The 41,062-nt window shown below is 62.5% G+C and carries 21 protein-coding genes; 10 read left to right on the top strand and 11 right to left on the bottom strand.

The window, feature by feature from the left end:
- From CKW35_RS22810 to CKW35_RS22820, 3 genes are all read left to right on the top strand, one after another.
- Nucleotides 1–4,959, top strand: a 4,959-nt coding sequence (locus CKW35_RS22810; RefSeq protein ID WP_143499803.1) for a non-ribosomal peptide synthetase, incomplete at its 5' end; no start/stop codon positions are given.
- Complete coding sequence (locus CKW35_RS22815) at nt 4,956–17,282, top strand: non-ribosomal peptide synthase/polyketide synthase (protein WP_095116951.1); 12,327 nt, start codon at nt 4,956–4,958, stop codon at nt 17,280–17,282. The genes CKW35_RS22810 and CKW35_RS22815, both read left to right, overlap by 4 nt.
- A 31-nt stretch (nt 17,283–17,313) precedes the next feature.
- Nucleotides 17,314–18,276 carry an alpha/beta hydrolase gene (locus tag CKW35_RS22820; protein ID WP_024717920.1) on the top strand — a complete coding sequence of 321 codons (963 nt, stop codon included), beginning with the start codon at nt 17,314–17,316 and terminating at the stop codon, nt 18,274–18,276.
- Nucleotides 18,277–18,429: 153 nt separating this feature from the next.
- Here the strand turns inward: CKW35_RS22820 and CKW35_RS22825 are convergent, their stop codons facing one another.
- From CKW35_RS22825 to CKW35_RS22850, 6 genes are all read right to left on the bottom strand, one after another.
- Entirely contained in the window at nt 18,430–20,856 is a 2,427-nt protein-coding gene (locus tag CKW35_RS22825; protein ID WP_095116953.1) for a TonB-dependent receptor, read from the bottom strand.
- Between the two features lie 118 nt (nt 20,857–20,974).
- A complete protein-coding gene (locus CKW35_RS22830; RefSeq protein ID WP_016488306.1) occupies nt 20,975–22,624 on the bottom strand; it encodes a cyclic peptide export ABC transporter in 1,650 nt (549 codons plus the stop codon).
- Nucleotides 22,625–22,642: 18 nt separating this feature from the next.
- The gene (locus CKW35_RS22835) at nt 22,643–23,971 is read right to left on the bottom strand and encodes a lysine N(6)-hydroxylase/L-ornithine N(5)-oxygenase family protein (protein ID WP_095116955.1); all 1,329 of its coding nucleotides are present in this window, start codon (nt 23,969–23,971) and stop codon (nt 22,643–22,645) included.
- Nucleotides 23,972–24,216: 245 nt separating this feature from the next.
- The gene (locus CKW35_RS22840; protein WP_095116957.1) at nt 24,217–25,320 is read right to left on the bottom strand and encodes an aminotransferase class I/II-fold pyridoxal phosphate-dependent enzyme; all 1,104 of its coding nucleotides are present in this window, start codon (nt 25,318–25,320) and stop codon (nt 24,217–24,219) included.
- 21 nt (nt 25,321–25,341) lie between these two features.
- On the bottom strand, nt 25,342–26,217 hold the full coding sequence (locus tag CKW35_RS22845) for a formylglycine-generating enzyme family protein (RefSeq protein ID WP_016488303.1): 876 nt from the start codon (nt 26,215–26,217) through the stop codon (nt 25,342–25,344).
- Nucleotides 26,214–27,590 carry a dipeptidase gene (locus tag CKW35_RS22850; protein ID WP_016488302.1) on the bottom strand — a complete coding sequence of 459 codons (1,377 nt, stop codon included), beginning with the start codon at nt 27,588–27,590 and terminating at the stop codon, nt 26,214–26,216. The genes CKW35_RS22845 and CKW35_RS22850 overlap by 4 nt, the downstream gene beginning before the upstream one ends.
- Before the next feature lie 146 nt (nt 27,591–27,736).
- Between CKW35_RS22850 and CKW35_RS22855 the strand changes: the two genes are divergently transcribed.
- On the top strand, nt 27,737–29,347 hold the full coding sequence (locus CKW35_RS22855; RefSeq protein WP_023048635.1) for a hypothetical protein: 1,611 nt from the start codon (nt 27,737–27,739) through the stop codon (nt 29,345–29,347).
- A 72-nt stretch (nt 29,348–29,419) separates the two neighbouring features.
- Here the strand turns inward: CKW35_RS22855 and CKW35_RS22860 are convergent, their stop codons facing one another.
- The 3 genes from CKW35_RS22860 to CKW35_RS22870 are packed head-to-tail and all read right to left on the bottom strand — an operon-like array spanning nt 29,420 to nt 33,985.
- Entirely contained in the window at nt 29,420–30,838 is a 1,419-nt protein-coding gene (locus tag CKW35_RS22860; RefSeq protein WP_095116959.1) for an efflux transporter outer membrane subunit, read from the bottom strand.
- Nucleotides 30,835–32,802, bottom strand: a complete 1,968-nt coding sequence (locus CKW35_RS22865; RefSeq protein WP_016488299.1) for a MacB family efflux pump subunit — start codon at nt 32,800–32,802, stop codon at nt 30,835–30,837. Before CKW35_RS22865 ends, CKW35_RS22860 begins: the two co-directional genes overlap by 4 nt.
- 1 nt (nt 32,803) lies before the next feature.
- Nucleotides 32,804–33,985: an efflux RND transporter periplasmic adaptor subunit gene (locus CKW35_RS22870; RefSeq protein WP_031312009.1), complete on the bottom strand. Its 1,182-nt coding sequence runs from the start codon at nt 33,983–33,985 to the stop codon at nt 32,804–32,806.
- Nucleotides 33,986–34,215: 230 nt separating this feature from the next.
- Here CKW35_RS22870 and CKW35_RS22875 point away from each other — a divergent pair, with 230 nt between their 5' ends.
- Complete coding sequence (locus CKW35_RS22875; RefSeq protein ID WP_095116961.1) at nt 34,216–34,716, top strand: sigma-70 family RNA polymerase sigma factor; 501 nt, start codon at nt 34,216–34,218, stop codon at nt 34,714–34,716.
- Between the two features lie 37 nt (nt 34,717–34,753).
- Here the strand turns inward: CKW35_RS22875 and azu are convergent, their stop codons facing one another.
- Entirely contained in the window at nt 34,754–35,215 is a 462-nt protein-coding gene (azu, locus tag CKW35_RS22880) for an azurin (protein ID WP_023048064.1), read from the bottom strand.
- Nucleotides 35,216–35,514: 299 nt separating this feature from the next.
- Here azu and CKW35_RS22885 point away from each other — a divergent pair, with 299 nt between their 5' ends.
- The 4 genes from CKW35_RS22885 (at nt 35,515) to CKW35_RS22900 (ending at nt 38,187) form a co-directional block, all read left to right on the top strand.
- Entirely contained in the window at nt 35,515–35,994 is a 480-nt protein-coding gene (locus CKW35_RS22885; RefSeq protein WP_023048065.1) for a hypothetical protein, read from the top strand.
- A 72-nt stretch (nt 35,995–36,066) separates the two neighbouring features.
- Nucleotides 36,067–37,392 carry an MFS transporter gene (locus CKW35_RS22890; protein WP_060519867.1) on the top strand — a complete coding sequence of 442 codons (1,326 nt, stop codon included), beginning with the start codon at nt 36,067–36,069 and terminating at the stop codon, nt 37,390–37,392.
- A 94-nt stretch (nt 37,393–37,486) separates the two neighbouring features.
- Complete coding sequence (locus CKW35_RS22895) at nt 37,487–37,783, top strand: type II toxin-antitoxin system MqsR family toxin (RefSeq protein ID WP_060519866.1); 297 nt, start codon at nt 37,487–37,489, stop codon at nt 37,781–37,783.
- 2 nt (nt 37,784–37,785) lie between these two features.
- Entirely contained in the window at nt 37,786–38,187 is a 402-nt protein-coding gene (locus CKW35_RS22900; RefSeq protein ID WP_095116964.1) for a type II TA system antitoxin MqsA family protein, read from the top strand.
- Between the two features lie 70 nt (nt 38,188–38,257).
- Here the strand turns inward: CKW35_RS22900 and CKW35_RS22905 are convergent, their stop codons facing one another.
- Nucleotides 38,258–39,940: an electron transfer flavoprotein-ubiquinone oxidoreductase gene (locus CKW35_RS22905; protein WP_080641073.1), complete on the bottom strand. Its 1,683-nt coding sequence runs from the start codon at nt 39,938–39,940 to the stop codon at nt 38,258–38,260.
- Nucleotides 39,941–40,473: 533 nt separating this feature from the next.
- Here CKW35_RS22905 and CKW35_RS22910 point away from each other — a divergent pair.
- A partial coding sequence (locus tag CKW35_RS22910) for an electron transfer flavoprotein subunit beta/FixA family protein (protein WP_095116967.1) occupies nt 40,474–41,062 on the top strand: 589 nt, incomplete at its 3' end.

The raw sequence follows: 41,062 nt of genomic DNA on the forward strand, positions 1-41,062 counted from the left end.
CTGCTGTTCCTTGAGCGCCTGCCGGTGACGGCCAACGGCAAGCTGGACCGCAAGGCCCTGCCCAAACCCGACGCAAGCGTGCTGCAGGACAGCTACGTGGCCCCGCGCAGCGAGCTGGAGCAACAGATCGCGGCAATCTGGGCCGAGGTCCTGAAGCTCGATCGGGTCGGCGTGACGGACAACTTCTTCGAACTGGGCGGGGATTCGATCATCTCGATCCAGGTGGTCAGCCGGGCGAGACAGGCCGGGATCCACTTCACACCCAAAGCGCTGTTCCAGCATCAGACCGTACAAGACCTGGCCTCGGTGGCCACGCGCATGGAAGGCAGCGGCCCGCAGATCGACCAGGCCCCGGTGGTCGGCGAGACACGCTTGCTGCCTATCCAGCAGGCGTTTTTCGAACAGTCGATCGCCGAGCCTCATCACTGGAACCAGGCGGTCCTGCTTGCCTCGACGAGGCTTATCGATGGCGCCGCGCTGGAAAAGGCCTTGCACACGCTGGTCGAGCATCACGATGCGTTGCGCCTGCGCTTCACGCCACAACAGGACGCAGGCGCATGGCTCGCCGCCCATTGCGCCCCGGGCGACGTTGAGGCCGGGCTGCTGTGGGCAGAGACCCTGACCGACGCGAACGCGCTACAAGCCCTGTGCGAGCGAGCGCAGCGCAGCCTGAACCTGCAACAGGGTCCGCTGTTGCGCGCTGTACTGGCGACCTTGCCCGATGGCAGCCAGCGCCTGCTCCTGGTGATTCATCACCTGGCGGTGGACGGGGTGTCCTGGCGCATTCTCCTGGAGGACCTGCAGAACGCCTATGACCGCCACGTGGCAGGCCAACCTGCCGTGCTGCCCGCCAGGACCACCTCGACCAAAGCCTGGGCCGAACGGCTGCAGGCCTACGCGCAGAGCGATGCAGTGCAGGCAGAGCTCGGTTACTGGCAGTCGCAGTTGCAAGGGGTCGACGCGCAACTGCCCCAGGACAGGGCTGATGGATCGCTGCATGGCCGCCACACCGCGACGGTGCATGCGCGCCTGGACCGGCAGCAAACGTCGCGGCTGTTACAACAGGCGCCAGCCGCCTACCGCACCCAGGTCAACGACTTGCTGCTGACCGCCCTGGCCCGTGTGATCGCCCGTTGGACGCAGCGCGATGAGGTGCTGGTGCAACTGGAAGGGCATGGCCGTGAAGACCTGTTCGATGCGGTCGACCTGACCCGTACTGTCGGCTGGTTGACCAGCCTGTTCCCGGTGAAGCTGACAGCGGCGCCGACCCTCGATGCCTCGATCAAGCAGATCAAGGAACAACTCCGCGCGATCCCCGACAAGGGCATCGGTTATGGCGCGCTGCGTTATCTGGGGGATTCGCACGCACGGGATGTGCTGGCTCGCCTGCCAGTGCCCCCCATCACATTCAATTACCTGGGGCAGCTTGACAGCACCTTTGCCGAAAGCCCAGGCACAGCCACGGAGCGATTCCTGCAGCCGGCCAGCGAGAGCAGCGGGGCTAGCCAGTCTGCCGAGGCCTTGCTGGAAAACCTGCTGTCCATCAACGGGCAGGTCTACGCTGGCGAGCTGAGCCTGGCCTGGACGTTCAGCCAGGACATGTTCGACCGCGCCACGGTACAGGCCGTGGCCGACGACTATGTCAGCGAGCTTCAGGCGCTGATCGACCATTGCGTCAATCAGGACGTAGTCGCCCTGACACCGTCCGATGTCCCGCTGGCTGCGCTGGATCAGGCCCAGCTGGATGCCTTGCCGATTCCGGCAGGTGCCATCGAGGACATCTATCCGCTTTCGCCCATGCAGCAGGGCATGCTGTTTCACACGGTCTTCGAGCAAGGCCAGGGCGAGTATGTCAATCAGATGCGCGTCAACGTTTCGGGCCTGGATATCGAGCGGTTCAAGCGTGCCTGGCAGGCAATGCTGGACCGACACGACGTGTTGCGCGCCGCATTCGTCGCCAACCTTGAACGCCCGGTGCAGGTGATCCGCAAACACGTCGAGCTGCCGTTCGACGTGCTGGACTGGACCGCGCAGGAGGACATCGAGGGGCGGCTGGATGCCTGGGCCGAGGCCGATCGTCGGCGTGGCTTCGACCTGCAGGCGGCACCCTTGTTGCGACTGACAGTCATCCAGACAGACAGTGCGCAGCATCACCTGGTCTTCACCAGTCACCATATCCTGATGGATGGCTGGAGCAATGCGCAGCTGCTGGGCGAGGTGTTGCAGCACTACGCGGGCGTTGCTTTGGCGCGACCGGCCGGGCGCTACCGCGACTATATCGAATGGCTGCAGCGCCAGGATGCCGAGCAGAGCGAGACGTTCTGGCGCCAGCAATTGCTGCACCTCAGCGAGCCCACGCGACTGGCCCAGGCGCTGCGCCTGGATAGAAGCCGCGCGGACACCGGCCATGGCGAACATCATCAGACGCTCGACGCAGCCTGCGCCCAGGCGTTGAGCGCGTTTGCAAGGCAACGACGGGTGACGGTCAATACCTTGCTGCAGGCAGCCTGGCTGCTGCTGTTGCACCGCTATACCGGCCAGGAAGGCGTGGCATTCGGTGCCACGGTTGCCGGCCGGCCGGCGGACCTGCGTGGCGTCGAGCATCAGTTGGGCCTGTTCATCAACACGCTACCAGTGGCAGCCAGGCTGCAGCCTGACCTGCGGGTGGGGGAGTGGGTCGAACGTCTGCAGGCACAGAACCTGAGCATGCGCGAACATGAACACACGCCGCTCTATGACATTCAGCGTTGGGCGGGCTCGGCCGGTGAGCCGTTGTTCGACACGCTGCTGGTGTTCGAGAACTACCCGGTCGGGGAAGTCCTGCAGCAGGGCTCCAGCGCAGGCCTGGCGTTTTCAGGCACGCAGAATCGCGAGCGGACCAACTATCCGCTGACGCTGATGATCGAGTCGGGCAATGCCCTGACGATCCACTACCACTATGACCGCAGTCATCTCGGCGACACCGGCGTCGAGCAGATCGCCCGGCACTTTGCCAATCTGCTGAACGCCCTGGTGCAGCACGCCGATACCCCGGTCGGTGAACTGCAGATGCTCGATGACGAAGAGCGACAGCGCATCGTCCACGACTGGAACCGTACCCAGATGCAGTACCCGCATGAGCGCAGCCTGCCCGAGCTGTTCGAAATGCAGGTCGCGCGCACCCCTGAGGCCCCGGCACTGTTGTTTGCCGAGCAGACCTTGAGCTATGGCGAGCTCAATCAGCGCGCCAACCGCCTGGCGGGCAAGCTGCGCACAATGGGCGTCGGGCCGGATGTGCTGGTCGCGATTGCCGTCGAGCGATCGGTGGAAATGGTCGTTGGCCTGCTGGCGATCCTCAAGGCCGGTGGCGCCTATGTGCCATTGGACCCGGAGTATCCGCGCGAGCGCCTGGGGTACATGATGGAGCAGAGCGGGGCGCATCTGCTGCTGACCCTCAGCCATCTGCTGCCGCAGCTGCCCACCCACAGCGTGCAGACCTGGTGCCTGGACAGCGACTGGCATCAGGTGGCGGCCTTCGATGGCGAGAACCTCGGTATCGTGCAGCATCCCGAGCACCTTGCCTATTGCATCTACACCTCCGGTTCCACCGGGCGGCCCAAGGGGGTCGAGGTGCGCCACCAGGCACTGGTCAACTTCCTTGCCAGCATGGCGGTCGAGCCTGGGATCGATGCCGGCGATCGGGTCCTGGCGCTGACCTCGCTGTCGTTCGACATTGCCGGCCTGGAGCTGTACCTGCCGCTGCTGGCCGGGGCTTCGGTGGTGCTGATCGGCGAGCGCCAGAACAAGGATCCGTCGGCGCTGCAGGCTGTGATCGAGCGCCACGCCATCACCACCCTCCAGGCCACACCTTCGACCTGGCGCATGCTGCTGCAGGCGCTGCCTGCGCAGACCCTGCGCGGTTGCAAGGTCATCAGTGGCGGTGAGGCGCTGCCTGTCGACCTCGCCGAGCAGTTGCTGGCGCTGTGCGGGCGCATCTGGAACCTGTACGGGCCAACCGAGACGACGATCTGGTCGGCGGCGTACTGCCTGGACAACCAACATCCCTTGCCGTTGCTGGGCAAGCCGATCGCCAACACGACCTTGCAGGTCATGGCGCACGATCTGTCGACTGCCGCGATTGGCATGGCCGGGGAACTGATGATCGGCGGTGATGGCCTGGCGCGGGGTTATCAGCGCCGCGCGGCATTGACGGCCGAGCGCTTCGTCCCGGACCCATACGATCGCAGCGGGCAGGGTGGTGGCCGGCTTTACCGTACCGGTGACCTGGCCAGCTATCGCAGCGATGGGGTGCTCGAGTACGTGGGCCGCATCGACCACCAGGTAAAGGTGCGTGGCTATCGCATCGAACTGGGCGAGATCGAGGCAAGGCTGATCGATGATCCTGCTGTGCGCGAGGCGGTGGTCATCGACATCGATGGCCCTGGTGGCAAGCAACTGGCCGGCTACCTGGTCTCGAGCGGCGAAGCAGCGGTCGTGACGGAGGAACAGCGCAGCGCCCTGCGTCGCCATCTGCGCGAACAGCTGCGCGCGACCTTGCCGGATTACATGGTCCCCGCGTACCTCACCTGGCTCGATGCGCTGCCGCTGACACCCAACGGCAAGCTCGACCGCAAAGCGTTGCCCCAGCCTGATCCTGGCGTATCGCAGCAAGGCCATGTCGCGCCGCAGAGCGAGGTGGAGCAGCAGATCGCTGCCGTCTGGGCGCAGCTGCTGAATGTCGAGAAGGTCGGCCTCAATGACAATTTCTTCGAGTTGGGAGGGCACTCGCTGTTGGCGCTATCAGTGCTCTCGCGCTTGCAACTTTCGCTGGGATTGACCGTGGAACCGGCCGTTCTCTTCCAGCACCCGGTCCTTGGCGATTTTGCCAGATACATCGAATCCATCGGCGATGCGTCGGCTTTCGACGAAAAACTGCAGCGTCTGGATAGGCTTTTTGAAGAGTTCGAGGTGAATGAATGAGTAACGATGCCGCGCTGAATATCGCCACGCGTTTTGTCACGCTGCCGCTGGCCAAGCGCAAGCTGTATCTGCAGAAGATGCACGCCGAGAACATTTCTCCGGCTAACTTGCCAGTGCCTTGCACCCAGTCGCTGTTCGACCGCGTTCCGGTATCGTTCGCCCAGCAGCGTCAATGGTTCCTGTGGCAGATGGATCCGCAGAGCACGGCCTACAACCTGGCTATTGCGCTGAGACTGCAGGGCGCACTGGATATCGACGCCCTGCGTGGCGCCTTCCAGGCCTTGATCGTACGGCACCAGACCTTGCGCACCACGTTCTCGCTCGATGACGAACAGCTCGTTCAGGTCATTCACCCGCCAGAATCGTTCGAAATCGACGCGCAACCCGTCGACGTCGGGGCGGCGCCGGAAACCGACTTACAGATCAAGGCATGGGTCGAATCTGAGGCTCGCACGCCCTTTGACCTGGAGCGCCAGTGGCCGACCAGGGTCAGGTTGCTGCGTTTGCACGCGCATGACCATGTGTTGATCATCACCCTGCACCATATCGCTACCGATGGCTGGTCAATGCAGGTGCTGGTCGACGAGCTCATCGGGCATTACGCCCACGCATGTACCGGCGAGGCCGTGGACCTTGCTCCGCTGCCCATTCAGTATGCCGACTATGCCATCTGGCAGCGGCACTGGATGGAGGCAGGCGAGCAGGAGCGTCAGCTGGCGTATTGGCGGGCCCACCTGGGGGATGAACACCCGGTGCTGGAACTGCCCAGCGACCGGCCGCGTCCGGCGACGCAGCGCTTCGAAGGCGCGAGCCTGAAGTTCGAGCTCGAATCAGCACTGGCCGACGCGCTCAAGCAACAGGCGCAACAGCAGGGGGTGACGCTTTTCACACTGCTGCTGGCCAGCTTCCAGACCCTGCTGCACCGGTATTCTGGTCAGGATGAAGTGCGTGTCGGGATTCCCATCGCCAATCGTAACCGGGTCGAAACCGAGCGGCTGATCGGTTTCTTCGTCAACACCCAGGTACTCAAGGCGCAGTTCGATAGCTCGCTGACATTCACGGGCTTGCTCAGCCAGATGCACAAGACCACGCTGGCCGCCCAGGCGCATCAGGACCTGCCTTTCGAGCAACTGGTAGAAGCGCTGCACCCGGAACGAAGCCTGAGTCACAGCCCGTTGTTCCAGGTCATGTACAACCACCAGGCGCAAGCCAGGGGAAATGCCCGGCGCCTGCAGGGTCTGCAGGTCGAAGGCATCGCCTGGGAGCGACAGACCGCGCAGTTCGACCTCACGCTGAACACGGTCGAGCATGAGCATGGGATTGCGGTAGAGCTCAACTACGCGACTGCGCTGTTTGAAGCATCAACGGTCGCGCGCATGGCTTCGCATTTGACCCACTTGTTGGAGGCAATCGCCGAGCGTCCTTGGCAGCTTGTCGCCGAGTTGCCGATGCTCGGGCAGCAAGAGCATCGCCAGATTGTGGAGCAGTGGAACAGCACTCAAGCGTCCTACCCTGCTGACCAGGGCATGCATCAGCTGATCGAAGCGCAAGCCCGTGCGACGCCCCAGGCCCCTGCGGTGCTGTTCGGCGAGGATGTGTTGACCTACCGTCAACTGAACCAGCGCGCCAACCGGCTCGCTCACGCGTTGCGCGACAAAGGCGTGGGCCCGGACGTGCTGGTAGGGATCGCGGTGGAGCGTTCGCTCGAGATGGTGGTCGGGCTGCTCGCCGTTCTGAAGGCCGGGGGCGCCTATGTGCCGTTCGATCCCGACTACCCGGCCGAGCGCCTGGCCTACATGATGGAGGACAGCGGCATTCGTCTACTGCTGACCCAGACTACCCTGCGCGACCAGTTGCCAATCGCCCCCAGCATGGCCTGCATTGTGCTTGATGACGCAGATGAATGGCTGGCTGCCTATAGCGACGTCGACCCTGTCAACCTCAACGTGCCGGCCGATCTGGCCTACGTGATCTACACGTCGGGCTCGACCGGCAGGCCCAAGGGCGCCGGCAACACGCACCAGGCGCTGGTCAACCGGCTCTGGTGGATGCAGAAGGCCTACCGTCTGGATCACGGCGATACCGTGCTGCAGAAGACGCCCTTCAGCTTTGACGTATCGGTGTGGGAATTCTTCTGGCCACTGTTCACCGGTGCGCGGCTGGCAGTGGCTCGCCCTGGCGATCACCGGGACCCCGAACGCCTGGTGGAGGCGATCAGGCAACACAGGGTCACGACCCTGCATTTTGTTCCGTCCATGCTTCAGGCCTTCATGACCAGCGAGCACGTGGAGCGGTGCGAAACCCTCAAGCGCGTGGTGTGCAGTGGCGAAGCATTGCCTGCTGACCTTTCAGAGCAGGTCCTGGCCAGGCTCAAGCACGTCGGGCTTTTCAACCTTTACGGCCCGACGGAAGCGGCGATCGACGTTACCCACTGGACCTGCCAGGCGCAAGCCAATGGCAGTGTGCCGATCGGCACACCTATCGACAACCTCAAGACCCATGTCCTCAGCAGTGCCTTGCTGCCGGTGCCGCAAGGTGTGGCAGGCGAGCTCTACCTGGGTGGTGTGGGTCTGGCGCGTGGATATCATCGTCGTCCGGGGCTTACGGCGGAGCGGTTCGTGCCCGACCCGCTTGATCGGAGCGAGCAGGGTGGTGCGCGCCTTTACCGCACCGGGGACCTGGCGCGGTACCGCTCGGGCGGCGTAATCGAATACGCTGGCCGCCTCGACCATCAGGTGAAGATTCGCGGCCTGCGCATCGAGCTTGGCGAGATCGAGTCCAAGCTCCTGGAGCACGACAGCGTGCGCGAGGCCGTGGTAATCGATATCGATGGGCCGGGTGGCAGGCAGTTGGCCGCCTATCTGGTGGTCGATGTACACGCTGGCGAGCTGGAAGAACACCTGCGCCGGCACCTCCAGGCCACACTGCCGGACTACATGGTTCCCAGCCATCTGCTGTTCGTCGACGCGCTGCCGCTGACCCCAAACGGCAAGCTGGATCGCAAGGCATTGCCACGCCCGGATGTACGTCAGCGGCAGAAACACCATGTGGCGCCGCGTACCCCTCTCGAGGCGCGAATCGCCGCGATCTGGGCTGACGTCCTCAAGCTTGAACGGGTAGGGGCCACCGACAACTTCTTCGAACTGGGCGGCGACTCGATCATCTCGATCCAGGTGGTCAGCAGGGCCCGCCGCGAGGGCATGACGTTCACGCCCAAACAGCTATTCCAGCTCCAGACAGTCGAGGGGCTGGCGGCAGTGGTCGCCAAGGGGCACGCCCCGGCCATGCAGATTGATCAGGGCGCGGTGCAGGGGCGCATGCAGCTCTTGCCGATTCACCAGGCATTCTTCAACGAAGACATCGCCGATCGTCACCACTGGAACCAGGCCCTTCTGCTCAAGCCCGGACAGGCCTTGGACAGCAACGTGCTCGACCGCGCGCTGCAAGCGCTGCTGGCCCATCACGATGCGTTGCGCGTGAGCTTCCAGCAGGAAGACGGCAGCACTTGGTCGGCCTGCTATCGCCAGATCGGCGAGCCAGCCCAGGCGACTTGCCTGTGGCAAGCGCAACTTCAGCACCCGTCCGAACTGCAGGCGCTGTGCGACAAGGCGCAACGCAGCCTCGATCTGCAGCAAGGGCCACTGCTGCGAGCCGTGCTGGCAGACCTGCCCGACGGTAACCAGCGGCTACTGCTGGTGATCCACCACCTGGCCGTGGACGGCGTTTCATGGCGAATTCTGCTCGAAGACCTGCAGGCCGCCTACCGTCAGGAGGCGCTGGGTCAGACCATTTCCCTGCCAGCCAAGACCAGTTCCGTCAAGGCATGGGCCGAGGCGCTGCAGACGTACGCCAACAGCGAGGTATTGCGCAATGAACTGCCGTATTGGCAGGCACTGTCAGCGGTCGATGCCACGCTCCCTTGCGACAATGTTGACGGTTCACTGCAGGCCAGGCATGCAGCTGTCGCCCGGACACGGCTCGATGAGCGCTACACCCGCCAGCTCCTGCAGGACGCTCCTGGGGCTTATCGCACTCAGGTCAACGACCTGTTGTTGACGGCCCTGGCCCGCGTGATCGCCCGCTGGACGAAGCAGGAAGAGGTGCTCGTGCAACTGGAAGGGCACGGTCGTGAGGAACTGTGCGATAACGTCGATCTCAGCCGTACCGTTGGTTGGTTCACGAGCATGTTCCCGGTCAGGCTCAGCACCGCCGAGGCGATGGACACCTCGATCAAGACCATCAAGGAGCAGCTGCGTGCGGTTCCCAACAAGGGGCTTGGGTTCGGAGCGCTGCGCTATCTGGGCGACCAAGAGGCCAGCCAGGCCTTGGCGGAACTGGCACCACCCAGGATCACCTTCAATTACCTCGGGCAGTTCGATGCCAGCTTCGACGAGCCTGCCGGCGAACTCGGCCAGGCAGCCTTCCTCATGCCTGCTGCCGAGCACAGTGGCGCAAGCCGGGGCGAGACAGCGCCGCTGGGCAACTGGTTATCGATCGATGGGCAGATATTCAAAGGCGAGCTGAGCCTGAACTGGACCTTCAGCCAAGCCATGTTCGAGGTCACGACGGTCGAACGCCTGGCAGCCGAATACGCTCGGGAATTGCAGGATCTGATTGATCACTGCGTATCCGAAAGTGCCTTCGGCAGGACGCCTTCGGATTTCCCCCTGTGCAACTTGAACCAGGCGCAACTCGACGCCTTGCCTGTGCCCCTCGTCGAAATCGAGGACATCTACCCGTTGTCGCCGATGCAGCAGGGGATGCTGTTTCACAGCGCCTATGAGCAGACCGGAGATTACATCAACCAGATGCGTGTCGACGTTCAGGGCCTGGACGCTGCGCGCTTCGATCAAGCCTGGCAAGCGATGGCGGCGCAGCATGATGTGCTGCGTGCCAATTTCATCACCTTGTTCGAGCAGCCCTTGCAGATCATTCGTGAGCAGGTGCAGATCCCTTGCACCGAACTGGACTGGTCGGCGTCCAAGGATCTGCAACGCGAGCTCTGCGTCTGGGCCGAGCACGATCGTCGCAAGGGCTTCGACCTGCAGCATGATCCGTTGCTCAGGATAACCGCGATCCGTACAGGCCCCGATAGCCATCACCTGATCTATACCAGCCACCACATCCTCATGGATGGCTGGAGCAATTCGCAGTTGCTTGGCGAGGTGCTGCAGCACTACGCGGGGCAGCCGGCCGAGCGTAAGCCTGGACGTTACCGTGACTACATCCAGTGGCTGCAGGGACAGGGCAAGGATCGCAGCGAAGCCTTCTGGCGAGAGCAGCTTCAGGATCTGCAGGAGCCGACACATCTGGCGCAAGTGTTCCGACAAGGCAAGTCGAACAAGGACAGCGGTTATGCCGATCATTATCAGGTGCTGGACTGGCAGCCCACGCTGAGTGAGTTCGCCCGTGAACGACGGGTTACCGTCAATACGCTGGTGCAAGCGGCCTGGCTGTTGCTGCTGCAACGTTATACTGGCCAGGAATGCGTCGCCGTGGGCGCCACGGTCGCTGGCCGACCGGCGGAAGTGGCCGGTGCGGAGCATCAGCTGGGTCTGTTCATCAATACGTTGCCGGTGATCAACCGGCTGCAGCCGACGATCACCGTGGAGCAATGGGTCACCGAACTGCAGGGGCGGAACCTGGCACTGCGCGAGCATGAACACACCGCGCTGTATGACGTCCAGCGCCTGGCTGGCGTAGCGGCGGATGGGCTGTTCGATACCTTGCTGGTGTTCGAGAACTACCCTGTCTCCGAGGCGCTGCGCGAGGGTGCTCCCGCAGGCTTGAGGTTCATCGACACGCACATTCACGAGCAGACCAACTACCCCTTGACCTTGGCCATTGGCCTGGGTGCGCAGTTGTCCGTTCACTACAGCTATGACCGTTCGAGCTTCAGTGACCGGGACATCGAGCAAATCGCCGGGCACTTCGCCAACCTGCTGCATGCCATCATCCAGAAGCCGCAGCGCCTTATTTCCGAGCTGCCGATGTTGGGTGTGGATGAATGCCGTCGCATCGTGGAGGAATGGAACCACACGACGGTCGATTACCCTGGCGCTCACTGCGTGCACCAGTTGTTCGAGGCCCAGGTACTGCAACGACCCGAGGCCGTCGCCCTGGTATTTGCTGGGCAGCAGCTCACGTACCGGCAGCTCAATGTCCGCGCCAATGGCCTGGCGCACCGCTTGCGCGAGCGCGGCGTGGGCCCGGACGTATTGGTCGGTATTGCCCTGGAACGCTCGGTGGACATGGTTGTGGGATTGCTGGCAATCCTGAAAGCAGGGGGGGCCTATGTCCCTCTCGACCCTGAATATCCCCAGGACCGTCTGGCGTACATGATCGAAGACAGTCGAATCCAGCTGCTGTTGACCCATCGAAATGTCCAGCTACCTGCCTGTCCACACATCCACACCCTGATGCTTGATGAGCTGGATGACTGCCTGACGTGGCCGGCTGACAACCTGGCGTTTGCAGGGCACCCTGGCAACCTGGCCTATGTGATCTACACCTCCGGCTCGACGGGCAAGCCCAAAGGTGCCGCCAATACCCACGAAGCGCTGCTGAACAGGCTGTTCTGGATGCAGGACGCCTACGCGTTGCGCACCGATGACAAGGTCCTGCAGAAAACCCCTTTCAGCTTCGATGTATCGGTCTGGGAGTTTTTCTGGCCGTTGATGACGGGAGCCCGACTGGTGCTCGCCCAACCGGGCGAACATCGCGACCCGGCGCTGCTCATGCGGCTGATCAAGACCGAAGCCATCACCACGTTGCACTTCGTGCCATCGATGCTGCAGGCCTTCATCAGTGGTGACAGCCCGCAGGCGGCCTGTACTTCGCTACGGCAGGTGATGTGTTCCGGCGAGGCGCTGCCGCTTGAGCTGCAACGCAGCGCGATGGCATTGCTGCCGGGTACCCAGTTCTACAACCTGTACGGGCCTACCGAAGCGGCTATCGACGTCACCCATTGGCACTGTGTGGACGAGCAAAGTCACAGCGTTCCGATCGGCCGGCCGATTGCCAACCTGCATACCTACATTCTTGACGATGAGCTCAACCCGGTGCCTGCGCCGGTCACGGGCGAACTGTATCTGGGCGGTATCGGCCTGGCCCGCGGTTACCATGAGCGCGCGATGCTGACGGCCGAGCGTTTCTGTGTCAGCCCCTTCGGTGACGGGGAGCGTCTCTACCGCACAGGTGACCTGGCGCGCCAGCGTGAAGACGGGGTGATCGAGTACGCTGGGCGGATCGACCACCAGGTGAAGATCCGTGGCCTGCGTATCGAGCTTGGCGAGATCGAGGCGAGCCTGCTGGAGCACCCGGCCGTGAAGGAAGCCGCTGTCCTGGCAATCGACCTGGCGACCGGCAAGCAACTGGTGGCGTTTGTCGTCATCGACCGTGAAGAACACCTGAACGATGTAAAGGCCGTACTGGCGCGCCGGCTGCCTGATTACATGGTGCCTTACCACTACGTTCTGCTCGACAGCATGCCGCTGTCACCCAACGGCAAGCTGGACCGCAAGCGCCTGCCGATGCCCGAGCTCAAGGCCAACGTGCAGCAATACAGCGCCCCGAGCAACGAAGTCGAAAGTGCCCTGGCGCTGATCTGGCAGGAAGTCCTGCAGCGGGAACAGGTAGGTATTCACGACAACTTCTTCGAGCTTGGTGGCGACTCGATCGTGTCGATCCGCATCGCCAGCAAGGCGCGGCTTGCAGGTTACGACGTCTCTCCGAAACGGGTATTCGAGCACCAGAGCATCGCTCAGCTCGCCGCGACGTTGGAGCGCCATGCGCCTGTATCCGAAGCGCCAGTCATTGCCCGAGTCGCCGTCAGTGAAGAACAGCGAGCGTTGTTGCCCCTGTCCGCCGACGTCATTGAAGATGTCTACCCGCTCTCGCCGATGCAGCAGGGCATGCTGTTCCATTCCATCGAGGAGAAGGGTGAAGGGCTGTATATCCATCAGGTCAGCCTGCCGGTGACCGGCCTGAAGACCGCACCTTTCATTCAGGCATGGGCAGCGGTGACCGCGCGTCACGAGGTGCTGCGTACCAGTTTCCACTGGGCCGGCCTGGCCGAACCGCTGCAGGTTGTCCATACACAGGCGCAGATGCCCGTAAGGGAAATCGATCTGCAGGGCAGCGAGGCGCCTGACGCGACCGTGCAGGCGCTTGCCCATGAAGAGTGGCTGAACGGTTTCGACCTGACCCAGGCACCTCTGCATAGGCTATTGCTGGTGAAGCTGGACTCGAACACCTATCACATGATCTGGACCAGCCACCACATCTTGATGGACGGCTGGAGCACCTCCCGGCTGTTTGCCGAGGTCATGCAGCACTACGCCGGCAAACCAGTGTCCGGCAGTGTCGGTCGTTATGGTGATTTCATCGCGTGGCTGCAGGCCCAGGACAAGGGGCGGCAGGAGGCCTTCTGGCGTGAAAGTCTGGCAGGTGTCGAGCCTACCTTGTTGGCCCAGACGATTCACCCGCGACACAGCGCCAACGAAACCGGGCACAACGCACTCTATTCACGCTGGGACAAAGCGTGGACGACGCGCCTGCAGGATTACTGCCGAAACCTGAGAGTCACGCCCAACACCGTAATCCAGGGCGCCTGGCTGTTGTTGCTGCAGCGCTACACGGCCAAATCTGCAGTCACCTTCGGGGCGACCGTCGCTGGTCGGCCGGAGTCGCTGCCGGGCGCCGACAGCACCTTGGGGCTGTTCATCAACACATTGCCGGTATCGCAGGAACTTGACCCGACCGCCTGCCTGGAGGACTGGCTCCGTGACCTGCAGGCTTACAACCTGGAGCTGCGCAACTGGTCACATACCCCACTGAACGATGTCCAGAGGTGGTCCGGTACCCCAGGTCAGACGCTGTTCGACAGCATTATCGTGTTCGAGAACTACCCGATCGACGAGAGCATGCGCGAGTCGTCCGATGCCGAAGTGGGCTTTGGCGAATCCAGTGGCGTGGGTGTGACCAACGTTCCCATGGACTTGGCCGTGCATCTCAACGACACCTTGTCGATTGAATACCTGTACCTGCGCAACAGCTTCAGTGAAGCGTCGGTACAAGGCATCCGGCAGACCATGGAAGCCACACTGGACGCCATGTTGAGCCAGCCTCGGGCGAGGCTTGGCAATCTGCAGTGCTTGCTGCCTGCCCAACTGGAGCAGGCAGCGCAATGGGGCGCCGAGCCTGCGACGGTCTATGGTACGCAGACACTGGCGCAGTCGATTGCAGCGCAAGCTCAGCGCCAACCGGATGCCGTCGCGCTGGTGTGTGCCGAGCGAAGCCTCACCTACGCGGAGCTGGAGCGGCAGGCCGAGCATCTGTGCACCGTGCTGCGGCTCAAGGGTGCCGCGCCCGAAGTGATCGTCGGCGTGGCCCTGGAGCGGTCGCTGGAGCTGGTCGTGACGTTGCTGGCGATCATGAAGACGGGGGCTGCCTATGTACCTCTGGATCTCGAGTACCCGGCAGATCGCCTGGCCTGGATGATCGAGGATTCGGGCATGCAGCTGCTGGTGACGCGCCACTCGCTGCTGCAGCGCCTGCCGTCACTGGAACGTGTACACGTCATCGAGCCTGTTGCTGATCAGCAGGTCCCCCAGCCGGCGCTGCCTCCAGCGGCCATCGAAGACGGCAACCTGGCCTACCTGATCTACACCTCGGGCTCGACCGGCAAGCCAAAAGGCGTAGCTGTCGCCCAGGGCCCATTGAGCCGGCATTGTCAGGCTATCGTGGAGCGATACGAAATGGGGCCCTCGACGCGAGAACTGCATTTCATGTCGTTCGCCTTCGATGGTGCTCAGGAGCGCTGGCTGAGTACCCTGCTCTGCGGTGGCACGCTGGTCATACGCGACGGTGACGTGTGGACAGTGGAGCAGACCCTGCAGGCTTTGTGGCGCCAGCGCATCACCATCGCCTGTTTCCCGCCTGCCTACCTCAAGCAGTTGGCAGAGTCGGTGCAGGCCAGCGGCGATCAGCCGCCACCGGTGCAGATCTACTGCTTTGGTGGCGATGCGGTGCCCGAACAGACGTTCGAGCAGGTCAGGAAGGCCCTCAAGCCCACCTGGATGACCAATGGCTACGGCCCTACCGAAACGGTGGTGACGCCGCTTCTGTGGAAGGTGCCTGGAGACGGTCATTGTGCGGCTGCCTATGCGCCTATCGGCCATGCGGTCGGTCGGCGCTCCCTTCGTGTACTCGATGACGAGCTCAACCCGCTGCCTCCGGGCTTCGCGGGCGAATTGATGATCGGCGGCGACGGCGTCGCTCGCGGCTATCATGGCCGCCCGGCCCTGACTGCGGAGCGCTTCGTGCCTGACCCATTGGGTAAGGAGGGTGCCCGTCTGTACCGCAGCGGTGACCTGGTACGTAGACGGGATGACGGTGTGGTCGACTACGTGGGCCGTATCGACAACCAAGTCAAGATCAGGGGGTTCCGGATCGAGCTCGGTGAAGTCGAAGCCGCTCTGCGTACCCAGGACGGGGTGCGGGACGCCGTCGTTGTCGTGCACGAAACGACGGTGGGCAAGCAACTGATCGGGTATGTGGTAGGCGAAGACACGAGCATGGCGAAGGCTTTGAGAGCCGTACTGGCTGCCCAATTGCCGGAGTACATGGTGCCGTCGCAGATCATCGTGTTGCCTTCATTCCCGGTCACGCCGAACGGCAAGCTCGACCGCAAGCGCCTGCCGGATCCGGTATTCGAGTCGTCAGGGCATGTCGCTCCTCGCAATGAACAGGAGCGATTGCTGGCGCAGATCTGGGAAGAGGTACTGCAGGTCGATCCCATTGGCATTACGGACAACTTCTTCGAGCTTGGCGGCGACTCCATCCTCAGCCTGCAGGTGGTGTCTCGGGTGAGGAATCACCCGACCTTGGACATGGAACTCAAACTCCGTGATGTGCTGCGTTATCAGACGATCGAGGCGATCGTCGGCAAACAGGAGCAGGCCGACCATGCGCCCGTGCAGGTGGCCGACACCGGGGCGGTCGACGGCCTGTTCAATCTGCTGCCCATCCAGGAGTGGATGTTCGCCGAGGCGCTTGCGGACCCTGCGCACTTCAACCAGGCCCTGATGCTCAAACCGCGCATCGCGCTGGACCTGGATGCGCTCGACCAAGCGCTTGCCTGCATCGAAGCGCACCATGACGCCCTGCGGCTGCGCTTCGTTCAGGAGAACGGTCGTTGGCTGCAACGCTACCTGACACCTGATGAGGCCAGGCAACCGCTGCTGCAGCGGGAACAGGCTTGTGACGAGCAGGCGCTGATGACGCTGGCGAATCAGGCTCAACGTAGCCTGAGGCTTGTCGATGGACCTGTCTGGCGAGCTGTGCACGTACAGCTTGCCGATGGGCAGGCGCGACTGTTGCTGGTCATCCATCACCTGGTCATGGACGGTGTGTCATGGCGGGTACTGCTCGAAGACCTGCAGCGGGCTTACCAGGCCTGTACCCAGGGTGACACGCCGGCATTGCCTGCTCGCACCACGAGCTACAGGGCCTGGGCAGAGCTTCTGCGAAAAGAGGCTGCATCGATTGGCGCGCAGCAGGGTGACTGGTGGCTTGCTCAACTCGAACCGCTGTCGAACGAGTTTCCTTGCGACAACCCGCGCGGGCGCAATGAGGTCAGCGAGCAGGCGGCCGCCCATCTGTACCTGACACGGGAAAAGACTGCGCAGTTACTCAAACAGGCGCCTGCCGCCTATCGCACGCAGGTGAACGACATCCTACTGGCGGCGCTGGCACGTGTGCTGTGCCGTTGGAGTGGCGAAGAGGCCGCATTGATCCAGCTGGAAGGCCATGGTCGCGAAGACCTTTACGAAGGCGTGGATCTGTCCCGGACAGTGGGCTGGTTTACCAGCATGTTCCCGGTACGTCTCGCCCCTGGCGAGGCTGCGGCGGTCGGTGAGTCGATCCTGGCCACGCAACGGCAATTGGCGGCGGTACCTGACAAGGGGGTCGGTTATGGCGTGTTGCGTTACCTGGGCGAACCTCGGATGCGCGAGCGCCTGGCGGCAGTAGCTCAACCGCGGGTGACGTTCAACTATTTCGGTCAGTTCGACCAAAGCTTTGACAAGCACGCTTTGCTTGAGCCTGCGCCGGAGGGGTCAGGCGATTGCTATAGCCCGAGGGCGCGCCTGGCCAACTGGCTGGAGATCGTCGGCCAGGTCTACGACGGCTCGCTTTCATTGCGATGCGTCTACAGCAAACGTCGTTATCGGGCGCAGACCATCGACGCCCTGATGGAAAGCTATCGCGAAGAACTTGAACTGCTGATTGATCACTGCCTCTCCGTGACTGGCGCTGCCTGAGTGCAAGCGCCAGGCGGTTTTTTCAAGGAATATCAAGTTGAATAACGATCTGGAAGCGTTTCTCGATATGGTTGCAATGAACCCACAGGATCAGGCCTTGCATCGGCTGGGTCCGGTGCAGGCACGCACCCGTTTCGAGTTGGCCACGCAGCGTCTTCGCTGGCAAGCGCCGCAGGACCTGGCGCTAGGTTCGCTGACCTGCACCGCACGCGATGGTACGGCTTTGCCGTTGCGTGTTTACAAGCCCGCGCAGGCCGATGGCCGGCCCCTGCCGGTGCTGGTTTATTACCATGGCGGTGGCTTTGTCGTCGGCAGCCTGGATTCACATGATGGCGTATGCCGTGAGCTGTGCGCACGGTCAGGCTGCGCGGTGGTTTCGGTAGGCTATCGCCTGGCCCCTGAGCACCGGTTCCCAACGGCTTTCGAGGACGGTTGGGATGTGCTCGAAGCGCTGCCCTCCATCGCCCAGGCACAGGGGCTGGACCTGCAACGCGTCGTCCTTGCGGGCGACAGCGTGGGCGCGACCCTGGCCACCACCTTGGCCCTGCATGCCGCCAGGCAAGGCCTGGCGGCCGCGGTACGGCCGATCGGGCAACTGTTGTGTTACCCGGTCACGGATGCGGGGGGCGAATACGCCTCGCGCACCCTGTTTGGGGAGGGGTACCTGCTGGAAGACGAAACGCTCGAATGGTTCTATGACCTTTATGCACGCGAACACCTGGATCGTCACGACTGGCGTTTCTCTCCCTTGCGCGCAGAAAGCCTGAGCGGTGTCGCTCCAGCCATCGTCCTGCTGGCCGGCCTGGATCCGCTGCTGGATGAAGGGCAAGCCTACGCTGAGCGATTGCAAGCATCCGGGGTGGATGTGGAAATCATCCTGGCGCAGGACATGACCCACGACCTGCTGCGCATGATGTCAGTGACTGCAGAAGTTTCGACAGTGTACAAGCGATTGGTCGACAGTCTGCTTGCGCTTATCGCCAAGGCACGATAGACCTCCAGCCCCAAGGGCATTGTGGTCGCGCTGAGCGCAATGCCCTGGCGAGCCCCGCGTCAGGGCCCTGCTGAATCAAGCAGACAGGTGGTGTAGGAACAGAGGAGGGAAAGGCGCCAGCCACCTTCGGCGGTGGCTGGCGCAGGGGGGGGATCAGTTTTCGTAACGCAGGGTAAGCGCGAAATTGCGTGGGGCGCCGTAGTAGTTGCCGGTGTCTTCGCTGAAGATGGCAGTGTAGTATTTCTCGTCAAACACGTTGTTGAGGTTCAACTGCACGCTAACGTTCTGGTTGACCCGAAAGTTGGCATTGAGATCGACCAGGTTGTAAGCGCTCTGGGTGATGTTGTTCAGGTAGAGCTTGCTCTGGTGATAGACGCTGGTACCCACTCGCCACTGGTCCAGCGCACCCGGCAGCTGGTAGGTGGTAGCCGCCTTGAACAGTCGCTGGGGCGAGTTTTCCGTACCGTAGGTGTCGCCCTTGTTGGCCCCGGCAACGTACTTGGGATGGCTGTAGGTGTAGCCCATCGAAGCATTCCACCCAGGCATCAGCTCGCCTGACACTTCGGCATCGAAACCGCGGTTGCGCACCTTGGCACCTTCGGTATAGCAACGTGCATCGCGGTTCGGTCCGCACACACGACCGGCTTCTGGCACGACCTGGGGCAGGCCAGTCTGATCGACCTGGAACAGCGCCAGAGAGGTGTTGAGCCTGCCGTCGAACAGCTCGTTCTTGAGGCCGATCTCGTAGTTGCTGCCCGTGGTGGGGGCCAGCAGCTTGTTGTCGACACTGTAGTTGCTTTGCAGTTTGTAGATTTCAGTGTAACTGGCGTAGACCGAGGTCTGATCGGTGATGTCATAAACGATGCCCCCATACGGAATGACCTTGCGGTCTTCCTTGAAGCGATCGGTTTCCCAAGGTCCTTGGGTATCGTAATCGACCCAGCTCAAGCGGCTGCCGAGGATTACGTGGAGGTCGTCGGTAGGATTAAGACGGGTAGCCGCGTAGATCCCTTTGTCCTTGCGCACGTGGCGGCTTGGCGTAAGGTTGCCGACTATTTCCGGTTTGGGGAATTGCGAAGCATTGAAGTCGAGGACGTCTACCTTGGGGTAGATGCTCGGCGAGCCGGTCACGTACTGCAGGCGATCGCGGCGCATGCTTGTGCCCACGACCACTTCATGCTTCTGGCCCATCAGGTTGAACGCGCCATTCAGCGCTGCATCCAGGTTGACCTGCTCGTCATCGTATCTGGCGCTGTTGGGGTAGTACTGCATCGACGAGTCGGTCTCGCCGGTGTGATAACCGACCTGTGCCAAAAAGTCCGCATTGGACCAGATGAGGTTGGTCGCGACGGTCAGGTTCCAGTCTTCGTTGAACGAATGCTTGATATCGGCGAAGACGTTGCGGTTCAGCTTGTCCAGATAGGCCCATTTGCCGGCCAGGGAGGTCGAGCGGGAGAAGTCGTAGAAACTGCCGTCCTGGTGTGTTGGCAGGCCACCCCAGTCGTAACCATTGTTGTTGTCCTGCTGCAGCGAGCCACCGAGGGTCAAGGTGGTCGAGTCACTCAGGTCAGCTTCGCCGATGGCATAGAACAGCTGGTTTTCCTTGCCGGCGTAATCCTGGTAGCTATTGCGGTTGTTGTACATCAGTACCGTTCGACCGCGCAGTGTCCCTTCGGCATTCAACGGACCGCCGACATCCAGCTGGGTGCGGTAGTTATCCCATGAACCTGCGCCGATCTCGGCCTTGAGCTGATAGCTCCGGGTAGGCCGCTTGCGCACCATGTTGATGGCTGCCGACGGGCTGCCCGCCCCCTGCAGCAGGCCATTGGCGCCGCGCACGATCTCGACCCGATCATACATGGCCATGTTATTGACCGACATGACGTCCATCGAGAAGCTTTCAGTCACGCTGGTCGGCAGGCCATCGACCTGCAGGTCGTCCACCTGGAACCCTCGCGAGTAATACAGTGGGCGCTCGGTGCCGAAACCCTTGACGGTATTGATCCCTGTCGCGGCCATGGCCACGTCTTCCAGGGACTGCATGTTCTGGTCGTCCATCTGTTGGCGGGTGACGACGCTGACCGATTGGGGCGTCTCCCGGGGTGACAGCCCCAGCCTGGTGGCCGTGCTGGTCACACCCGTGGTGTATGAGCCTGTGTTTTCGGTAGTTGCACCCAAGGCAGCGGACTGGATGCTCGTGGCATCGAGGAGCATTGCGCTGTCACCCTCGTTGCTCGCCTGCAAGGTCAATGTGTTGTCGCGCAGCTGATAGCGCAGCCCACTCTCCCCGAGCAAGATACGCACCGATTGATCCAGGCTGTGACGACCGCTTAACGCACCCGAGCGAAGGTTCTGCACGGCACCGGGCTCGTACAGCACCTGCACGTCGGTCAGTTCTGCAAACTTCTGCAGCGCCGAGCTCAGTGGCTGTGCCGGGATATTCAAAGTCAGTTGCTGATCTTGCGCCTGGGCCGCCAGGGGCAGCGCCAGGGTGAGGGCCAGCGCTGGCAGTTGTGCATTGAAAGCGCGTCGAAGGCCAAGCGCCCTGGTCAAGTGATTCAATCGAAGGTGGGTGGGCATTTCGGTGCTCGTTGTAGATGTTGAGTGGGCAGGCTGGGCAGATCTGTTTTTATGTCGACTACGGGTATGACGCACGATGGGTGACAAACCGGAATGCAAATGTTTCGCTTTTGTTGCATCAGGCGACGCACGTTTCGACCAGCACCCTACCGGCCTCCATGCGCACCAGTTGGTCGGCGACATCGAAATAGCGGTCATCATGGCTGATGACGATGATGGTCTTGCCCAGGCGCTTCAGTTCGGGGAGCAGCTCGGTATAGAAGATGCGCCGGAATGTCGGGTCCTGGTCCGCTGCCCATTCGTCGAACACCAGCACCGGGCGCTCCTCGAGCCAGGCGTTGATCAGTGCCAGCCGCTTGCGTTGCCCGGTCGAGAGGTCGGTGGTGGTGAAACTGCCGTCGCGGATGCTGACCTTGTGTGCAATTTCCAGCCGCTTGAGATAGACCTCGGCGCTCTCCGGCACCTGCTGCGCGCCCAGGAAGGGGTCGTCGAACAGGTAGTAATCAGAAAAGACAGTGGTGAAGAGCTGGCGGTAATCGTCGCGATTGAGCGCGGTGATGGGTTGGTCGTTGATGCGTATCTCGCCTTTTTGCGGCGGATACAGACCTAGCAGCAGCTTGATCAGGGTGGTCTTGCCACAGCCGTTTTCACCGACGATGAACACGATATCGCCCTGGCTGACCTGCAGGTTCACCGGCCCAAGGGTAAACGGCGCATTGCCGTCGACCGGAGGGAAGGCAAAACGCACGTCATGCAACTCGAGAGTACGCAAGACGGGCAGCTGGCTGGCCTTGTCTTCGAGCAGCAGGTGCGGCTCGGGGGAGGAGAACTGTTCGGACAACTCGGCAATCCGGCGGAAGGCGATCTGAGCCCGGCTGACGATGGGCAACGTGCCTACCAGATATTCCAGCGGGCCTTTCATGTACAGCAGTACCAGCACGAAGCCGCTCATTACTGCCTTGTCGCCGCTAGGCCACAAGGATTGCAGGGCAAGGGCCAGGCCGATAACCACGAAGAACAGCATCGAGCCGAAGGTCTTGGCGATGACGAAGGTATTGATGGAGCGGATCTGGATATCGCGTATCTGGTCAGCTGTGCCTTGGATATTGCGGCTGAACATGCGTTGGCGGCGCGCGCGGTGGATGCGCAGCTCCTTGGCACCGGCGGCGATCGCATTGTAATGCCGTTGCAGTTCATCTTCGGCGTCCCGTGCCGCAACAAACCCTCGAATGCCCTTGGATCGGGCGATGTACTGCACGACGGTACCGAGTGCGATCGCTGCCAGCATCAGCAGGAACATCGGCCAGGAAAGCAATGCCAGATAGCCAAGGCAGCCCAAGGTAACGGTCAGGGCGATCGCCAATGGCGCGAAAGCGAAAGCGAAATCGCTGATGGTGTCCACGTCGTGCGTCAGCACGGGGATCAGTCGATGGCTGCGATAGCGCTCGATCTGTTCGATGGGGGCAGACAGAACCTTCTCGCCCAGTTCCTTGCGCAAGGCGGCGATGATGTTCTGGCCCACCCGGTTGCTACCGATGTCGGAAAACACCGAGCTGGCCAGGGCCACCAGGCAAAGCCCGGCGAAACCCCAGACAACGCCTTGGGTCAGGCCGCTGTCGTCGTGCAGGGCGCGGTTGATGGTGGCCAGCAGGAAGGTGATGCTGAGGCCGCCGACCATGCCCAGGATGACGGACAGCGCGACGGTATATTTGAACGGCTTGAGCAGGGCGAAGAGATCCTGCACGGCGCCGCGGGAGGACTGGGACATGATGGGCTCCTGAGTTGATCAGCCGACGCTGGCAAGGGGTTTGGTTTGCGCCTGGTGTGCGCTGCTGGAAAGGTTCAGGGCGCCATAGAGCGCTTTTCCGATCTCTTCGCTGCGCATCGGCAGCACTGAAAGCAAGGTGTCGCTCAAGCCGTGGGTGGCCTCGCAGAAGCCTTGCAGGAAGACTGGCGCCTTGAGCTGCGGGGTGGCCAGGGCGCGATAGGTACGGTCCACTTCCAGGCCATGCAGGTAAGGCAGAAGCGGTTCGAGCAGGTGCTGATGGCTGTTGCGCTCGTAGCCGGTGGCCAGTATCACGGCATCGTAGCGGTGGGTCTGCTGTTGCCCGGTGGCGAGGTCGCGCAGGGTCAGTTCGATGCCCCCTTCGACATCGACTGCCGCTTCCAGGTGTTGACGGCAGAGCACCGCGTGGCGGGGCTGACGGGTGATCTTCTGCCGGTACAGCACGGCATAAATGCGCTCGATCAGCCCCAGGTCGACGACCGAGTAGTTGGTGTTATGGTATTCGCCGATCAACTTTTCGCGGTCTTGCGGTGCTTGCTGGAAAACCAGGTCGGTGTACGCAGGGGCGAAAATTTCGTTGACGAAAGGCGAGTCGTCGGCGGGCTTGAGGGCTGAGCTGCGCAGGATCATTTCAGCCCGCACCGAAGGAAAGCTGTCGTTGAGGTCGATGAACGCTTCGGCGGCACTCTGCCCGGAACCGATGATCGCGATACGCATCGGCTTGCCTTCGCTGCAGGCCAGGTGCTGCATGCCGGTGAGGTAGCGGGAATGATGAAAAACCCGGGCATTGTTGCGCAGCGGGGCGAAAATGGCTGGAATCTTCGGTGAGCCACCGGTGCTGATCACCACCGAACGCGTGCGGCGGGTGCGCTGCATGCCTTGTGCATTGCGCGAGATCAGCCTGAGGTGATGAATGACCCCATTATCGAGCTCGGGCTCGATGCGCAACACTTCTTCGCCATACAGTGCCTGCTCGGCGAACTGCTCGGCGACCCAGGCCAGATAGTCGTTGTACTCCAGCCGGCACGGGTAAAAGGTGCCGAGGTTGACGAAGTCGACCAGGCGGCCCTGCTGCTTGAGGTAGTTGACGAAGCTGTAGGGGCTGGTGGGGTTGCGCAGCGAAACCAGGTCCTTGAGGAACGAGATCTGCAGTTCGCTCTGCGAGGACAAGGTATCCCCATGCCAGCGATAGTGCTCCTGCTTGTCCATGAACAAGGCGTCAATGGGCTTGCCATTGCTCTGGGAAAGCTCCTGCAGGGCGATGGCCAGGGCCAGGTTGGACGGGCCGAAGCCTACGCCGATCAGGTCGTGGAGAGTTGAGGCGCTCATGTCGTTGACTCCTGCTGTTGCTGGTGAGCGGTGAGTAGGTGTTAAACGAAGCCGCAGAGGCTGGATTTAGCCGGTCACGACCAGCCGGGCATGCACCCCACGCAGGTGTTCGCAGAGACGCAGAAGTTGTGATCCGAGGAGGGGCATACGTTGCGCGCTGGCGCACGAAAACCCCGCAGGCATGCTGCGCCAGGCGCCCGCCGGGGTTCGTGGCTCAGGGTAGATGCGGGTAGGCGCAGCGCAGCCTAGCGTTGCATGACGTCGAAGAACGCCTTCAGAAAGGCTTGCATCTGCTCCGCCGTGCCGACACTGACGCGCATCCACTGCGGCCACGCCTCGAATACCCGTCCAACCCGGACCCGGCGTTGTGCAAGTGCTTCGATCACGGGTTTGGCAGGTCGGCCAAGGGCCACCATGAAACAGTTGGCGTGTGCGTCGGTGCAGCGGTAACCGGCCTTTTGCAGGGCGTCGGTAGTGGTCAGAAGAATGTGGCGATTGATGCGTTTGCGTTCGCTGACCAGGTCGCCTTGTTGCAGGCTGGCGATACCGCCCATGGCGGCGGCAAGCGGCACGAAGTTGTAGCCGTTCAGGCGTTGCAGGTCGTGCAGCAACGCCGGTTTGCCGATCGCCAGCCCCAGGCGGGCACCGGCCATGCCATAGAGCTTGGAGAATGTCCTCAACACCAGGACATCGTCATGGCTGACCGCCAGATCCAGGCAGGAAGGGGCGTCGCAAAAGTGGATGTACGCCTCATCGATGATGGCCAGGCTGCCTGCCGGCTTGTGGCTGACCAGGTGCTCGATGTCGGCGCGTGGCGTCAGCGTGCCGGTGGGGTTGTTCGGATTGCACAGGTACAACACCCCGGGCTGGGGGTTGGCGGCAAGCATGCCGCGCACGTCATGGGCGTGGCGGGCATCGAGCGGCACTTCATGCACGGTCGCGCCGACGGCTCTGGCGCCATTGGCCACGGAGTCATAGGTCGGCGCGGCGGTGACCACGGCCCGCTTGTCGGCGTGGCGGGCCAGGGCATATTGCAACGGTGAGCGGGAGCCGCAGAAGACTGCCACATGGTCTTCGGGCACGTTGTGCTGCCGCGCGAACAGCTCGATCAGGCGATATTCATGCTCCGGAAAGTAATGCCCGCTCTGGCGTATCCCCAGGCTCATTGCCTGGAGCGCCGAGGGGCAGGGGCCGTAAGGGCTCTCGTTGTAGTCCAGGCGGATGATGTCATCGTCCACCGTCGGATCGCCCGCTGCGCCCGCTGCGCCCGCCGCCCAGGCGGGCATGGCGGGTACGAGGCCGGTCAAGGTGGCTGCCGCTACGAAACGGCGTCTGCTCAAAGCGGACATGGTCACTCTCCCTGTAGGTTGTCAGTTGTGCTCGCCGTCCTTGAGGTCGCGGGCTACCCGAAAGCCCAGCCAGTCACCGCGCACTTCGGGTTCGCGCTCGTTGCGGTTGCCCGAGCGGGAGAAGATGGGCGGTTCCAGGTAGTCGTTGCCGCGGATCTGCCGGTGCGTGCAGGTGCCACCTGTGGTCCAGGCGCTGCCATCGGTGGGCGCACCGACATAATCGGTGTGCCAGCAGTCTTCGACCCACTCGTAGATGTTGCCATGCATGTCATACATGCCGAACGCGTTGGCCGGGAAGCTGCCGACCGGCGCCGTGTAGGTGAAGCCATCCCGTGGCCCGTAAGTGTTGGCATGCTTGCTGATCTGATACTCGCCTTCCTCATCGAAGGGGAACGGGAAAGGACCGGTGGAGCCAGCGCGACCTGCGTATTCGCGTTCGGCCTCGCTGACCATGCGGTAAGGCTTGCCGGTTTTCTTCGCCAGCCAGCCAATATAGCCGCGCGCTTCCTCCCAGGTCATGCAGACCGCTGGCTGGGTAGGCCCTTGCGGGTAACTGGGCTTGCCGTTCTTGCACAGACGGCCCGGGCGATCGTCGCCGTCGGGCAGCACGGTGTGGGTGTCCCTGGCATAGGCTTGCCATTGGCTGGCCGTCACGTGGAAGCGACTCATGGCGAAGGCCTTGGCGAATGTTACGGTATGCAGCGGACCTTCATCGTCCTGTTTGCCCAGTTCGTCATCGGGGGTGCCCATCACGTAGCTGCCGGCGGGCAGCACGACCATTTCCGGGCAATCCTTGCAGTCCTTGAAGACCTTGCCCGGTGCACTCGGGGCGCCAGCGAGGGCATCGAGCGACAGCGAGAGACAACCGAGGGCAATCAGTGAGGTCAGCCGTTTCATGGGGTTCCTTGCGGGTAGTGGGCAATGGGAGGTGGGGTGGGCTTGGCAGCTTTCTGGGCGGCTTCCCAAACACGCAGGAAGTTGGCCCCCCAGAGCTTGGCGATGTCTTCATCGGAATAGCCACGCTGCATCAGTTCGGCGGTGACATTGCGGCTCTGGCTGACATTTTCCCAGCCGACCACACCGCCGCCGTCGTTGAAATCGGAACTGATGCCTACATGGTCGATACCGATCTTCTTCACCGCGTAATCGATCGAGTCGACATAGTCGGCCAGGGTGGCCTCTGGCTCGGCGCCGAGGATTTCGTAGAACGGTGTGAGGTATTCACCGAACTTCTTCTCTGACCAGATCGAGAACACCGGGTCGGTGGTGGTGCCCATCTGGGTCTGGTTTTGTACGTCGGGCAAGCCATGCCTGGCACGCAAAGCGTTCATCTTCTCGATGGTGGGGCGCGAGAACGGCTTGAGGTAGTGGGAGTAGGCCACGATATTGACCAGCCCATCGGTGGCCTTGATGTGTGCCAGGTCGGCATCGCTGAGGTTGCGGCGAATGTCCATCAGGCCTTGTACGCCGGTGTGCGAGGCCATGACCGGCGCTCGGCTAAGCTGGGTGACCTGGGTCAGCGCCTGGCTGGACATCTGCGACACGTCGATGACCACGCCGAGGTCGTTGAGCCGGGTGATGGCGCGCCGACCAATCGCGGAAAGCCCGCCCAGCGGGTCGACCGAATCGCCCAGGAAAGGCAGGGGCCGTGCCGAGTCTACCCAGCTGTTGTTACCGACGTAGCCTGGTCCGAATACCCGCATGCCGCGTGCGGCCCAGTGGTCCAGTTTGTCAATGTCGTCGCCCAAAGGCGCGGCATTGAGCATGCTGATGATGATGGCGAACTTGCCTTCACTGACCAGTCGGCGGAAGTCAGCGGGGGTGTAGGCGATGCCGGCCTGTGCAGGGAAATCCTTGGCGATGCTGGTGATGATCCGGTAGCGCACTTCCAGTTCGTTGGCCATTGCGGCCTCGAAGCCTGGGGTGGGGCGGTGTGGCCAGTTGGGCCCACTCCAGAATTCCGGCCATGACCAGATCGCGATCGAAGCGCCGCTCAGGCGGCCTTTGGCGGCTTTCACCAGATCGAACTGTGTCGGGCCATCGCGGTTTGCTTCCTCGCCATCGGTGCCATAGCTCAGCGGCACATCGAGGTGCGCATCCAGGGCCGGGATGCGCGCCTGCAGGGCGTTGGCTCGCTGTTCGATTTCCCGGCTGTAGGGGTGCTTGGCAAGGTAAACCCAGTACCACCAGGCGCCTGCGGCCATCAGGAGCAGGAGCAGAAGTGCCAATGCCCATGGCCATCTGCGCGAAAACAAAGCCGGTTTCTTCATTGCGTACTCGATCGCCTGCACGACGGCCCCATGCCGTTCGAACTTGCTGGGTGAAACGAGCCGGGGCAAAGAGAATTTAGCAACCCTCTAAATCGCTTCCTCAACCATTCGTTTTTGCAGCAGTAGTCACGTCATGAGTACAGTGGATGAAAGTGTCACGTCGAAAGATCCTGGCAGGCCTGGTGGCTGCCGGTGTAGCTCTGCCTGCCGGCTATTACGCACAGCAGGAGTGGCAGCGGGCCCAGGAAGCGGAGCTGAGCAGTGACGAACCTGCGGTGCCGGTCGACGACCTGCCCAATGCGCTGCTGGGGGAACGCCTGGTCGGGATCTGGGACTGGCGCCTGACAGGCAATCACCCGGCGCTGGCTGTGCTGGCCGGGCCGCAGCAGCTGTTGCTCGACGTCGGGCAGGGTGCCCGTGCCTTGCGTGGCTACCTGGGTACCGCGCCGTATGGCGACCGCGGTTTGCAGGTTTACGGGCCGCTGGCTGCCGACCGATTGCCAGCGGTGCGCCTGAAGATAATTGCCGGCCCTGGCGAAGCCTATGACTGCGACGCCGTGCTGGATGAGATATGGGGCGACTGGAGCGAGGGCGGAGGCAGCGCCACCCTGAGTGGGCAAGTGCGTCTGGCAGGGACGCAGGCGGGGCATTCCGGTGTGCAAGCGGGTTTTGTCGCGGTCCGTCGACCATTTGTGCTGGCGCGTGAGCGGCTGCCATTTGTGGCGGCCCTGCACGAGGACCTGATTTCGCCGCAGCGCCGCTACTATCATCAGCTGTGGCATGCCAGCCGCGATCGTTGGCACCGCATCGATGATTCCCGACGGCAGATGGTGCGTGCGCTGGGCTGGCAGGTCGGCCCGTTGGGCAAGGAGCGCAACGCCCGCGGGCATGATCGCCATCGCAACGGCTCCGGCGAGGATTTTCTGTTCATGCATCGGCATATGCTGCACGGGGTACGTAAGGTCCAGGACCTGCGTTCCTGGGCCAGCCTGCCCGCGGCACGTCCTTCGATCGGGCATGGCGCCCAGGCGTTTTTCGATTACCTCGACAACCGCGACGGCTACAGCGTCCCGCCCAATTGGCAGGCGGCCGGCGATGATGCCTTCAGCCAGTGGCTGTACTACGTGAAGAGCACTCAGGGCCTGCACGCCAACTTCCAGCTGTGGGAAGCCCAGCTGCATGACCCGGAATATCTCAGCACCTTGTGCCTGGGAGAGTTGGGGTCGCGTATCGAGTTGGGGGTCCACGATTGGTTGCACATGCGCTGGGCATCCCTGGGGCGCGATCCGAACTCGGATTACCCGATGCCCTACGGGCGTCGCAACTATGATTTTTCCGAACGTTGGTTTCGCGCCGAGAACGACTTTCTTGGCGATCCGTTTTCATCCCACGTGAACCCGGTGTTCTGGGCGTTTCATGGCTGGATCGACGACCGTCTGAACGACTGGTACCTGGCCCACCAGCAGGCGCACCCGGGGGAAGTGAAGCCGCGAATGATCGAGGGTGTTCCGTGGTTTGCGCCGGGGCGCTGGGTGCGTGTGGCCGAGCCTTGGCTAGGGCCCACCCGTGACGGTTGCGGTGCCTGGGGGCTGGGCAATGGAGGCGGCACCGGGAAACTGGACATCGAGACCATGAAGCTGGCCTTGCAGGTCATTTTCAGCCCGGAAGAAGACGCCGATCGCCTGTCTGGCAGGGTGCCACAGCGGCCCTGGTATGCTCGCCATCTTGCACCTGGCCCGCGGCGTGACGGGTTGTAGCGCGGGTGCCCGGCATCGGATCTTCAGTGCCTGTGAGCGCGGGCTCACAGGCGCTGAAGATAGCGTGACAAACTACCTCACCGTCATCCGCGCATCCGTGCCTGTCCACCCCCCGCCCAATGCCTTGTAAAGCGCAACACTGGCCTGCAGCCGCGCCTCACGCAGGCGTACCCGCTCGGCCTGTGCTGCAAACAGGCTGCGTTGCGCCTCCAGCACGCTGAGCAGGTCTTCGGCCCCGGCCCGATAGCGGTTTTCGGCCAGGTCGAACGCGCGCTGTGCCTGGCTAAGCGCCTCATTCTGCCAGCGAGTCTGGCGGTCCAGGCCGTCCACGCTGTTCAGTGCCTTCTCGACTTCGCCGAAGCTGGTTATCAGTACGCTGCGATACGCATCGAGCAACTCGTCCTGGCGAGCGATGGCGCGATCACGCGCAGCGCGCAAGGCGCCATTGTTGAAAATGGGGGCCGTCAGACCGGCACCGAGGTTGAACGCCGGGTTGTGCAGCAGGTCGATGGCCTTTCTGTCGCCGGTGGCCAGGCTGGCCGTCAGGCTTACCGTGGGGAACAGGGCTGCCCGTGCAACGCTGACATCCGCCTGAGCCGCTGCCAGGCGCGCCTCTGCGCTGGCAATGTCCGGGCGACGGGTCAACAGCTGGCTGGGAATGCCGGCGGCAATGCTCGGGCCGCGCAGTTGATCGAAAGGCTGATCGGCAAGCTCAAGTGCCTGCACCGGCACACCGAGCAGGGTTGCCAGGGTGATCTGCGCATCGCGGGCTTCTTGCTGGTAGAGCGGCAACTGTCGTTGCTGATTGGCCACCAGGCTCTCTTGTTGGGCCAGCTCCAGGGCAGTTGACGAGCCAGCCTGGAACCGCGTGCGCACCACATTGAGGATCTTGTCGGCGTTTTCCAGGTTGAGCGTGGCGATGTGGGTCTGCTCGCGAGCGGCGAGGGCTCGCAGATAGGTGTCGGCAACACTGCTCGTCAGGCTCAGCTCGAGGGTGTCACGGTCAAATGCAGTGGCTTGCAGGCCAAGCCGGGCACTGTCCCGTGCAGCGGCATTTGCGCCCCAGAAGTCCAGCTCGTAGCTGGCCGTCAGGGCCGTGTCGAAGTAGCGGTAAGTCCGTTTGCTGCTCGAGGTGTCCTGTTCGCTGTACCCTTGGCCTCGCAGCAGGCGCTGCTGATAGGCGTCGGCGCTGGCGTCCAGGCTCGGCAGCAGAGGGCCACCGGCAATGCGAAGGTCGGCCCGAGCCTGCCTGACCCTGGCCATGGCGGCGCGCAGGTCATGGCTGCCGTGGCGCGCCTGCTCGATGAGCTGGCTCAATTGAGCGCTGTTGAAGGTTGTCCACCACTGCGCCGAGGCAGCCGTGACCCCAGTCGGACCTTGCCAGCTGGCGGGCGCAACAATACCGCTGTCCAAGGGGGCGGGTGGGTGGCTGCAAGCGCCAAGCAGGGTCAGCAGCGGCAGCAGAAAAAGCGGGGTTCTGGTCATGGTCATTCACTGGTCAGAGCGGCGACAGGGTCGAGGGCGGCAGCCTTGCGCGCGGGCATGAAGCCGAAGATGACGCCGGTGGCTACCGAGCAGGCGAAAGCACCCACCATCGCCAGGGCGGAAAACGCCACGGCCACCTGGGCCAGGCTGAGTACCACACCGATCAGCAGCGCCAGGCACACGCCGATAAGGCCACCGGTGAGCGAAAGCACAACGGCCTCGGTCAGAAACTGGCGCAGGATGTCGCGCTGCCGGGCACCGGTGGCGATCCGTATACCGATCTCGCGGGTGCGTTCGCGCACGGTCATGAGCATCACGTTCATCACGCCGATTCCGCCCACCAGCAGCGAAATGGCGGCAATGGCCCCCAGCATCAGGGACAACCCGTTGCGCGTCGCAGCTTCGGCCTGGATCATCGCCGCGCTGTTGTCGATCTCAAAATCTTCGATGCCATTGTGCAGTCTCAGCATCAACTGGCGTATCGCCCGTTCGGCTTCATGCACCTGGGTGCTGTCGGCGGCGCCGATGATCACGTATTCCGGGTGCTGTGTGCCGGACAGCCGTATGGCAGTCGCTGAGTACGGCACTGCGATGCGCAGGTCGTTTCGCTGATTGGCGCCGCTGGAGCCTTTGCTGGCCAGCACGCCGATCACCTGGAAAGGCACGTTCTCGATGAGGATGTATTGGCCGATCGGGTCTTGGCCGTCCACGAACAGCTTTCTGCGCACTTCAGAGCCGATCACGGCCACGGCGGCAGCCGTAGCCAGGTCGTTGTCGGTAAAGAAACTGCCCTCGCTGACGGGCCAGCTCATCAGGGTCGGGAACACCGGCGTATAGCCGCCTATGGTCGATTCGAGATCGCGGTTGCCGAAGCGCACCTGCGCTTCCAGCGTCATGGCCGGCATGATGGATTTCACCTGGGGCAGCTCGGCCAGCGCCTGTACGTCGCTGAGGCGAACGTCGCCGGGTGGGGCGCGCGGAGCGGGAGAGGCGCCGTTCATGAACATGATGTTCGAGCCGAACGCGCCCATCTGGGCCATGACCTGGCGCTTGCTGCCTTCGCCCACCGCCAGCATCACGACCACTGACGCGACGCCGATGATGATCCCCAGCAGGGTCAGCGCGGTGCGTGTACGGTTGCTCCACATGACCCGCCAGGCGGCCTGCAGCGCGTCGCGGGTTTCGCCCAGCCAAGGGCTGCGCTGGGTGTCGGCCCGGGCCAGGCGATGGGCCAGATCATCTGCCTGCAGTGCGCCCTGGCGATCCTGTGGCGGCGCCTGACCGGCGCCACTGTCGCTGATCACTTCGCCGTCGCGGATCTCTATGATGCGCTGCGCACGAGCGGCCACATCGCGGTCATGGGTGATCAGAATCACCACATGGCCCTGCTCGGCCAGCTCATCCAGCAGGCGCATGACCTCGGTGCCACTGTGGCTGTCCAGCGCACCGGTGGGCTCGTCCGCGAGGATGATGTGGCCGCCGTTCATCAATGCCCGGGCGATGGATACCCGTTGTTGCTGGCCACCTGAAAGCTGGCGCGGGCGATTGCCGGTGCGCTCACCCAGGCCCAGGCGTTGCAGCAGGGCCCGGGCCCTTTCGGCGCGCGTGGCAGCGGTGGTCCCGGCGTAGATTGCCGGCATCTCCACGTTCTCTTGCGCCGAGGCGGAGGGGATCAGGTGGTAGCCCTGAAACACGAACCCGAACGCCTCGCGGCGCAACCAGGCCAGCTCGTCATTGTTCAGCCCGGCAACATCCTGGCCGGCGAAGCGATAGCTTCCGGCGCTCGGGCGATCGAGGCAACCCAGGATGTTCATCAGGGTCGACTTGCCGGAACCCGAGGTGCCGACGATGGCGATGAATTCTCCGGCATGGATCTTCAGGTCAATGCCGCGCAACACATCGACCTGAGGGCTGTCACCGCCACCGTAGGATTTACGGATGCCGACCAGTTCTATCAGCGGAGTGTTCATGTCAACCCTCGCTGCCGACAGGGCCGATCAGCAACTTGTCACCTTCATCAAGGCCCTCGAGTACCTGCACGCGCAGGCGGTCGCTGAGCCCGGTGCGTACCTGGCGCGTCTGGACTTCGCCCTTGCCGGTCAGCACGTGGGCAGTCTGCAGCCCCTCGCGCTGGCCGCGTCCCTGCAGTGCGGCGATGGGCACGGTCAATACGTCCTTGGCGGCTCCGGCGACGAAGAACACCTGTGCGGTCATGTCGGCCATCAGCGCATTGTCATCGTTGTCGACGTCCAGCAGCACGGTGTAGAGCACCACGCGCCCGGTCCCGTTGGCACTTGTACCGCTGGCGGCAACCGGGCTGCCGCCGCCTTGACTGAGCTGGTCCAGCGGCTTGGGCGGGATTGGCAAAATTTGCCTGACGGTGCCGGTCCAGCGCCTGCCGCCACTGCCCAAGGTGGTGAAGTAGGCCTGCATGCCGGTCTTGACCTGGCCGATATCGGCTTCCGAGACTTCGGCCCAAACCGTCATCGGCGACAGCTTGGCGATCCGCAGGATCAGCGGGGTGCGCTGCTGTGCGTTCAAGGTCTGCCCCTCGCGTGCATCGACCGCCACCACCGTGCCGCCAATTGGAGCATAGATGCGCGTATAGCCAAGCTCGGCTTCTGCGCTGCGTAACGTGGCCTGTGCCTGGAGAATCTGTGCCTGGTACATGTCAATCCGCGCCTGGGTTGTCAGCACTTTCGCCTGGGCGGTTTGCACATCTTCCTCGCGCGTGGCGCCGTCGTTGGCCATCCGCTGCTGACGCCGCAACTGCTGCTCGGCCAGGACATGCTCGGCGCGTTGCTCCTTGACCTGCGCTTTCAGGGTTTCGATGGCATAGCGCTCGGCATCCAGCCGGGCCTGTTGCGTTGCGGGGTCGATTTCCACCAGCAACTGCCCTTGCTTGACGGTGTCCCCTACCTCGACATGCAAGGTACGGATCTGGCCGGAGGCCTGCGCGCCGACATCGACGTACTGACGGGGTTGCAAGGTGCCCAGAGCGGTGACGCTGGCTTCGATGTTGCCACGGCTGACGCTGACGAAAGGCCGCTTATCGGCTTCGCCGGGCAACAATTGCCAGGCTGCGAGTGCGGCCAGCGGGATCAGGCAAAGCACGAGTGTGACGGCGCGACGAGTAAGGCGTTGAGGGATCATGCAGTATTCCGACCATGAGAGGGCCGCTGTCACCAAGGAGCAGCTAGGGAGGCTGCCGATTAAACGAAAGCGCCAAGGACGGATTTAGCGGGAAGCGCCCGTTGCGGGCGGGGGAAATGTAACAGCGTCTTTAAACTTGATGAGAATTATTATAGTTTAAGCGCCGGCAATGCCATTACTTGGCCTGCACTGCAGTCATATCATCATCGGAAAACAGGGAAAGCGCTTCGATGCCGTCTTCGGGTGTACTGCTCGAGCAATACTATCGTGAACTGGTCGGGTACCTTCGTTCGCGTCTCGGCAGCCGCCATGCTGCCGAGGATATCGCTCAGGAGGCCTATCTGCGGATACTCGAGCGGTGTGACGACACGCAGATCTCCCATCCGCGCGCTTTCCTTTATCGCACGGCCCTGAACCTGGTCACCGATGGCCATCGGCGCAGCAAGGTCCGCCGCGCCGAGCCTTTGGAAGTACTGGAGACCGACGAGCGGTTCTTTGTCGCGCCCGTGCACGGTGTCTGTCGGCAGGAAGAGCGCCTGGCGTTGCTGCAACGTGCGGTGGCCGAATTGAGCGAAACCTGCCGGCAGTGCTTTTTGCTCCGCAAGCTCGAAGGCCTGTCGCATGGCGAGATCGCCACGCGGCTGGGTTTGTCCAAGGCCACGGTGGAAAAACACATCGTCAACGCCATGAAACATTGCCGCCTGCGCATGCGCGAGTGGGCCGAGGCCTGAGCGCACGCGCGGCTGCGCGGCGCGGGTTGCGTTCGCATCAGTTGCCTGACGGTGCACCGAATGTCAGGGCGCCCTTCATCATTGTCGAATGGAAAGGGTAGGAGCAGAAGAACGCGTACGCCTGGCCGGCCTGCAGCACGCGGGTGTCGAAGGTGACCGAATCCTTTTCGCCGCCACCGATTAACCGGGTATGGGCGAGCACGCGCTGGTCGCCCGGCTGGATATAGTCATCGGCTTCACCGGCTGCAGCGCCATCGGTGGTCACGCCTTTTATGTCTTCCTTTTTGGCTAGCACCCAGTTGTGGCCCATGATGTTCCTGGGCATCGTGCCGGTGTGCTGCAGGTTCACCGTGAAGCGTTGGCAGGACTGCGGCACGGTGATCGTCTTCAGGTCGTAGGTCATCTGGTCGGTACTGCGAATGTCCACGGAGCAGGGCTCGGCGGACCATGCGACGCTGGAAAGGCTCAGGGCGAAAAAGGCGAGGGCAGGGCGAAACATCTGGGTACTCCGAAAATGTAAGAGGCAATGCCTTGGGGCATGCGCCTTTTTTATACGAAGCCCGGACGTCAGGGTTTAGGTCGGGCGCTAGCCGCTCGCTTTGCCGGGGGGAGCACGGGTGGTAATCCTGCTTGCCGGGTTAAAGGCAAATGCAAATTCCGTCAGTCAATCACTTGATTTATGCGGGTTTACCGACTTCTATCAAAGAAGACCGCTGCCAGGCGTGACCTTGGCAGTAGCCGTTACTGGCGCAGTACGGTCATGGAGCGTACCCATTACCCAACTGCCCAGGTCCCACCATGGCAAACAAGACCCTGCGCATCCTCATCGCCGACGCCCACCCATGCCAGCGGCTGCAGCTGGAACGGTTGCTCAATGGCCTGGGCTATTACCGGATAGCCCCCGTGGAGAGCTTCGAGGAGCTGCAGCGCCTGGTGCATTGCGCCTTGCAGCCCTTTCATCTGTTGCTGGGCAATATCGAGCTGGCAAACCATGCAGGGGTTGACCTTGAGCGCTTCTGCCGGGTCAGCACGCAAATCCAGCACGCCCTGCTTTACCACTCCAGTCAATTGAGGGTGCCTTCAGTACCGGCGACCGAACGCCAGGCGGTCAGCCTGAGCCTGCCGCACGTGCCAGATAACGAGGCGCTGGAGTCGTTCATGGCGATCATCGACGCGCCACTGCTGGTCGGCAAATTGCCGCTGCCGAGTGGCATGCCGGCTGCTACGGTGCGGCCACGGCCGCGGGCCAACTTCGCGCACACGGTGTTCAACCGCTAGCGGCGCAGCGGGCAGGGCAACGGGGCCGCTATTTGTTATCCTCTTGCCCTTTGCCGATTTGCGGACCCTGCCATGACTGCCATCGATACCGCTCGCCCGCCCCGGTTCAGCCGCGGCGATCACCGGACCTTGGGCCTGGCTGCGTTGGGCGGCGCGCTGGAAATCTACGACTTCATCATTTTCGTGTTCTTTGCGCTTACCCTCAGCCAGTTGTTCTTCCCGCCCGAAATGCCGGAGTGGCTGCGCCTGCTGCAAAGCTTCGGCATCTTCGTCACCGGGTACCTGGCGCGGCCGCTGGGCGGCATCCTGATGGCGCACTTCGCGGACCACCTGGGGCGCAAGCGGGTCTTCAGCCTGAGTATTCTGATGATGGCCTTGCCATGCCTGTTGATCGGGGTAATGCCGACCTATGCCGACATCGGTTATGCCGCGCCGCTGATCCTGCTGGCCTTGCGCATCCTGCAGGGCGCGGCGGTGGGGGGCGAAGTGCCGAGTGCCTGGACCTTCGTCGCCGAACATGCGCCCATCGGGCGGCGCGGTTACGCCTTGGGCTTCCTGCAGGCCGGGCTGACCTTCGGCTACCTGCTGGGGGCGCTGACCGCGACCTTGCTGGCGCAAGTATTCACACCGCAGGAGATCCTCGACTACGCCTGGCGCTACCCGTTCCTGCTCGGTGGGGTGTTTGGTGTGATTGGCGTGTGGCTGCGCCGCTGGCTCAGCGAAACGCCGGTGTTCCTGGCCCTGCGCGCGCGCCAGGAGCAACCGGTGAAGTTCCCGCTGCGAAGGGTACTGGGCGAACACCGCCGGGCGCTGATCCCGGCGGCGTTACTGACCTGTGTGCTGACTTCTGCCGTGGTGGTGCTGGTGGTAATCACCCCAACGGTGATGCAGCAGCGCTTCGGCATGAGCGCCGGGCACACCTTTGCCCTCAGCAGCGTGGGGATTGTCTTCCTCAATATCGGCTGCGTGCTGGCCGGCTTGCTGGTTGACCGCGTGGGCGCCTGGCGCGCGCTGATGCTCTACAGCGTGCTGCTGCCGCTGGGCATTGGCACGTTGTACGCCAGCCTGAATGGGCAGTGGGGCATGACCTGGCTGGCCTACGCGTTGGCGGGTTTGAGTTGCGGTGTGGTGGGGGTGGTGCCGTCGGTGATGGTCGGGCTGTTCCCGGCCGAGATCCGGGTGTCGGGCATTTCCTTCACCTACAACGTGGCCTACGCACTGTGGGCCAGTACCACGCCGCTGGCGCTGATCGCGCTGATGCCGTGGAGCCCGTGGGTGTGTGTCGGGTTTTGTCTGATCATGGGTATGGTTGGGTTGCTGACGGCCCTGTATTTCGGGCGCCGTGAGCCATTGGCGTTTGCGGCAGAGCCGATGGCGATCATGTGTGGTGACAAATGATCGGGTAACGCGCATGGGGCCTTGAGTCATCCTTCCGGGCGGGGGTTATTGGAATAACCTATTGGCCAAATTTAACCTGGAAGGTTAATTTCTCATGGAAAAGAGAACGCCTCACTGTCCGTTGGAAAGGGTAAAAGTCTTGGCTGCTGCAAGGCGCATCAGCCCTACAGGCGCTGCACTGAGAGGCGCCAGAGCCCTGGGAATGGATTATCCGGGCATGCTTGAAGTGATCTCCTGTTTGGAGCGTACTGATTTCTACAAGAGCATGACCAGCCATATGGATCACCGCGTTTGGCAGGACGTCTATCGTCCGCTTACAGCATTTGGGTACGTTTATCTGAAAGTGTCCGTGGTAGACGACGTGCTCATCGTGTCTTTCAAGGAGTTGTAACCATGAGATGTCCAGTATGCGGCGGTGCGGAGCTTGCACCTGATGTTCAGGGGATGCCCTATAGCTATAAAGGAGAGGCGACCGTCATCCCTGACGTAAGTGGCGATTACTGTTGCGCCTGTGGTGAATGTGTACTTAGCCACGATGAAGCCATGCGTGTCAGTAACCTGATGACGGCATTCGAGCGTCAAGTCAACGCAGCTGTTGTGGATCCTTTCTTCATTGCTTCAATCCGCCGTAAGTTCGACCTCGACCAGCGTGAAGCGGGGGAAATTTTCGGGGGTGGCGTCAACGCGTTCTCCCGTTATGAAAACGGCAAGACCACACCACCCGTGGCGTTGGTGAAACTGCTCAAGCTGCTGGATCGCCATCCAGAACTCTTCGAGGAAGTGCGTACTGCCTGATTTTGGCACGTAACAAAAAGCCCCCGGCTCATGAGAACCGGGGGCTTTTTGTTACGGCAAGGGCAGGGCCTTACATGTTCGGGTAGTTCGGCCCGCCAGCGCCTTCAGGGGTAACCCAGGTGATGTTCTGGGCCGGGTCCTTGATGTCGCAGGTCTTGCAGTGCACGCAGTTCTGCGCGTTGATCTGGAAGCGCTTGTTGCCGTCTTCCTGGGTGACCACTTCGTACACGCCCGCCGGGCAGTAGCGCTGGGCCGGCTCGTCGTACAGCGGCAGGTTGCTGGCGATCGGGATGCTCGGGTCGGTCAGCTTCAGGTGGCAGGGCTGTTCCTCTTCGTGGTTGGTGCTGGAGAGGAATACCGAGCTGAGCTTGTCGAAGCTGAGCTTGCCGTCCGGTTTCGGGTAGTCGATCTTTTTCGAGTCGGCGGCCAGCTTGAGGCAGGCGTAGTCCGGCTTGGTATCGTGCAGGGTGAACGGCAGCTTGCCGCCGAACCAGTTCTGGTCCACATAGTTGAACGCGGCGCCCAGCAGCGGGCCGAACTTGTGCATGGCAGGGCCGAAGTTGCGGCTGGCGAACAGTTCTTCGTGCAGCCAGCTGGCCTTGAAGGCGCTGACGTAGCTGTTCAGCTGGTCACCGCCTTCGCTGCCGGCGATCAGGGCGTCGGCCACCGCTTCGGCGGCGAGCATGCCGGACTTCATGGCGGTGTGGCTGCCCTTGATCTTGGCCACGTTCATGGTGCCCAGGTCGCAACCGATCAGTGCGCCACCCTTGAAGACCATTTTCGGCAGCGAGTTGATACCGCCCTTGGCCAGGGCACGGGCACCGTAGCTGATGCGCTTGCCGCCTTCGAGGTACTGGCTGATCACCGGGTGGTGCTTGAGGCGCTGGAATTCGTCGAATGGCGACAGGTACGGGTTGGCGTAGGACAGGTCGACGATCAGGCCAACCACCACCTGGTTGTTTTCCAGGTGATAGAGGAACGATCCACCGGTGTTGTCCTTGGCGACCACATCCAGCGGCCAGCCGGCGGTGTGAACCACCAGGCCCTGCTCGTGTTTGGCCGGGTCGATCTCCCAGATTTCCTTCAGGCCGATGCCGTAGTGCTGGACGTCGGACTCGCTGTCGAGGTTGAAGCGCTTGATCAGCTGCTTGCCGATATGGCCGCGGCAGCCTTCGGCAAACAGGGTGTACTTGGCGCGCAGTTCCATGCCCGGGGTGTACAGGCCGTCCTTCGGGTTGCCTTCGCGGTCGACACCCAGGTCGCCGGTGACGATGCCGCGGACTACGCCGTTGTCGTCGAACAGCGCTTCCTGGGCGGCGAAGCCCGGGTAGATTTCCACGCCCAGGTTCTCGGCCTGCTGGGCCAGCCAGCGGCACAGGTTGCCCAGCGAGATGATGTAGTTGCCATGGTTGTGCATGGTTTTGGGCACGAACAGGTCAGGCACCTTGGTGGCGCTGCCGGCATCCTTGAGCACATAGATGTCGTCGCGCTTCACTTCGGTATTGAGCGGTGCGCCGAGTGCTTTCCAGTCCGGGAACAGTTCGTTCAGGGCGCGGGGTTCGAACACCGCGCCAGAGAGGATGTGGGCGCCGACTTCAGAGCCTTTTTCCACCACGCAGACGCTGATTTCGCTACCGGCTTCGGCGGCCTTCTGCTTCAGGCGGCAGGCGGCGGACAGGCCTGCCGGGCCGGCGCCGACGATGACCACGTCGAATTCCATGTATTCGCGTTCCACTGGTTCTCTCCTACTCATCAAGGCTCGTGCTGTTGCTTTGTCTTATTGGGTGCTTGCGCGCAGTGGCTCATCACGGGAGCGGAACTGTAGCTGCGCAAATGACGGACTACACCGTTTTGTCTTGGCCGCGCATTATATCTACACCACTTGGCAGGTCCAATACAAACGTTTGTTTGAATTTGCCGCAGGCCAGTAAAATCACAGGAACGCGGCTGGAGGGTGACCGATTTGCCGTATTGACCGGATGGGGTGTTACGGTCAAGATACGAGCGGTTTTACGTTCGCCGTAGGCTTGCAGCCGGGCGCAGGTACACCTCTAAAGACCAGGTGTGGAGCAGGGTTTTGCGGCCTTTGGCCGGTTTGTAGTGGAGTTTACACGCCACGACAGAAAATGACCCGTGAGTATTTGTCTCAGGAGTCCGGACAAGACTGTTCGGTCACTGTGAAGTTTGCTCGCTCCGGTACGTTTTTAGAGGTGCCCTTGTACCCACGCGCATCGCCGGGCTCAGCCCCAGGCGACTATCTATTCACCGGAGAGTAACGAGGAATCCATGAAGGTTCTTGTAGCTGTCAAACGAGTGGTCGACTACAACGTCAAGGTTCGCGTCAAGGCGGACAACTCCGGCGTCGACCTTGCTAACGTCAAGATGTCCATGAACCCCTTCTGCGAAATCGCCGTGGAAGAGGCCGTACGCCTGAAGGAAAAAGGCGTTGCGACCGAGATCGTCGTCGTTTCCGTCGGCCCGACCACCGCCCAGGAGCAGCTGCGTACTGCGCTGGCCCTGGGTGCCGACCGTGCCATCCTGGTCGAAGCCGCCGATGAGCTGAATTCGCTGGCCGTGGCCAAGGCGCTGAAAGCCGTTGTCGACAAAGAGCAGCCGCAGCTGGTCATCCTTGGCAAGCAGGCCATCGACAGCGACAACAACCAGACTGGCCAGATGCTGGCTGCGCTGACCGGCTACGCCCAGGGCACCTTCGCCTCCAAGGTCGAAGTCGCTGGCGACAAGCTGAACGTCACCCGTGAAATCGATGGCGGCCTGCAGACCGTATCGCTGAACCTGCCAGCCATCGTCACCACCGACCTGCGCCTGAACGAGCCACGCTATGCGTCGCTGCCGAACATCATGAAGGCCAAGAAGA

This window comes from Pseudomonas sp. Irchel 3F3, assembly GCF_900187545.1.
GTDB lineage: Bacteria > Pseudomonadota > Gammaproteobacteria > Pseudomonadales > Pseudomonadaceae > Aquipseudomonas > Aquipseudomonas fortuita.

Coding starts and splice junctions, on each gene's coding strand:
- CKW35_RS22815 (WP_095116951.1), top strand. CDS start 4,956: ATGAGTAACGATGCCGCGCTGAATATCGCCACGCGTTTTGTCACGCTG.
- CKW35_RS22825 (WP_095116953.1), bottom strand. CDS start 20,856: ATGCCCACCCACCTTCGATTGAATCACTTGACCAGGGCGCTTGGCCTT.
- CKW35_RS22830 (WP_016488306.1), bottom strand. CDS start 22,624: ATGTCCCAGTCCTCCCGCGGCGCCGTGCAGGATCTCTTCGCCCTGCTC.
- CKW35_RS22835 (WP_095116955.1), bottom strand. CDS start 23,971: ATGAGCGCCTCAACTCTCCACGACCTGATCGGCGTAGGCTTCGGCCCG.
- CKW35_RS22840 (WP_095116957.1), bottom strand. CDS start 25,320: ATGTCCGCTTTGAGCAGACGCCGTTTCGTAGCGGCAGCCACCTTGACC.
- CKW35_RS22845 (WP_016488303.1), bottom strand. CDS start 26,217: ATGAAACGGCTGACCTCACTGATTGCCCTCGGTTGTCTCTCGCTGTCG.
- CKW35_RS22850 (WP_016488302.1), bottom strand. CDS start 27,590: ATGAAGAAACCGGCTTTGTTTTCGCGCAGATGGCCATGGGCATTGGCA.
- CKW35_RS22855 (WP_023048635.1), top strand. CDS start 27,737: ATGAAAGTGTCACGTCGAAAGATCCTGGCAGGCCTGGTGGCTGCCGGT.
- CKW35_RS22860 (WP_095116959.1), bottom strand. CDS start 30,838: ATGACCATGACCAGAACCCCGCTTTTTCTGCTGCCGCTGCTGACCCTG.
- CKW35_RS22865 (WP_016488299.1), bottom strand. CDS start 32,802: ATGAACACTCCGCTGATAGAACTGGTCGGCATCCGTAAATCCTACGGT.
- CKW35_RS22870 (WP_031312009.1), bottom strand. CDS start 33,985: ATGATCCCTCAACGCCTTACTCGTCGCGCCGTCACACTCGTGCTTTGC.
- CKW35_RS22875 (WP_095116961.1), top strand. CDS start 34,216: ATGCCGTCTTCGGGTGTACTGCTCGAGCAATACTATCGTGAACTGGTC.
- azu (WP_023048064.1), bottom strand. CDS start 35,215: ATGTTTCGCCCTGCCCTCGCCTTTTTCGCCCTGAGCCTTTCCAGCGTC.
- CKW35_RS22885 (WP_023048065.1), top strand. CDS start 35,515: ATGGCAAACAAGACCCTGCGCATCCTCATCGCCGACGCCCACCCATGC.
- CKW35_RS22890 (WP_060519867.1), top strand. CDS start 36,067: ATGACTGCCATCGATACCGCTCGCCCGCCCCGGTTCAGCCGCGGCGAT.
- CKW35_RS22895 (WP_060519866.1), top strand. CDS start 37,487: ATGGAAAAGAGAACGCCTCACTGTCCGTTGGAAAGGGTAAAAGTCTTG.
- CKW35_RS22900 (WP_095116964.1), top strand. CDS start 37,786: ATGAGATGTCCAGTATGCGGCGGTGCGGAGCTTGCACCTGATGTTCAG.
- CKW35_RS22905 (WP_080641073.1), bottom strand. CDS start 39,940: ATGAGTAGGAGAGAACCAGTGGAACGCGAATACATGGAATTCGACGTG.